57 protein-coding genes and 1 pseudogene (2 of these 58 cut by a window edge) are annotated in these 55,648 nt (G+C 72.7%); 23 read left to right on the forward strand and 35 right to left on the reverse strand.

Annotated features, from left to right (window positions below; all coding sequences use genetic code 11):
* From ACWD6N_RS07865 to ACWD6N_RS07895, 7 genes are all read right to left on the reverse strand, one after another.
* Positions 1-65: the 5' end (the start) of an MBL fold metallo-hydrolase gene (locus ACWD6N_RS07865; RefSeq protein WP_450004570.1), read on the reverse strand. The gene continues 679 nt to the left of window position 1, outside the view; only the first 65 of its 744 coding nucleotides appear in the window; it begins with the start codon at positions 63-65; the stop codon falls past the left edge of the window.
* 224 nt (positions 66-289) lie between these two features.
* A complete protein-coding gene (locus tag ACWD6N_RS07870; RefSeq protein WP_089017454.1) occupies positions 290-1,255 on the reverse strand; it encodes a PLP-dependent cysteine synthase family protein in 966 nt (321 codons plus the stop codon).
* Positions 1,256-1,266: 11 nt separating this feature from the next.
* Positions 1,267-1,656, reverse strand: coding sequence for a MoaD/ThiS family protein (locus ACWD6N_RS07875; protein ID WP_354967955.1), 390 nt, complete (start codon positions 1,654-1,656; stop codon positions 1,267-1,269).
* Positions 1,657-1,722: 66 nt separating this feature from the next.
* On the reverse strand, positions 1,723-2,211 hold the full coding sequence (locus tag ACWD6N_RS07880; RefSeq protein ID WP_354967954.1) for a M67 family metallopeptidase: 489 nt from the start codon (positions 2,209-2,211) through the stop codon (positions 1,723-1,725).
* Positions 2,212-2,264: 53 nt separating this feature from the next.
* Complete coding sequence (locus tag ACWD6N_RS07885) at positions 2,265-2,759, reverse strand: DUF2017 domain-containing protein (RefSeq protein WP_354967993.1); 495 nt, start codon at positions 2,757-2,759, stop codon at positions 2,265-2,267.
* A gap of 61 nt (positions 2,760-2,820) precedes the next feature.
* The gene (gene clpS / locus ACWD6N_RS07890) at positions 2,821-3,111 is read right to left on the reverse strand and encodes an ATP-dependent Clp protease adapter ClpS (RefSeq protein ID WP_354967953.1); all 291 of its coding nucleotides are present in this window, start codon (positions 3,109-3,111) and stop codon (positions 2,821-2,823) included.
* A gap of 148 nt (positions 3,112-3,259) precedes the next feature.
* Positions 3,260-4,810 (reverse strand): hypothetical protein, encoded by a 1,551-nt coding sequence (locus tag ACWD6N_RS07895; protein WP_450004571.1) that lies wholly within the window; start codon positions 4,808-4,810, stop codon positions 3,260-3,262.
* A 197-nt stretch (positions 4,811-5,007) separates the two neighbouring features.
* On the opposite strand from ACWD6N_RS07895, the gene ACWD6N_RS07900 reads away from it, so the two are divergent.
* The 4 genes from ACWD6N_RS07900 to ACWD6N_RS07915 are packed head-to-tail and all read left to right on the forward strand — an operon-like array spanning position 5,008 to position 10,916.
* The gene (locus tag ACWD6N_RS07900) at positions 5,008-7,686 is read left to right on the forward strand and encodes a LuxR C-terminal-related transcriptional regulator (protein ID WP_450004572.1); all 2,679 of its coding nucleotides are present in this window, start codon (positions 5,008-5,010) and stop codon (positions 7,684-7,686) included.
* 16 nt (positions 7,687-7,702) lie between these two features.
* Entirely contained in the window at positions 7,703-8,989 is a 1,287-nt protein-coding gene (locus ACWD6N_RS07905; RefSeq protein ID WP_450004573.1) for a nicotinate phosphoribosyltransferase, read from the forward strand.
* Positions 8,990-9,040: 51 nt separating this feature from the next.
* Positions 9,041-9,622 (forward strand): isochorismatase family protein, encoded by a 582-nt coding sequence (locus ACWD6N_RS07910; RefSeq protein ID WP_354967949.1) that lies wholly within the window; start codon positions 9,041-9,043, stop codon positions 9,620-9,622.
* A gap of 40 nt (positions 9,623-9,662) precedes the next feature.
* Positions 9,663-10,916 (forward strand): MFS transporter, encoded by a 1,254-nt coding sequence (locus tag ACWD6N_RS07915; RefSeq protein ID WP_450004574.1) that lies wholly within the window; start codon positions 9,663-9,665, stop codon positions 10,914-10,916.
* A gap of 386 nt (positions 10,917-11,302) precedes the next feature.
* Here the strand turns inward: ACWD6N_RS07915 and ctaD are convergent, their stop codons facing one another.
* Both ctaD and ACWD6N_RS07925 read right to left on the reverse strand, forming a co-directional pair.
* Positions 11,303-13,063, reverse strand: a complete 1,761-nt coding sequence (ctaD, locus tag ACWD6N_RS07920) for an aa3-type cytochrome oxidase subunit I (protein ID WP_450004575.1) — start codon at positions 13,061-13,063, stop codon at positions 11,303-11,305.
* Positions 13,064-13,182: 119 nt separating this feature from the next.
* The gene (locus ACWD6N_RS07925; protein ID WP_450004576.1) at positions 13,183-14,289 is read right to left on the reverse strand and encodes an FAD-dependent monooxygenase; all 1,107 of its coding nucleotides are present in this window, start codon (positions 14,287-14,289) and stop codon (positions 13,183-13,185) included.
* 304 nt (positions 14,290-14,593) lie between these two features.
* On the opposite strand from ACWD6N_RS07925, the pseudogene ACWD6N_RS07930 reads away from it, so the two are divergent.
* A pseudogene (locus ACWD6N_RS07930) lies at positions 14,594-15,747 on the forward strand (GH12 family glycosyl hydrolase domain-containing protein).
* Between the two features lie 133 nt (positions 15,748-15,880).
* Here the strand turns inward: ACWD6N_RS07930 and ACWD6N_RS07935 are convergent.
* From ACWD6N_RS07935 to ACWD6N_RS07945, 3 genes are all read right to left on the reverse strand, one after another.
* The gene (locus ACWD6N_RS07935; protein WP_450004577.1) at positions 15,881-16,846 is read right to left on the reverse strand and encodes a golvesin C-terminal-like domain-containing protein; all 966 of its coding nucleotides are present in this window, start codon (positions 16,844-16,846) and stop codon (positions 15,881-15,883) included.
* Positions 16,846-16,998 carry a hypothetical protein gene (locus ACWD6N_RS07940; protein WP_449936506.1) on the reverse strand — a complete coding sequence of 51 codons (153 nt, stop codon included), beginning with the start codon at positions 16,996-16,998 and terminating at the stop codon, positions 16,846-16,848. The genes ACWD6N_RS07935 and ACWD6N_RS07940 overlap by 1 nt, the downstream gene beginning before the upstream one ends.
* 137 nt (positions 16,999-17,135) lie before the next feature.
* Complete coding sequence (locus ACWD6N_RS07945; RefSeq protein ID WP_387326790.1) at positions 17,136-17,921, reverse strand: aldo/keto reductase; 786 nt, start codon at positions 17,919-17,921, stop codon at positions 17,136-17,138.
* Between the two features lie 93 nt (positions 17,922-18,014).
* On the opposite strand from ACWD6N_RS07945, the gene ACWD6N_RS07950 reads away from it, so the two are divergent.
* Positions 18,015-19,064: a DNA polymerase ligase N-terminal domain-containing protein gene (locus ACWD6N_RS07950; protein WP_450004578.1), complete on the forward strand. Its 1,050-nt coding sequence runs from the start codon at positions 18,015-18,017 to the stop codon at positions 19,062-19,064.
* 14 nt (positions 19,065-19,078) lie between these two features.
* Positions 19,079-20,269: a threonine synthase gene (locus tag ACWD6N_RS07955; protein ID WP_450004579.1), complete on the forward strand. Its 1,191-nt coding sequence runs from the start codon at positions 19,079-19,081 to the stop codon at positions 20,267-20,269.
* A gap of 52 nt (positions 20,270-20,321) precedes the next feature.
* Here ACWD6N_RS07955 and ACWD6N_RS07960 read toward each other — a convergent pair whose 3' ends face one another.
* The 4 genes from ACWD6N_RS07960 to ACWD6N_RS07975 all read right to left on the reverse strand — a co-directional run bounded on the left by ACWD6N_RS07960 (position 20,322) and on the right by ACWD6N_RS07975 (position 25,331).
* Positions 20,322-21,674: a pectate lyase gene (locus tag ACWD6N_RS07960; RefSeq protein WP_354967939.1), complete on the reverse strand. Its 1,353-nt coding sequence runs from the start codon at positions 21,672-21,674 to the stop codon at positions 20,322-20,324.
* Between the two features lie 257 nt (positions 21,675-21,931).
* A complete protein-coding gene (locus ACWD6N_RS07965; protein WP_450004580.1) occupies positions 21,932-23,731 on the reverse strand; it encodes a glycoside hydrolase family 15 protein in 1,800 nt (599 codons plus the stop codon).
* 48 nt (positions 23,732-23,779) lie between these two features.
* Complete coding sequence (locus ACWD6N_RS07970) at positions 23,780-24,172, reverse strand: cupin domain-containing protein (protein ID WP_387326778.1); 393 nt, start codon at positions 24,170-24,172, stop codon at positions 23,780-23,782.
* 265 nt (positions 24,173-24,437) lie between these two features.
* On the reverse strand, positions 24,438-25,331 hold the full coding sequence (locus ACWD6N_RS07975) for a sulfotransferase domain-containing protein (protein ID WP_450004581.1): 894 nt from the start codon (positions 25,329-25,331) through the stop codon (positions 24,438-24,440).
* A gap of 91 nt (positions 25,332-25,422) precedes the next feature.
* On the opposite strand from ACWD6N_RS07975, the gene ACWD6N_RS07980 reads away from it, so the two are divergent.
* Positions 25,423-26,523, forward strand: coding sequence for a beta family protein (locus ACWD6N_RS07980; RefSeq protein ID WP_450004582.1), 1,101 nt, complete (start codon positions 25,423-25,425; stop codon positions 26,521-26,523).
* 6 nt (positions 26,524-26,529) lie between these two features.
* On the opposite strand, the gene ACWD6N_RS07985 is transcribed toward ACWD6N_RS07980, so the two are convergent.
* Complete coding sequence (locus ACWD6N_RS07985) at positions 26,530-26,811, reverse strand: adhesin (RefSeq protein WP_450004583.1); 282 nt, start codon at positions 26,809-26,811, stop codon at positions 26,530-26,532.
* 193 nt (positions 26,812-27,004) lie between these two features.
* The gene (locus ACWD6N_RS07990; protein ID WP_450004584.1) at positions 27,005-28,078 is read right to left on the reverse strand and encodes an NAD(P)-binding domain-containing protein; all 1,074 of its coding nucleotides are present in this window, start codon (positions 28,076-28,078) and stop codon (positions 27,005-27,007) included.
* Between the two features lie 109 nt (positions 28,079-28,187).
* Here ACWD6N_RS07990 and ACWD6N_RS07995 point away from each other — a divergent pair, with 109 nt between their 5' ends.
* Positions 28,188-28,904 (forward strand): MIP/aquaporin family protein, encoded by a 717-nt coding sequence (locus ACWD6N_RS07995; RefSeq protein ID WP_354967932.1) that lies wholly within the window; start codon positions 28,188-28,190, stop codon positions 28,902-28,904.
* A 67-nt stretch (positions 28,905-28,971) separates the two neighbouring features.
* Positions 28,972-30,555 (forward strand): D-alanyl-D-alanine carboxypeptidase/D-alanyl-D-alanine endopeptidase, encoded by a 1,584-nt coding sequence (gene dacB, locus ACWD6N_RS08000; protein ID WP_450004585.1) that lies wholly within the window; start codon positions 28,972-28,974, stop codon positions 30,553-30,555.
* 35 nt (positions 30,556-30,590) lie between these two features.
* On the opposite strand, the gene ACWD6N_RS08005 is transcribed toward dacB, so the two are convergent.
* From ACWD6N_RS08005 to ACWD6N_RS08020, 4 genes are all read right to left on the reverse strand, one after another.
* Entirely contained in the window at positions 30,591-30,920 is a 330-nt protein-coding gene (locus ACWD6N_RS08005; protein WP_354967930.1) for a hypothetical protein, read from the reverse strand.
* A gap of 115 nt (positions 30,921-31,035) precedes the next feature.
* Positions 31,036-31,473, reverse strand: coding sequence for a nitroreductase family deazaflavin-dependent oxidoreductase (locus tag ACWD6N_RS08010; RefSeq protein WP_450004586.1), 438 nt, complete (start codon positions 31,471-31,473; stop codon positions 31,036-31,038).
* Positions 31,474-31,563: 90 nt separating this feature from the next.
* A complete protein-coding gene (locus ACWD6N_RS08015) occupies positions 31,564-32,580 on the reverse strand; it encodes a hypothetical protein (protein ID WP_450004587.1) in 1,017 nt (338 codons plus the stop codon).
* A 137-nt stretch (positions 32,581-32,717) separates the two neighbouring features.
* A complete protein-coding gene (locus ACWD6N_RS08020) occupies positions 32,718-33,311 on the reverse strand; it encodes a pentapeptide repeat-containing protein (protein ID WP_450004588.1) in 594 nt (197 codons plus the stop codon).
* Between the two features lie 96 nt (positions 33,312-33,407).
* Between ACWD6N_RS08020 and ACWD6N_RS08025 the strand changes: the two genes are divergently transcribed.
* Positions 33,408-34,640 (forward strand): serine hydrolase domain-containing protein, encoded by a 1,233-nt coding sequence (locus tag ACWD6N_RS08025; protein ID WP_354967926.1) that lies wholly within the window; start codon positions 33,408-33,410, stop codon positions 34,638-34,640.
* A gap of 47 nt (positions 34,641-34,687) precedes the next feature.
* On the opposite strand, the gene ACWD6N_RS08030 is transcribed toward ACWD6N_RS08025, so the two are convergent.
* A complete protein-coding gene (locus tag ACWD6N_RS08030; RefSeq protein WP_450004589.1) occupies positions 34,688-35,746 on the reverse strand; it encodes a hypothetical protein in 1,059 nt (352 codons plus the stop codon).
* 161 nt (positions 35,747-35,907) lie between these two features.
* On the opposite strand from ACWD6N_RS08030, the gene ACWD6N_RS08035 reads away from it, so the two are divergent.
* Positions 35,908-36,549, forward strand: a complete 642-nt coding sequence (locus ACWD6N_RS08035; protein ID WP_387326751.1) for an NAD(P)-dependent oxidoreductase — start codon at positions 35,908-35,910, stop codon at positions 36,547-36,549.
* Between the two features lie 17 nt (positions 36,550-36,566).
* On the opposite strand, the gene ACWD6N_RS08040 is transcribed toward ACWD6N_RS08035, so the two are convergent.
* Positions 36,567-37,031, reverse strand: a complete 465-nt coding sequence (locus tag ACWD6N_RS08040) for a PPOX class F420-dependent oxidoreductase (RefSeq protein ID WP_354967923.1) — start codon at positions 37,029-37,031, stop codon at positions 36,567-36,569.
* Between the two features lie 42 nt (positions 37,032-37,073).
* Complete coding sequence (locus ACWD6N_RS08045; protein WP_354967922.1) at positions 37,074-37,709, reverse strand: DUF6642 family protein; 636 nt, start codon at positions 37,707-37,709, stop codon at positions 37,074-37,076.
* A 304-nt stretch (positions 37,710-38,013) separates the two neighbouring features.
* Between ACWD6N_RS08045 and ACWD6N_RS08050 the strand changes: the two genes are divergently transcribed.
* Positions 38,014-38,802, forward strand: a complete 789-nt coding sequence (locus ACWD6N_RS08050; protein ID WP_450004590.1) for a D-Ala-D-Ala carboxypeptidase family metallohydrolase — start codon at positions 38,014-38,016, stop codon at positions 38,800-38,802.
* A 100-nt stretch (positions 38,803-38,902) separates the two neighbouring features.
* Here the strand turns inward: ACWD6N_RS08050 and ACWD6N_RS08055 are convergent, their stop codons facing one another.
* Complete coding sequence (locus ACWD6N_RS08055; protein WP_354967920.1) at positions 38,903-39,370, reverse strand: hypothetical protein; 468 nt, start codon at positions 39,368-39,370, stop codon at positions 38,903-38,905.
* A 139-nt stretch (positions 39,371-39,509) separates the two neighbouring features.
* Positions 39,510-39,872, reverse strand: coding sequence for an IS200/IS605 family transposase (tnpA, locus tag ACWD6N_RS08060; protein ID WP_450004591.1), 363 nt, complete (start codon positions 39,870-39,872; stop codon positions 39,510-39,512).
* Between the two features lie 47 nt (positions 39,873-39,919).
* On the opposite strand from tnpA, the gene ACWD6N_RS08065 reads away from it, so the two are divergent.
* The gene (locus tag ACWD6N_RS08065) at positions 39,920-40,309 is read left to right on the forward strand and encodes a hypothetical protein (protein WP_450004592.1); all 390 of its coding nucleotides are present in this window, start codon (positions 39,920-39,922) and stop codon (positions 40,307-40,309) included.
* Positions 40,306-41,454 carry an RNA-guided endonuclease InsQ/TnpB family protein gene (locus ACWD6N_RS08070; protein WP_450004593.1) on the forward strand — a complete coding sequence of 383 codons (1,149 nt, stop codon included), beginning with the start codon at positions 40,306-40,308 and terminating at the stop codon, positions 41,452-41,454. The genes ACWD6N_RS08065 and ACWD6N_RS08070 overlap by 4 nt, the downstream gene beginning before the upstream one ends.
* An 80-nt stretch (positions 41,455-41,534) precedes the next feature.
* Here ACWD6N_RS08070 and ACWD6N_RS08075 read toward each other — a convergent pair whose 3' ends face one another.
* Both ACWD6N_RS08075 and ACWD6N_RS08080 read right to left on the reverse strand, forming a co-directional pair.
* Positions 41,535-42,263: a response regulator gene (locus ACWD6N_RS08075; protein WP_387329759.1), complete on the reverse strand. Its 729-nt coding sequence runs from the start codon at positions 42,261-42,263 to the stop codon at positions 41,535-41,537.
* Positions 42,242-43,495, reverse strand: a complete 1,254-nt coding sequence (locus ACWD6N_RS08080; RefSeq protein ID WP_387329574.1) for a sensor histidine kinase — start codon at positions 43,493-43,495, stop codon at positions 42,242-42,244. Before ACWD6N_RS08080 ends, ACWD6N_RS08075 begins: the two co-directional genes overlap by 22 nt.
* 132 nt (positions 43,496-43,627) lie before the next feature.
* Here ACWD6N_RS08080 and ACWD6N_RS08085 point away from each other — a divergent pair, with 132 nt between their 5' ends.
* The 4 genes from ACWD6N_RS08085 to ACWD6N_RS08100 are packed head-to-tail and all read left to right on the forward strand — an operon-like array spanning position 43,628 to position 46,665.
* Positions 43,628-44,524, forward strand: a complete 897-nt coding sequence (locus ACWD6N_RS08085; RefSeq protein WP_450004594.1) for an ABC transporter ATP-binding protein — start codon at positions 43,628-43,630, stop codon at positions 44,522-44,524.
* Positions 44,521-45,318, forward strand: a complete 798-nt coding sequence (locus tag ACWD6N_RS08090; RefSeq protein ID WP_354962927.1) for an ABC transporter permease — start codon at positions 44,521-44,523, stop codon at positions 45,316-45,318. Before ACWD6N_RS08085 ends, ACWD6N_RS08090 begins: the two co-directional genes overlap by 4 nt.
* Before the next feature lie 2 nt (positions 45,319-45,320).
* Positions 45,321-46,070 carry a YqeB family protein gene (locus ACWD6N_RS08095; RefSeq protein ID WP_450004595.1) on the forward strand — a complete coding sequence of 250 codons (750 nt, stop codon included), beginning with the start codon at positions 45,321-45,323 and terminating at the stop codon, positions 46,068-46,070.
* Positions 46,071-46,101: 31 nt separating this feature from the next.
* On the forward strand, positions 46,102-46,665 hold the full coding sequence (locus ACWD6N_RS08100; RefSeq protein WP_450004596.1) for an SOUL family heme-binding protein: 564 nt from the start codon (positions 46,102-46,104) through the stop codon (positions 46,663-46,665).
* Between the two features lie 2 nt (positions 46,666-46,667).
* On the opposite strand, the gene ACWD6N_RS08105 is transcribed toward ACWD6N_RS08100, so the two are convergent.
* Genes ACWD6N_RS08105 through ACWD6N_RS08120 form a run of 4 tightly spaced genes read right to left on the reverse strand, consistent with a single transcriptional unit; the run spans position 46,668 to position 50,880 of the window.
* Entirely contained in the window at positions 46,668-47,651 is a 984-nt protein-coding gene (locus tag ACWD6N_RS08105; RefSeq protein ID WP_450004597.1) for a hypothetical protein, read from the reverse strand.
* A gap of 54 nt (positions 47,652-47,705) precedes the next feature.
* On the reverse strand, positions 47,706-48,248 hold the full coding sequence (locus tag ACWD6N_RS08110; RefSeq protein WP_450004598.1) for an FtsX-like permease family protein: 543 nt from the start codon (positions 48,246-48,248) through the stop codon (positions 47,706-47,708).
* Positions 48,221-50,101: an ABC transporter permease gene (locus ACWD6N_RS08115; protein ID WP_450004599.1), complete on the reverse strand. Its 1,881-nt coding sequence runs from the start codon at positions 50,099-50,101 to the stop codon at positions 48,221-48,223. Before ACWD6N_RS08115 ends, ACWD6N_RS08110 begins: the two co-directional genes overlap by 28 nt.
* On the reverse strand, positions 50,095-50,880 hold the full coding sequence (locus ACWD6N_RS08120) for an ABC transporter ATP-binding protein (protein WP_450004600.1): 786 nt from the start codon (positions 50,878-50,880) through the stop codon (positions 50,095-50,097). The genes ACWD6N_RS08115 and ACWD6N_RS08120 overlap by 7 nt, the downstream gene beginning before the upstream one ends.
* Before the next feature lie 169 nt (positions 50,881-51,049).
* On the opposite strand from ACWD6N_RS08120, the gene ACWD6N_RS08125 reads away from it, so the two are divergent.
* From ACWD6N_RS08125 to ACWD6N_RS08135, 3 genes are read left to right on the forward strand one after another with little or no spacing between them, the layout of a single operon-like run.
* On the forward strand, positions 51,050-52,207 hold the full coding sequence (locus ACWD6N_RS08125) for a sensor histidine kinase (protein ID WP_450004601.1): 1,158 nt from the start codon (positions 51,050-51,052) through the stop codon (positions 52,205-52,207).
* Positions 52,204-52,887: a response regulator gene (locus ACWD6N_RS08130; RefSeq protein ID WP_450004602.1), complete on the forward strand. Its 684-nt coding sequence runs from the start codon at positions 52,204-52,206 to the stop codon at positions 52,885-52,887. Before ACWD6N_RS08125 ends, ACWD6N_RS08130 begins: the two co-directional genes overlap by 4 nt.
* Positions 52,888-52,917: 30 nt before the next feature.
* Positions 52,918-53,457 (forward strand): DUF1697 domain-containing protein, encoded by a 540-nt coding sequence (locus ACWD6N_RS08135; protein ID WP_450004603.1) that lies wholly within the window; start codon positions 52,918-52,920, stop codon positions 53,455-53,457.
* A 43-nt stretch (positions 53,458-53,500) separates the two neighbouring features.
* Here ACWD6N_RS08135 and ACWD6N_RS08140 read toward each other — a convergent pair whose 3' ends face one another.
* Entirely contained in the window at positions 53,501-54,478 is a 978-nt protein-coding gene (locus ACWD6N_RS08140; protein WP_387329605.1) for an MBL fold metallo-hydrolase, read from the reverse strand.
* 154 nt (positions 54,479-54,632) lie between these two features.
* Positions 54,633-55,556 carry a serine hydrolase gene (locus ACWD6N_RS08145; RefSeq protein WP_387329608.1) on the reverse strand — a complete coding sequence of 308 codons (924 nt, stop codon included), beginning with the start codon at positions 55,554-55,556 and terminating at the stop codon, positions 54,633-54,635.
* A 52-nt stretch (positions 55,557-55,608) separates the two neighbouring features.
* Here ACWD6N_RS08145 and ACWD6N_RS08150 point away from each other — a divergent pair, with 52 nt between their 5' ends.
* On the forward strand, positions 55,609-55,648 hold the start of the coding sequence (locus ACWD6N_RS08150; protein WP_387329610.1) for a LysR family transcriptional regulator. 929 nt of this gene lie beyond the right edge of the window; only the first 40 of its 969 coding nucleotides appear in the window; its start codon is at positions 55,609-55,611; its stop codon lies beyond the right edge, outside the window.

Here is a 55,648-nt window from a genome sequence, read left to right on the forward strand (position 1 = left end):
TAGGCCGAACACGGCGACTCGGGGCCGGGGAAGCTACCGGCGCAACCCAGGACGGTCAGTCGCATCAAGTTTTCTCGCTGTCACTGTCAGTAGCACCTGAGCCGGCCGTCGTCCCGGCCATGATCTCTACCGACGCGTACGCCACGCTGCGCAGCCTACGCTGGGGTACGCGGGGGCAAGAATCATCCAATGGAACTTGTCACGAACGTGACACCTGCTCACGGCGCGGCGGGCAGCGTACGGGCCGTCGACGTGCGCATCGACGGCCCGTACGCGGAGACCAGATCGGTCACGCCCAGAGCTGCCCCTCCAGGGCGTCCTCGGCGTCGGCCAGCGTGCCGCCGTACGCTCCGGTCGACAGGTACTTCCAGCCGCCGTCGCAGACCACGAAGGCCACGTCGGCGCGGCGGCCGTCGCGGACCGCCTCATGCGCCACCGCGAGGGCGGCGTGCAGGATCGCGCCGGTGGAGAAGCCGGCGAAGATGCCCTCCACGTCGACGAGCTGCCGGGTACGCAGCACCGCGTCCCGCGTGCCGACCGAGAAGCGCCGGGAGAGCACCGAGGCGTCGTACAGCTCCGGCACGTACCCCTCGTCGATGTTGCGCAGGCCGTAGACCACCTCGCCGTAGCGCGGCTCGGCGGCCACGACCTGGATGCCGTCGACCTTCTCCCGCAGGTAGCGCCCGGTGCCCATCAGCGTGCCGGTGGTGCCCAGGCCGGCCACGAAGTGCGTGATGGTGGGCAGGTCGTGCAGCAGCTCCGGGCCGGTCGTCTCGTAGTGCGCCCGGGCGTTGGCCTCATTGCCGTACTGGTAGAGCATCACCCAGTCGGGATGCTCGGCGGCGATCTGCTTGGCGGTGGCGACGGCCTGATTGGAGCCACCCGCCGCCGGCGAGAAGATGATCTCAGCGCCGTACATCCGGAGCAGTTGGACCCGCTCGGTGGAGACGTTCTCGGGCATCACGCAGACCAGCCGGTAGCCGCGCAGCTTGGCCACCATGGCCAGCGAGATGCCGGTGTTGCCGCTAGTCGGTTCCAGGATGGTGTCACCCGTCCGGAGCCGGCCGGCCTCCTCCGCGGCGCGGACCATGAACAGCGCCGCCCGGTCCTTGATGCTGCCGGTCGGGTTCCGGTCCTCCAGCTTGGCCCAGAGCCGCACCGGCGGGGCGCCCTCGGGCACCGTCGGGGAGAGCCGGGGCAGGCCGACCAGCGGCGTGCCCCCGCAGGCGTCGAGCAGGCTGTCGTACCGCGCCATGGCAGCCGCCCTCAGCGGGCGGCGACGGCACCGCGACGGCTGTCGCGGGCTGCCGCCGTCGCGCTCTGCTGGCTGGCCACGGCGGCACTGTGCTGGCTGATCGCCGCTGCCGCCGCGAAGCCGAACGCGCCGCCGGCCACGGCCGGCAGGATGGTGATGCTGTCGCCGTCGGAGAGCTTGGCGTCCAGCGCGCCGAGGAAACGGACGTCCTCGTCGTTGACGTAGACGTTGACGAAACGGTGCAGCGTGCCAGCCTCGGTGACCAGCCGGCCCCGCAGCCCGGCGTGCCGGGAATCCAGGTCGGCGAGCAGGTCGCTCAGGGTGTCGCCGGAACCTTCGACGACCTTGGCGCCGCCGGTGTAGCTGCGCAGGATGGTGGGGATGCGAACCTCGATGGCCATGATGTCGTGCTCCTCATTCGGGTGTGCCAGGGGTGACGGGACGGAACGGGTGCGGACGCTGACGGGTCAGCGGCCGGAACACTCGTAGTCGACCGTCGCCGGGCTCTGCCCGAACATGTAGGACTGGACGGCGTGCGGGTCGACCCCAGCCGCCACGATCCGAACCGGCTCCTCGGTCACCACGCCGTCGACGATCCGGAACGACCGGATCTCCTCGGAGTCGGGCTCGCGAGTCGAGACGAGCAGGTAGTGCGCGCCCGGCTCGCCCGCGAAGGAGACGTCGGTGCGCGAGGGGTACGCCTCGGTGGCGGTGTGCGAGTGGTAGATGACAACGGGCTCCTCGTCCCGGTCGTCCATCTCCCGCCACACCCGCAGCTGCTCCATCGAGTCGAACTCGTAGAACGTCATCGACCGCGCGGCGTTGTCCATCGGGATGTGCCGGGTCGGTGTGTCGCTGCCGAGGGGACCGGCGACCACGCCGCACGCCTCGTCTGGGTGGTCCCGGCGCGCGTGGGCGACGATCGCGTCGATGATCGACCGGTCGATGCTCAGCACGTGCACCAGCCTAACGCCTGCCGGGTACCGGCCTGAAGTGGTGCCGGTCACGCCTAATCGATCAAGGCGTTGAGCAGCGACTCCTGTAGATATCCGAGGTACGCGTAGACCGACAGCTGGAACACCCGGCTGGAGGCCGGGTCCTCGGCGACCGCGTCGTCCAGCTCCTCACCCAGGTCCGTCCCGTCCTTGATCTCCAGCCGGACGCCCATCGCCAGCCGGGCGTCGTTCAACGCGCGCAGCCACGCCTCGGCCGCCTCGGCGTCCAGCCGCACCTCACCGCCCGCCTCATCCGGCAGCGCGGCCAGGATGGCCCCCGCCTGATCGATCTTCGCGGTCTTCAGGTCGCCCTCGGTGTAGCGGCGGAACTCGGCGGAGCCGGCCGCGTCCTCGGGGTAGGCCGCCGGGAAGAGCCGGCCGACGACCGGGTCAGTGTGGTCGAAGCCGTCGGTGAGCAGACCGACCACCTCGGAGGCGACCTTGCGCAGCACCCGCACCTCGTCGACGGCGAAGGTGGCGACGTAACGGCCGGCCTGGCGGCGGAACATGCTCACGATGCCCCCCCTGTTCGCGACTGCGGGGCTCGCAGAACCGGCTCACTCCTCGCGCTCACGAGCGGTCCACCGTCGCCCACAACCCGTACGCGTGCAACTGCGACGCGTCGTGCTCCATCCGCTCCCGGGCGCCGGTGGAGACCACGGCGCGGCCCTTGTGGTGCACGTCCAGCATCAGCTGCTCGGCCCTCTCCCGGCTGTAGCCGAAAAGCTTCTGGAAGACCCAGGTCACGTACGTCATCAGGTTGACCGGGTCGTCCCACACGATCGTCACCCACTGCCGCTCGGACGCCGGCACCTCGTGAGTGGCCGGCGTCTCGACCGGTGCAACCTGCGGAGCCGCCATGCCCCCCATCGTGCCACCGGTTTCCCGGAACCGAGGAACCGGAACGCCGGCCCGGCGAGGATCACCCAACCCGGCGTCCCCGGCCTCGCCCTGAACGCTGTTGGACGCGAGGTCTCGCACGAGGCCGGAGCAGGGCACAGGCACGCCGTCAGGCGAGCAGGATGCCGTGATCGACTGCATCGGAGAGAACCGCGCCCAGCGAGAGGCGGATCACCTCGAACCGTCGGGAGATCTCCCGGGACAGCCCCAGCTCGACCTCCCGCAACGCCCGCTGGGACCACGCCCGTGCGGCGTTGTGGTCGTCATTGCCGGGCGTACGCCACTGCTGCCAGCATCCACCGGACAGCGCCACCGCGACCGGCGGGAGCACCTCGTCGCGGGACGCCCGCGGATAGCCGTCGAGCGCGTCGATCGCCTCCGGACCGGTCAGCGAGGCCACGCCGGCCGTGCTGGTGATCAGCAGCACCTTGTCCAGGTCGCGGCCGGGCCGGTGATCGGTCAGGCCGTACTGCACGGCGGTGGCGATCCGGCGGCGCACACCCCCGGCCGGTGGCGCGCCGAGCACCCGGGCCGCGGCGTCCGCCACGATGCCCCGCACCGCGTGGTCGCACTGCGCGGTGGCCAACAGCGACAACGCCGCCATCTCCCGGTCCAGCAACTCCGGCAGGCCGACGCAGCCGACCCCGAAGACGATCTCCTGAACCACCCGCAGGCGGGCGTTCGCCAACTCCAGCGCGAGGTGCTGGCGGATCCGCTGTGCGCAGGAGCGGGTCTGCCGGTCGAGCTGCTCGGACCAGTCCCCCGGGTCGGACACCACCGACACCCGGTCGTGCTGGCCGGGCAGCACCGGCGGATCCGCACTGGCCCGCCGCAGACCCTCGTGCGCCGCCCAACCCACCAGCGCCCGGCGTAGGTCGGCGGCGGACTCGGCGTCGTCGACCGGGAACCACCGCGCGCTGGCCAGCGAGGGCACCGCGGCCAGCAGCGCCGCGCGGTGCGCCGCCACGGTCACCGCGACCGGGTCCACCTTCCCCGGCCCGCCGTGTGCCGGCGGGACGGACGCCCCCGCGTCCTCCGTCGTCGCCGCGCCGTCGGGCAGCGGGGCCCAGCCCGCCGCGCCGGGGGTGACCGCGAAGACGACCTTCACCGCGGCCGGGGCCACCTCGGCGAGCAGGTTCAGCTCCGCGGCGGTGAACGCCTGATCGGCCGCAATCACGAAGAGCAGCGCGCCGGCCCGGCCGACCGCGTCGAGCAGCACCCGGCCGCCGGCGACGCCGAGCGTGCCGGTGTCCGGCGTGTCGACCAGGGTGAAGTGCCGCAGCAGCGGCTCGGGCACGCTCAGCTCGACCCGCCGGGGCGGGCGGGCCAGCGCCGGGCCGGCGGCGTCCCGGTCCGCGCCGTAGGAGTGCGGTTGGCGGTAGCCCGGCACGTACGCCGCCCGGGTGGGCGCCTTGGCGTGTCGCACCACCAGCCAACTGCCCGCCGGCACGGTGAGCATGACCGGGTCGAGCCCGAGCAGGGTGGCGAACACGCCGCGACGCTCGGCGCCGGCGGGGCCGACGGCGACCACGCCGAGCGGCTCGTCCGGAGCGGGGCCGGTCACCCCGATCCGGGTGGGTAGCGGGCCGCAGCGCGGCAGGTCAGCTGGGCCGGCCATGTCGCCCGGCGAGTCGACCGAGGGGAGAGGGCCCTGCTTCATCGGGTGGCCTCCCATTGCAGGCGACCGGGCGTCCGGTCGCGTGGAAATACCGGTAACGGTACCCGGATGCCGGAAGACTACGGGCGGCCCGATGACCGGGCGGAACACTTCGAATACTCACCGGTAATCGCGAGATTACTCAACTTCGGTGCGTGACGGTGCCGGCGCAGACAGGTCTCGATGGATATGCTGCCGGGATGAGTCGATGGCAGTTCGTCGGCCGAACCGCCGAGCTCAACCGCCTACTGGCGACAGTGACCGGGCAGGCCGGCCGAGGGCTCTTCTTCAGCGGCAGCGCGGGCATCGGCAAGAGCCGGCTGCTGCGCGAGGGCGTGAGAACGCTGCCCACCGACCGGTACGCGATCTGGTCCATCGCGGCCAGCGCCACCACCGCCGCGCTGCCGTTCGGCGGGCTGGTGCAGGTCCTCCCCGCCGAGCAGCCCCAGGGCCTCTCGCCCGCCGGCATCCTGCGCTGGGCGCTGAGCGTGCTGCAACAGCAGGCCGCCGGCCGGCGGATCGTGCTCGCCATCGACGACGCGCACCTGCTCGACCCGCCCTCCGCGGCGCTGGTGCACCTCGTCGCGCGCGCGGAGAACGCCACCGTGGTCGGCACCCTGCGCGACGGCGAGCAGATCCCGCTGCCGATCCGCGCACTCTGGACCGACGACCTGGTCGAGCACGTCGAGCTGACCCCGATGCCACCGGCGGAGACCGCCGGGCTGCTGGCGGCGATCCTGGACGGCCCGGTCGACGCCGGCTCCGCCGACCGGCTCGGCCGGCTGTCGGCCGGCAACCCGCTACTGCTGCGCGAGCTGGTGCACGCCGCCAACGGCAGCGCGGAGCTCAAGCGCACCTACGGCATCTGGAAGTGGACCGGGCGGCTGGAGCTGGCGCCCAATCTGACCGACCTGATCGACACCCGGGTCGGGCAGCTCACCGATGGCGTGCGCGCGGTCGTCGAGCTGGTCGCCTTCGGCGAACCGCTGGGCCTGCACCTGCTCAACCAGGCCGCCAACCCGGCCGACGTGGAGACCGCCGAGGAACGTGGGCTGATCAGCGTGGTGCAGCACGACCGGCGGACCAACGTCCGGCTGGCCCACCCGCTCTACGGCGAGGTCATGCGCCGCCGCTGCCCGGTCAGTCGCACCCGACGGCTCCAGGCGAGCCTCGCCGAGCTGCTCGAGCGAGTCGGCAAGCGCCGCCGCGACGACCTGTTGCGGGTGGCGGTGTGGCGGCTCGACTCGGGCACCGCGCAGGACCCGGCCCTGCTGGTGGACGCCGCGGTGCAGGCATTCACCCGCTACGACGTGCCGCTGGCGACCCGGCTGGCCCGCGCCGCGCTGAACGCCGACGGCGGGTCGGACGCGGCGGAGCTGCTGGCCACCATCCTGATGTTCGCCGACCGGCCGGAGGAGGCCATCGAGGTCCTGGACGCGGTGAGCCCCGACCCCAGCGACGAGCGGCGACTCTGCCGATGGCTGACCGTGCGGGGAATGGTCAGCTACTGGGGGCTGAGCCGGGAGTCCACGGTGGAGGAGCTCGCGTCCCGTGTCGAGCAGCTCAGCGACTCCGCCGACCGGGCCCGGGTGCACGCCTTCGAGGCGATCATGCGACTGCACCGGCTGGACACGACCACCGCCGTACGGCTCAGCCAGCGGGTGCTGGACCGGCCGGCGGCCAGCGTCGCCGCCCGCGAGCTGGCCCGCAGCACCATCGCATACGTCCAGGCCGCGCAGGGCCAGCTGAGCAGCAGCGGTACGGCGATCGCCCAGGTGCACTCCGCCGCGGCCAGCTGGCGTACCGACATGCCGTACCTGCAACTGGCCCTGGAGTTGGCCCGCGGCACCCGGCTCATGCTCACCGGTGACCTGGTCGGCATCGACGCGATCGTCGCCGACGAGTTCGCCGACCTCGCGGGTGCGGGGGACTTCCGGCTCGGCACCGGATACCTGGCCATCCTCCAGGCGTACGCCGCCCGCATGCGCGGGCAGAGCGACGGGGCGATGCGGACGTCACTGGGCGCCTGCGCGGTGCTGGCCACCAGTCGGGTCTACGCCGGTCTGGCCCAGGCCGAACGGGCGCAGGCGGCGGCGCTGCGCGGCGACGCGGCGCAGGCCACCGAGGCGATGGCCGAGGCGGACCGCACCCAGGCACCGGGCATGGCGGTGCTCTACCCGTGGCTGGAGCAGGCCCGCGGCGCGGTGCTCGCCGCGTCGGGCGATCTGCCCGGCGCGATCAAACAGCTCAACGACCTGGTGGACCGGCTGCGCTCGGACGGCTTCGCCGGGCACGAGGTGCACGTCCTGCACGACCTGGTCCGGCTGGATCAGGCCGGCGCGCCGGTCGGGCCGACCTGCTCCGACGGCGGCCGGCGCACCGTCGCGCAGCGCCTCGCCGAGCTCTCTGAGCAGGTCGACGGCGTGCTCCCGCCGCTGCTGGCCCGGCACGCCCGGGCCGCGGTGACCGACGCCGCCACGGATCTGCTCGCGGTCGCCGACGACTACGTCGCGCTGGAGCTGCACGTGTACGCCGCCGAGGCCACCGCCCAGGCCCTGCACCGGCTGCGTCGGCAGCACTCGGCGGCGCCCGGCGACGCCCGGGAGCGCCTCGCCGGGTTGCTCAGCCGCTGCGACCTGATCCGTACGCCGGCGCTGCACGCCGGGGCGCCGGTGCTGACCGAGCGGGAGTGGCAGGTGGCCCGGCTCGCCGCGCACGGCGCGACCAGCCGAGCCATCGCCGAGCGGCTCTACCTCTCGGCACGAACGGTGGAGAACCATCTCCAGCGGATCTACACCAAGCTCGGTATGACCGGCAGGGCCGAGCTGTGGGCGGCCCTCCGGTCGATCCCGGGCCACGAGGGCGGCGACGCGAGCTGAACCTTAGGCTGGGGCGGTGAGCACCCTCCGCCCCTCGCTGCTGACCGACCACTACGAGCTGACCATGGTCAGCGCAGCCCTCAAGGACGGCACCGCCGACCGCCGCTGCGTCTTCGAGGTGTTCAGCCGCCGGCTACCGACCGGGCGCCGGTACGGCGTGGTCGCCGGCACGGCCCGGCTGATCGAGCTGATCCGCGACTTCCGGTTCGACCCGGCGGAGATCGACTTCCTGCGTCGGACCGGGGTGGTCGACGACGCGGCGGCGGCCTGGCTCGCCGACTACCGCTTCACTGGCGACGTCGACGGGTACGCCGAGGGTGAGCTCTTCTTCCCCGGTTCGCCGATCCTCACCGTCTCCGGCGGCTTCGCCGAGTGCGTGGTGCTGGAGACGCTGGCGCTCTCGGTGCTCAACCACGACAGCGCGGTGGCGGCGGCGGCGGCCCGGATGGTGACCGCGGCACGCGGCCGGACGCTGATCGAGATGGGAGCGCGCCGGGCGCACGAGGGGGCCGCGGTGGCCGCGGCGCGGGCCGCGTACCTGGCCGGTTTCCGGTTCACCTCCAACCTCGCCGCCGGTGCGCACTACGGCATCCCCACGGCGGGCACTGCGGCACACGCGTTCACGCTGCTGCACGACGACGAACGGGCCGCGTTCGCCTCGCAGGTGGCCACGCTGGGCAACAACACGACGCTGCTCGTCGACACGTACGACATCAGCCAGGGCATCCGCAACGCGATAGCGGTGGCCGGGCCGGCACTGCGGGCGGTGCGAATCGACTCGGGTGACCTGGCGGTGATCGCCCAGCAGTCCCGGGAACTGCTGGACTCGCTGGGCGCCACCGAGACCAAAATCATCGTTTCCGGTGACCTGGACGAGTACGCGATCGCGTCGCTGGCCGCCGGGCCGGTGGACATGTACGGCGCTGGCACGGCCGTGGTCACCGGCTCCGGGGCTCCCACCGCCGGGCTGGTCTACAAGCTCGTCGAGGTCGATGGGCGGCCGGTGGTGAAGCGCTCCGAGCACAAGGCGACCATCGGCGGCCGGAAGGTCGCGGTCCGCCGGCACAAGCCGACCGGCACCGCCACCGAGGAGGTCATCTGCCCGCAGGGCGTGCCGGACCGACAGCCCAACGACCGGATGCTCCAGCGCTCGTATGTGGTCGACGGCGAACCGGTGGAGTTGCCCACCCTCGACGAGTCGCGGGAACACCTGCGGGAGTGCCTGATCTCCATCCCGTGGGAGGGGCTGAAGCTCTCCGCCGGCGACCCGGCCGTGCCGGTCACCGTCGTACCCGCCGACTGAGATCACCCGGGGCCCGCCACACGGGCGCGGCCGTGACGAGAGGAGCGCCCGGTGCGCAATGCGCTGATCATCGTGGACGTGCAGAACGACTTCTGCGAGGGCGGCTCGCTGGCCGTCGCTGGCGGCGCGGGGGTGGCCGCCGGCATCTCCCGGCTGATCGCCACCGAGCCGGACCGGTGGGCGCACGTGGTCGCCACCAAGGACTACCACATCGACCCGGGTGCGCACTTCGGCGATCCGCCGGATTTCGTGGAGTCCTGGCCCCGGCACTGCGTGGTCGGCACCAGCGGCTCGGAGTTCCACCCCGACCTGGACACCGAGCGGGTCGAGGCGATCTTCCACAAGGGTGAGCACGCGGCGGCGTACTCCGGGTTCGATGGGCACGCCGACGACGGCGAGTGCCTGGCCGACTGGCTGCGCCGGCACGACGTGGACCGGGTCGACCTGGTCGGCATCGCCACCGACCACTGCGTCCGGGCGACCGCGCTGGACGCCGCCCGGGAGGGCTTCGCCACCACCGTGCTGCTGGAGCTGACGGCGGCGGTCGCTCCGGACACCACCGACGTGGCGCTGCGGGCGATGGACGGCGCCGGGGTGACCCTGCACGGTCAGCCTGTGATCAGGGCCGCATGAGGCGGTAATTGGTTGGTCATCGGCCCGCCGCCGGTCGAGGATGTCGCCGGAGGTACGGACCCACGTGAACATGAAGCCTTACCGGGAAGCGCTCGCTCTGCCCGGCCTGCGGTCGCTGCTGCTGGTAGCCGTCCTCGCCCGGATCCCGCTCACCGCGACCGGGGTGACGTTGACCTTCCACGTGGTGCTCGACCTCGATCGGGGCTACGGGGCGGCCGGCCTGGTCGGCGCGGCCATCACGGTGGGCGCGGCGATCGGCGGCCCGTTGCTCGGTCGGCTGGTGGACCGGCGTGGCCTGCGCCCGGTCCTGGTGCTCACCGGCATCGCCGAGGCGGTGTTCTGGGCCACCGCGCCGTCGCTGCCGTACCCGCTGCTGCTGCCTGCCGCCTTCGTCGCCGGCTCGCTCGCCCTGCCGATCTTCTCGGTGGTCCGGCAGTCCATCGCCGCGCTGGTTCCGGAGGACCAGCGCCGCCCGGCGTACGCGCTGGACTCGATGTCGGTGGAGCTGTCCTTCATGATCGGCCCGGCGCTGGCGGTGGCCCTGGTCACCGCGATCTCCGCACGGACCACCCTCTACCTGGTCGGCGCCGGCATCGTTGCCGCCGGGATCGCCCTGTGGCTGCTCAATCCACCGATCCGCGGCGTCGCCGAGCCCACCGGCCCGCGGCGCAGGGTGCCCCGCCGGGAGTGGCTGACCCCCCGGCTGCTCGCCGTCCTGACGGTCAGCGCCGCCGCGACCCTCGTGCTCGGCGGGACCGACGTGGCGGTGGTCGCCGTGCTGCGGGAGAGCGGTGAGGCCGGCTGGACCGGCGCGGTGCTGGCCGGCTGGGCGGTCGCCTCGTTGTTCGGTGGCTTCGCCTACGGTGCCGTGCACCGCTCACTCTCCCCGCTGGCGCTGACCGCGGCGCTCGGCCTCTGCACCATCCCGGTCGGGCTGGGCGGCGCGCACTGGTGGCTACTCTGCCTGGCGCTGATCCCGGCCGGGGCACTCTGCGCGCCGACCATCGCGGCCTCCTCCGACGCGGTCAGCCGGCTGGCACCGGCAGAGGTGCGCGGTGAGGCGATGGGCCTGCACGGATCCGCGGTCACCGTGGGCATCGCCGTCGGCGCGCCGCTCGCCGGTGCGGTGATCGACGCCAGCGCCCCGCTCTGGGGTTTCGTGGTGACCGGCGCGCTGGGTGCGCTGGTGACCCTGGTGGTGCTCCCGATCGAGCTGCGTCGCCGCCGCAACGCGGACGCGGCCACCCCGCCCCCGCCCGTCGAGACCGACCTCACCCCCGCCGCGGCCCGCTGAAGCCGGCACGTCGCGGCCTTGCCACGAACGAACCTCCCCTGCCTGGCTGGCCAACGAACCTCACCGGCTCGCGTGGGAAGTCCCCCGGGCTCGGGCGGGAACCGGTTTGCCGTGCCGCCCGTGCCGCTGCCCGGCGGGCCTGTGCCGGAGAAGGGTTATACCTGTAAGTCATAGATATACCTCAGAGGTATAAGGCTCAACAGGTACAGGTGGCCCGGGGAACCCGTCAGGCGGCGGGCCGACGCGGGCGGTGACGAGCCGGCCCCAGCCGTGACGGGCCGAGCCGAGAAGCGCCGGGCCGAGCCGAGGCGAGGCGGGAATGGCGACGGGCGCCGCTTCCGGTGGTCCCGGTGGCGGCGCCCGTCGTACAGCTACGGAGCTGAGTGTCAGTTCCGGTCGATGTCGCTGGCGGTGTCCTCGCGGTAGCTGGCACCGCCGTCCGACTCGCTGGTGAGCGGCTTAGAGCCACCCTCCGGCGGACCGGCCAGGCTCTGGCCGCCGGCTGCCAGCTCCGGGAACTTCGCGTCGAACGCCGGCCGCTCGGAGCGGATCCGGGGCATCCGGTCGAAGTTACGCAGCGGCGGCGGGCTGCTCGTCGCCCACTCCAGCGAGTTGCCATAACCCCAGGGGTCGTTCACCTCGACCACCGGGCCGGTCTTGTACGACTTCCAGCAGTTGTAGATGAACGGCAGCGTGGAGATACCGGTGATGAACGCGCCGATGGTGGAGATCACGTTCAGCGTGGTGAAACCATCGCCGGGCAGGTAGTCGGCGTACCGGCGGGGCATGCCCTCGTTGCCCAGCCAGTGCTGCACCAGGAACGTGGTGTGGAAGCCGATCATGGTGAGCCAGAAGTGCACCTTGCCCAGGCGCTCGTCGAGCATCCGGCCGAACATCTTCGGGAACCAGAAGTAGATGCCACCGAAGACGGCGAACACGATGGTGCCGAAGAGCACGTAGTGGAAGTGCGCCACCACGAAGTACGAGTCCGACACGTGGAAGTCGACCGGCGGGCTGGCCAGCAGCACGCCGGTGAGACCGCCGAAGAGGAAGGTCACCAGGAAGCCCACCGCCCAGAGCATGGGCGTCTCGAAGCTGATCTGGCCTCGCCACATGGTGCCGATCCAGTTGAAGAACTTCATACCGGTGGGCACGGCGATCAGGTAGCTCAGGAAGCTGAAGAACGGCAGCAGCACCTGACCCGTGGCGAACATGTGGTGCGCCCAGACGCTCATGGAGAGCGCGGCGATCGAGATGGTCGCGGCCACCAGACCCTTGTAGCCGAAGATCGGCTTGCGGGAGAAGACCGGAATGATCTCCGAGATGATGCCGAAGAACGGCAACGCGATGATGTACACCTCGGGGTGCCCGAAGAACCAGAACAGGTGCTGCCAGAGCATCGGCCCACCGGTCGCCGGGTCGTACACGTGGGCCCCGATGATTCGGTCGGCGGCGAGCGCGAAGAGCGCGGCGGCCAGCAGCGGGAAGACCAGGATCACCAGCAGGCTGGTGACCAGGATGTTCCACGTGAAGATCGGCATCCGGAACATGGTCATGCCCGGCGCGCGGAGAGTCAGGATCGTGGTGATCATGTTCACCGCGCCGAGGATGGTGCCCAGGCCGGAGACGGCCAGGCCCACCACCCACATGTTCCCGCCGACGCCCGGCGAGTGCTCCGCGGTGCTCAACGGGGTGTAGGCGGTCCAGCCGAAGTCGGCGGCGCCGCCGGGGGTCATGAAGCCGGCGATCGCGATCGACCCGCCGAAGAGGAACAGCCAGAAGGCGAAACTGTTCAGCCGCGGGAAGGAGACGTCGGGTGCGCCGATCTGGATCGGCACGATGTAGTTCGCGAAGGCGAACACGATCGGCGTCGCGAAGAACAGCAGCATGATCGTGCCGTGCATCGTGAAGAGCTGGTTGTACTGCTCGGGCGACAGGAACTGCAGCCCGGGTTGGGCCAGCTCAGCCCGCATGATCAGGGCCATCAGGCCGCCGATCATGAAGAACGCGAACGCGGTGACCATGTACATGATCCCGATCTGCTTCGCGTCCGTGGTACGCAGCAGCCGCGCGATGGCCGACCCCTTGACCGGCTCCCGGACCGGCCAGGGCCGGGTCACGACCGGCTTGGGTGCGACGGTGGTCACGAGTGGCCTCCGGTTCTCGTTTGTCCCGCTCGGCACACGCTGGTTATCTGCGGGCCGTCATCCGCAAGGAGGATAGTCCCCGGCAGGTCGCAGCGCCGCGTGGGGTGGCGGGACACGATCTACAGCGGGCCGACCAGCAGCCGGTAGTGCTCACCGAAGATCCGGTCGCCGCGTCCACGCAGCAGCGGGTCGCGCAGCGCCGGCGGCACGTCCCGGGTCCGGTTGCGGTCCCGGGTCCGGTCCCGCACCCATCGGGTACGCGGGCGGCGGCGGCTCTCGTACGCCACCAGCGCCGCCTCCACGCTGCCGGCGGCGCGCAGCGACTCGGCCAGCACCACGGCGTCCTCCAGCGCCATCGCCGCGCCCTGGGACAGGGTCGGCGCGGTGGCGTGCGCGGCGTCGCCGACCAGCAGCACCCGCCCCCGGTGCCAGCGGCCCAGCTCAACCTCGTCGGTGATCGCGACGTGCACCCGGTCGAGCGCCGCCAGCACCTCGGGCACCGGGCCGCGGTAGTCGGCGAAGAGTTCGCGCAGCCGGGCCAGCGGGTCGGTGGGCGGCTCGGTGCCCGCCTCGTCGGCGTAGCAGTGCAGCCGACCGGCACCGATCGGCACCATCAGCAACCCGCAGCGCTGACCGAGCAGGGCGGTCCACTCGGTGACCGGAGGGCCATCGCGGAGCACGGCCCGGTAGACCACCTGCCCGACCGGGCGGGGCGGCCCGCCGAGGGAGGCCAGGGTGCGGACCGAGGATCGCGGCCCGTCGGCACCGATGACCAGGTCGTACTCGGTGCTGGTGCCGTCGGTGAAGGAGACCCCGACCCCGCCCGGGAGCAGATCCAGGGTGCGGACCTCGGCGCCGTGGCGGACCGCGCCGCCGGCTCCGCTGAGCAGCACCCGGTGCAGATCCGCCCGGGGCAGCGCCCGGCACTCGCCGACGCCGGCCCAGAGAGTGTCGAGGTCGACCTCGCAGAGCGGCACGCCGGCGGCGTCGAAGAAGCGCTGGCGGTGGATCACCTGCCCGAGCGGGCGGACCGGGTCGTGCAGGCCCAGCCGGTGCAGCGCGCGGGCGGCGTTGCCCGGCAGGTAGAGGCCCGTGTCGGTGGACTCCCCCGGTGGCAGCTTGTCCGTGACGTCCGGCCGGAAGCCCACCAGGCGCAGCGCCCGGGCCACGGCCAGGCCGGCAATGCCCGCGCCGACGACGAGGATGCGCAGGGGGGAGCCACCCATGGTGGTGTACGCCTCCGGAGGGGATACGGCACGCGTTGGAGGCAACACGCTACTCGGCGCTATCGACGCACACCAGGGCCCGATCGGCCCGCCCGAAGCCGATCGTTGGGCGGCCCGCACCGGTTAGCTGGATGTCCGCCGACGGCCGTGCGGCGCGGGCGTGGCAATCCTCACATTTCACCAGTTTGACGCGTACGGTTGCGCCAGAGTTTCAGGCATGTAAATGTGTCATTGAGCGTGGGAGCGCTCCCGTCTTCGCCCCGACCCGTCCGGCGCCCGGCACGCGCCGCAGTCAAGGAGCGTCATGAAACGTCCACTTCGGGCCCTGGTCGCCGCCGGCCTGCTGCTCGGCGGCTCGATCGTCGCCGTGGCACTCGGCGGCAACGCCTCCGCCGACACACAGATCTGCGAGCAGTACGGCTCCACCGTGATCCAGAGCCGGTACGTGGTGCAGAACAACCGCTGGGGCACCACCGCCCAGCAGTGCATCAATGTCACCAGCACCGGCTTCGAAATCACCACCCTCAACGGCAGCAGCCCCACCAACGGCGCCCCGACGGCGTACCCCTCGGTGTTCTTCGGTTGCCACTACACCAACTGCTCCCCCGGCACGAACCTGCCGATCCAGGTGAGCCAGATCAGCAGCGCCACCAGCAGCATCAACTACCGGTACGTCAGTGGCGCCACCTACAACGCCTCGTACGACATCTGGCTGGACCCGACGCCCAGGCGGGACGGGGTGAACCAGATGGAGATCATGATCTGGCTCAACCGGCAGGGCTCGATCCAGCCCATCGGCTCACCGGTCGGCACGGCCACCCTGGCCGGCCGGACCTGGGAGGTCTGGCGGGGCAGCAACGGTTCCAACAACGTCATCTCGTACGTCGCGCCGTCGGCGATCTCCAGCCTGAACTTCAGCGTGCTGGACTTCATCAACGACGTCCGCAACCGGGGTGCGATCACCAACAGCTGGTACCTGACCAGCATCCAGGCCGGCTTCGAGCCCTGGCAGGGCGGCGTCGGCCTCGCGGTGACCTCGTTCTCGGCCGCCGTCAACGGTGGCGGCACGCCGCCCACCACCCCACCGCCCACCACGCCACCGCCCACCACACCGCCCCGACCACGCCGCCGCCGGGTGGCGCGGGTTGCGCGGTGAAGTACACGCCGAACTCGTGGAACAACGGCTTCACCGCCGACGTGCAGATCACCAACACCGGGTCCAGCGCGCTGAACGGCTGGACGCTGACCTACAACCTGCCCAGCGGGCAACAGGTCACCAACGCCTGGAACGCCACGGTGAGCCAGAGCGGGTCCGCGGTGACCGCCCGGAACGTCGGCCACAACGGTTCCGTTCCACCCGGGGGTACCGCGAGCTTCGGGTACCAGGGGACCCTGAGCGGGGCGTACTCGTCACCGACGAGCTTCTCGCTCAACGGGGCGACCTGCGCCCGCACCTGACCGGCCAACGGTGGGGCGTGGCCATCCGGTCACGCCCCACCGGTGATGTCCACTCGGGTTCCTTGAAGTCGGGGCGTCCTCACACCTGGGATACCCCGACTTCTTGGAAATCGAGTCGATCTGGCAGTGCGGGTCAGACCCGGGTAAGGCGGACGGCGTCGGCGATGACCAGGCCGGTGCCGTTGCTCCACCGGCTCACGCCCACCCGGTTGGCGTCACCGGCCGGCAGGGTGAACGTGCCGAGGACACGCCACTGCCCGCCGGTGATCCGCTGGTCGACGCGGACCGTCTGGTTGCCGGTGGTGGTGGCGACGATGTACGGCGCGGCGCTATTGTAGCCGGCGTTCGCGGGCCACCAGGCCTCGACGCGGTAACTGGCGGTGGCCGGGACGGCGAACCGGTACCACGCGACGTCGCTGGCCGCGACCGGATCCGCGTACCGGTAGTCGGCGCCGTACCGCTGGCCGGAGTACGAGGACACACCCCAGTTGGCGCTGGCGGTGAAGCGGCCGGCGGTGGTGTTGTCCACGGTGGAGGACCACGCGGTGCCGCCGCCGGCCATCCTGGCGGCCACGTCGGACCGCATCACGTTCAGGTCGATGAAGGACGGGTCGATCTTGCCGCTGGTGCTGGTCTCCCGGTGCCCTCGGGCGTAGCTGCTGTCCCTGCCCAGCCGGGTGAGCACAGCGGCGGTGGCGGCGATCGACGCGTTGTACTGCGCGGCGGTCATCTCCTGGTTGACGCCGTTGTAGTCGATCTCCCACCCGATCATGAGCGTGTTGCCGTCTCCCGACGGGATCGGTCCGCTGCCACCGCTGACCCCGGCGTGGTTGCACCGGCCGGCCGAGATGACGTGGAACACCCCGTTGTAGTCGACCAGCGCCTGGCAGAGCGGGCCGGCCAGGTCCGGTCGGCCGTTGATGCAGATGCCGAGCGCCGGGTGCGGGTTGCTTGCGCTGGAGGTCGAGGCCGTGTGGTGCCAGAGCACCCCGATCGGGTCGAAGGAGCCGGGCCGCATCCGGTTGAGCCAGTCCCCCTCGACGACGACCTGGACCCCGGCGGCGCGCAGCACGTCGACCAGCCAGGGAATGGTGGCCATCAGGAGCCCCCGAGCAGGTCGGCCAGGCACTCGGCCTTCGGCGCGGCGCTCGCCGGGGCGGGCCGGACGACGGTGGTCAGCGCGGCGGCCACCAGGGCGGGGATGGCGAGCATCCCTCGGCGGCGCAGACGGATGGATGGTGACCGGGCCATGGCGATCCTCCAGCGACGGCGGGTTCGAACGCATCGACGAACGTGATGACGGGCACGCTATACCGTCATGAGCGTCGATGTCGATACCCTTCATGCGCGAGCCGCTCACTGAAGGAATTTGGCAGAACCGGGTCTCGTCAGGCGTTGCCGAGCGCGTCGATCTCGCGCATCTCCTCCGCCGTCAACGAGAAGTGGAAGACGTCGAAGTTGGCGCTGATCCGCTCCGGGGTCACCGACTTCGGGATCACCACGATCTCGTGGTCGATGTGCCAGCGGAGCACCACCTGCGCCGGCGAGACGCCGTGCGCGCCGGCGATCCCGGTGAGTACCGGATTGCTCAGGTCGGTCGTCTTGAACGCGCTGTACCCCTCCAGCACCACTCCCCGGTCCCGGTGCTCGGCGTGCCGCTGCCGGTCGTACAGCATCGGGCCCCACCGAATCTGGTTGACCGCCGGATTCTCCTCGGTCGACTGGATCAGCTCGTCCATCTCCGCCGTGCTGTAGTTGCTGACCCCCACCGCCCGGGCCAGGTTCTCGTCCCGGGCGGCCAGCAACTCCCGCCACATCGGGATGCTGTCGGTGGCGGACGGCGGCCAGTGGATCAACCAGAGATCCACCTGGTCGACGCCGAGCGCCTCCAGACTGGCCTCCAGCGTCTCCCGCTCCCGGCCCACCCGGTCCGGCGGGACCTTGGTGGTGATGAAGATGTCCTCGCGGCGCATCCCGCTCTCCTGGACCGCCCGGCCGACCTCCCGCTCGTTGCCGTACAGGGTGGCGGTGTCGATGTGCCGGTAGCCGGTGTCGAGCGCGGCCAGCACCGCGTCGTAACCGGCCTGGCCGGTGGCCTTCCAGGTGCCGAACCCGAGCAGGGGCATCCGCACGTCACCGGGGAGCAGGACGGTGGGCTGGTCCGTGTTGTCCATATGGACCGTTCTACCCGCCCGACGCCCGGCCGGCGAGCGAACCGGACACTCAGGTGTCCAGCGGGACGGTCCGGTTTGCCGGAGAATGCGGGTGTGACGGACCGGCTGGAGGAGTACCGGCGCCGGCGGGACGCGGCCCGCACACCCGAGCCGGTGCCGGCGCGGAGCCCGACGGCGGCCGGCCCCGGCGACGGCGCCGCCCGCTTCGTCATCCAGCAGCACCACGCCCGCAGCCTGCACTGGGACCTGCGCCTGGAGCACGAGGGGGTGCTGGCGTCCTGGGCGGTGCCGCGCGGCCTGCCCCGCGACCCCGGCCACAACCACCTCGCCGTGCACACCGAGGACCACCCGATGGAGTACCTCGACTTCCACGGCGAGATCCCCGCCGGCGAGTACGGCGGCGGCCGGATGGTCATCCACGACCGCGGCACCTACCGCTCGGAGAAGTGGCGCGACGACGAGGTGATCGTGACCCTCGCCGGGGAGCGGACCGCCGGGCGGTACGTGCTCTTCGCCACCGGCGGCCGGGACTGGATGGTCCGGCGTACCGACCCGGCCCCGCCCGGCTGGACGCCGATGCCCGAGCTGGTCCGCCCGATGCACGCCACGCCCGCCGCCGGGCTCCCCCGGGACGTCGCCGGGTGGGGCTACGAGCTGCGCTGGGACGGGGTTCGGGCGATGGCGTACGTCTCCGGTGGGCGGCTGCGCCTGCTCTCGGAGACCGACGAGGAGATCACCGGCGGATACCCGTGGCTGCGCGCGCTGGCCGAGGCGCTGGCCCCGACCGAGGCGGTGCTGGACGGTGTGCTGGTGCGCATCGACGGCGCCGGCCGGGTGCGCCCGGCAGGCGCGTCCAGCGGCGGCCGGGTCCCGGCGGGCGCCCAGTACCTCCTGGTCGACCTGCTCTGGCTGGAGGGCGTGAGCAGCGTGGACCTGCCGTACGCGCAACGCCGGGAACTGCTCGACGGGCTGGCGCTGACCGGTACGCACTGGCAGACTCCGCCGTGGTTCCCCGGCGCCGGCGACGAGGCCCTGCGCACCGGGCGTGAGCAGGGCCTGCCCGGCGTGGTCGCCAAGCGGCTGGACTCGGTCTACGAGCCGGGGAAGCGCAGCGGGCGCTGGCTCAGCATCGACGCGGTCTGACGGCGAGGAGCGACGTGTACCTGACCCACCTGGACTGCCCACGCTGCGGCCGGGAGTACGCCGCCGACCGGTTGCAGAACCTGTGCGAGTGCGGCTCCCCGCTGCTGGCCCGCTACGACCTCGCGGCGGTGGCGAAGGCGGTCACCCCGGAGCGCTTCCCGCTGCGCCCGGCCGACCTGTGGCGCTACCGGGAGCTGCTGCCGGTCGCCGACCCTCGACACGTCACCACGCTCGGCGAGGGTTGGACGCCACTGCTGCGCGCTCCGGCGTACGGAGCCGAGATCGGCATCGAGGACCTGATGGTCAAGGACGAGGGGCTGATGCCGACCGGCTCGTTCAAGGCGCGCGGCGCCGCGGTCGGCGTGAGCCGGGCCCGCGAGCTGGGCGTCGAGCGGATCGCCATGCCCACCAACGGCAACGCCGGCTCGGCCTGGGCGACGTACGCGGCGCGGGCCGGGATGGGAGCCACCATCGTCATGCCGTTGGCGGCGCCGAGCATCTGCCGGCGTGAGTGCGTGGCGGCCGGCGCCGACCTGCGCCTGATCGACGGGCTGATCAGCGACGCGAGCCGGCGGGTGGCCGAGTTGGTCGCGGAGTCCGCCGGGGCGATCTTCGACGCCGGCACGCTGCGCGAGCCCTACCGGCTGGAGGGCAAGAAGACGATGGGGTACGAGATCGTCGAGCAGCTCGGCTGGCAGACGCCCGACGTGATCATCTACCCGACGGGCGGCGGTGTCGGGCTGATCGGCATCCACAAGGCGTTGCACGAGCTGCGCGAGCTGGGCTGGATCGGCGACAAGCTGCCCCGGCTGGTGGCGGTGCAGTCGACCGGCTGCGCGCCGATCGTGCGGGCCTTCGCCGCCGGCGAGGATCGGGCCCGGCCGTGGGCCGGCGCCCACACCGTCGCGTTCGGCATCACCGTGCCGGCGCCGCTCGGCGACGAGCTGATCCTGGCGGCGCTGCGGGACTCCGCCGGCACGGCCGTGGCCGTCGACGACGCGGACATCCTGGCCGACCTGCGGGCCTTCGCCACCCGGGAGGGGCTGCTGCTCTGCCCGGAGGGGGCCGCCTGCCTGACCGCGGCACGACAGTTGCGCGCGGGCGGTTGGATCCGGGCCGGTGAGCGGGTGGTGGTGCTCAACACCGGCGCCGGGCTGAAGTATCCGGAGACCGTCGACGTCTCCGGCGTACCCGTGCTGGCCTGAGCCGGCGGGCGCCCCGCGGACCGTGCGGTCCGCGGGGTGCCGCGGTGCCGGCCTACTGGTAGGTGATGTCGGACGGTGCGTAGAGGCAGTTGACGCCGTCGGCGCCCTCCCCGATCTGGACGGGCTCGCTGCCCTTCGGCACGCCCCGGTACTTGACGCAGATCGAGGTGTCCCGGTCCGGGTCGCCGACGATGGTGATCCGGCTGAACCGGGCGGTGTCGCCCCAGTTGGTGTTGATGCCGGCGATCGCGTCGGTGTCGCGGACGATCACGTTGTCGATCACCACGTGCCGCTGGTACGAGGTGGAGCAGTTGCCGCAGGCCCGGTAGAGCTTGCCGGCGTTCTCCACCCGGAAGTTCCTGATGGTGACGGTGCCGGAGCCGTTGTGCTGGAAGACCTTGTCGCTGGCCGAGCGGGCGCCGCCGCCGTCGACCGTGTACGTGGTGCCACCGCGGAAGGTGGCCGCGTCCTCGCCCACGTCCTCCCACCAGACGTTGATCAGGGTGCAGTTGCCCTCGCAGTGCACGCCGTCACCGGCGGGCGCGCCGATGATGACGTTGCGCAGGGTGGCACCGGCGGCCAGCTCGAACATCGGGTCCTGGCTCTCGCTCTGGCCGCCGTCGCCGATGCCGTAGTAGCGCCTGAGCCCGCCGTCGAAGGTGCCCGAGACCGGGATCGTCGCGTCCACCTTCTGGTTCCCGGTGGGCGTCGGCCAGCCCGCGGGCGGCGGGTTGGTCGGGCCCGGCGTGGTGGGCGGCGGGGTCGTCGGGGGCGGGGTGCCACCGCCGGACGCGTCCACGATGACGTCGTCGAAGCCGCCGCTGGCGTACGCGGTGACCAGGCCGATCCGGCCGGCGCCGACCAGGCTGTTGCTGCCGGCGGCGATCTGGGTGCCGTTGACGAAGCCGCGGATGGTGCTGCCGCTGGCCTCGATGCGCAGGGTGTACCAGTTGCCGGTGCCGATGCCCAGCGACGCGGAGCCGATCGAGGTGATGGCGCTGCCGTTGACGGCCTGGAGTTCGGCCCGTCCGGAGCCGAGCAGGGCCAGCCGGTACATCTTGGTGCTGCTGCTGGACCGGGCCGCGAGCCCGACCAGGGCGCTGGACGAGCCGAAGCTGGCCGGCCGGACCCGGGCCTGCACCGAGTAGTCGGTCCAGCTGGTCTGGCCGGCGAACTGCCGGGCCAGCGAGCTGCCGGCGTTGGACTGGTTGAGCACGCCCGAGCCGTCGACGGTCCAGGTGCCGCCGGACTTGGACCACCCGGTGGTGTTGCCGTCGTTGAAGTCGTCGGTGAAGACGGTGGCCGCGAAGGCCGAGGTCATGCCGGCCGCGAGGGCGGCCACGGTCGCGCCGGCGCCCACCGCGAGCAGCAGTGGTCGTCGGCCGGGGAGTCGTCTCTTCTGCACAGCTGTCCTCCTTGACGCGTGTGGTGGCGATCCCGCGGCCGTCCGTACGGGGACGTGCCGGCACGGCGTGACGCCATGGCCTGGGATCGGTGCGCCCCGTCGGATGCCCGGTGTCCGGAGCGGGGTGAAGCGGGATCAAAGCCGTGGGAAAGGGCTTTCCCGCATCTTCGAGGCTAGGACCGCGTACGCATCAACGTCAATGCCTTGCGCTTGCAGGTCTGTTGCAGGATTCACCGGAAGGCGGGGCGGTCGACCGGTCAGAAGCTGTACGGATCGGTCAGCCGCCAGGCCGCGTTGATCAGGCCGATGTGCGACAGCGCCTGCGGGGTGTTGCCGAGCTGCGCACCGGTGACCAGGTCGATCTGCTCGCTGAACAGGCCCACGTCGTTGGCTCGCCCGACCACCCGCTCGAACAGCTCCTCGGCCCGGCGCCGCTCGCCCGCCAGCATCAGGCACTCCACCAGCCAGAACGAGCAGAGCACGAAGCCGGCCGGGTCGGTCGACCAGCGGCGTACCAAACCGTCGTCGGTGCCCAGCTCCCGCTCCACCACCTCGATGGTGGAGCGCATCCGCCGATCAGTGGCCGGCAGGAAGTGCACCACCGGCAGGAAGAGCGCCGATGCGTCCAGCTCGGCCGAGCCGAACGCGCCGGTGAACGCGCCGATCCGCTCGTTCCAGCCCCGCCGGAGCACCTCGTCGCGGATCTCGTCGCGGATCCTGGCCCAGCGGTCCGGGGCGGCCCGCTCGCCCAGCCGGTCGGCGAGCCGCACCGCCCGGTCCATGGTCATCCAGCAGAGCACCTTCGAGGAGAGGTAGTGCTGGTCCCCGTCGCGGGCCTCCCACATGCCCCGGTCCGGCAGATGCCAGGTGCTCGCCACCTGCTCGGTCAGCCCGAGCACCATCTCCCGCAGCTCCCCGTCGAACGTCCCGCCCAGGTAGTCGCGCAGCCGCCAGACCGCCGACATCACCTCCCCCGGCACGTCCAGCTGTCGCTGCCGCCAGGCGTCGTTGCCGATCCGGACCGGCCGGCTGCCGGCGTAGCCGGCCAGCTGCGGGCAGTCGTGCTCGGTGAGGTCACGCTCCCCCTCCAGCCCGAACAGCACCGGCACCGGCTCGTCGCCGATCCGGCCGATCGAGCGGGACACCCAGGCGAACAGCTGGGACGCCTCGTGGGGGCAGGCCGCCACCCAGAGCGCCCGCATGGTCATCGAGAAGTCGCGCAGCCAGGCGAAGCGGTAGTCGTAGTTGCGGTCACCGCCGATCTGCTCCGGCAGGGACGTGGTCAGCGCGGCGGTGATCGCGCCACTGCGGGAGTACGTGAGACCGGTCAGCACGGTCGCGCTGGGCCGGACCAGCTCGGGGTACCGGCCCGGATACTGGTGCGGCTCCCGGTACGCCTCCCACGCCCGTACCGTGTCGGCGAGCGCGGCCACCGGGTCCAGCCGGACCGGCGGGTCGCCGTACGTGGCGCCGTACGCCACGTCCACCCCGATCACCTGGCCGGCGGAGACCTCGAACTCGTGGGTCACCCGGTCCCGGCCGGCCCGTAGCGGCAGCTCCGCGGAGCGCAGCAACAGTGTCACCGGGCCCGCCCCGGCCACGACCGTGCCGTCCGGCTGCTCGTGCAGGTACGGGGTGAGCAGGCCGTACTCCGGACGGGGTGCGAAGTCCAACGCCATCCGGACGCGCCCCGACAGCCCCTCGACCACCCGGATCAGCACGGCGGGTGAGTTCTGGCCGAGTTCGTGCGCACGGGCGCCGAACTCGGCGGCGAGCGCGTCGGTGACCGCCACGCTGCCGTTAGGGGTGTGGTGCACCGTGCGCAACACCAGCGTGTCCGGCCGGTACGAGCGCTCCACCCGGTATCCCTGCCCGCCCACGCCCACCGGCGCCAACCGGAAGTGCCCGGCGCGCGGGTCGAGCAACCGCCCGAACACGGAGGCGCCGTCGAACCGGGGCGGACACCACCAGTCGATCGACCCGTGCTTGCTCACCAGCGCGCCGGAGCGGGAGTCGGACAGGAATCCGTAGTCGGAGATCGCCGGCTGCTGCTCCACCCGTCGCGGGTACCCCGATCGGCCCGGATCAGACCGCCGTCGGCCGCGTCACGCGGTGGGTGGCTCGTCCTCGCCGGCCTCCTCGGCCGCGTCCGCCTCCTCCTTGGTCCGGTGCACGGCCTGGTCGGCGTGCTCCGGCGGGCCGTAGACGGTGTAGAGCACCAACGGGTTGGGCCCGGTGTTGACGAAGTTGTGCCTGGTGCCGGCCGGCACCACGACCAGGTCGCCGGAGACGACCTCCCGCTTCTCGCCGGCGACCCGCGCCTCGCCGGTGCCGCTGACGAAGGTCAGGATCTGGTCGATCTCCTCGTGCACCTCCTCGCCGATCTCCCCGCCCGGCGGGATGGTCATGATGACCAACTGCGTGTGCTGCCCGGTCCACAGCACCCGTCGGAAGTCCGGGCTCTTCTCGGCGACGGTCGCGATCGTGAAATGCTCCATGTCGGGCTCATACCCCGTTCGGCGCCGAGCCACGCCGGGACTCGCAGATGGTGGAATTCCCCACGGTTGGCAGGTTTGGATCCACGCCGGCCGGGGATCGACATGTCTGACCGGCGCGGGCGGCCGGTCGAGCCAGGTCCCTGCCGGCGTACCGCCGAACGGCTGCGGTGGTGGGAGACGGCCAGAGCGCGGCGACGTTCCGACCACGGTCGAAGCGGCGCCGTGCGCTCGTCTGCGCACCCCTGCGTCGTGCCACGCCGGCCGGTCAGCCGTCGTGGTGCAGCCAGGTGAGCAGGTCAGGTGGCGCGAGCGCCGCCGTTCGCGCCCGGTAGCGGGCCAGCGCGGGCGCGTCCAACAGGTCCCGCCCCTGTCCCGACCCGCCATGACGGAAGAAGGCCCGGCGGTCGCGCAGCACACCGAGCGTGTCCGGTGCGAGCCGGTCGGCGCGCTCCCGCATCCGGCCGAAGGTCGCCGCCTCGACCAGGTCGGGCCAGCGCTCGGGTGACACCGCGAGACCCCACCGGTCGGCGAGCCGGCGCATCTGGCCGCCCAGGTCGGCCCGCAGGTCGTCGTAAAGCACCAGCGCGACGTTCGGCTCGTGCCGGCGCGCCCAGGCGTCGCTCAGGTGCAGGAGCACCCCGGGCAGCGAATCCAGCTCGGCGCGCGGGTCCGCCCCCCGGTCGACCCAGCTCGACAGCCACTGCCCCACCGGCATCCGTGCTCGCGGCGGCCCCGCCGGGACGGTCTGGCCGGTCAGCTGGCTGAGCCGCACCCGGTCCAGATTGCCGGCCTGGTGGTACAGGGAGACCGCCATGTCCAGCGGGTGCCGGGCCACCACCACGTAGTGCACCCGGGGGTCGAGCGGCAGACCGTCCAGCGGCGTGTGCGTCTTGATGAACCGCCGATGCGGCTGGGCGGCCAACCGGCGGTACACCGCGTCCTGCGGCTCGACCAGCCAGTCCAGCCACGGTGACAGCTCGGTCAGCGGCGCCGGCAGCTCCGGGGTGCCCCGCACCAGCAGCGCGCAGATCATCTGCATCCAGGTGGTGCCACTCTTGGATCGGGTGCTGATCACGATGTCGCCGTCCCGGAACGGGAAGCCGGCCCAGCGGGCGCTGTCCTCGTCGTCGGACCGGTAGCGGTGAGCTGGCGCGAGCATCGGGCGAGCGTAGTCGCCGAGCCGACAGCCGGACAGCCGAATTCCGGCTCGACGAGCTGGGACATATGCCTATACCTGGCTAGATTGAAGTATGGTGCCCGCCCACGGGGGCCGGGCGGCGGAACCGGTCTACCGCCCCATCCTCGCCAGCCGTCGCGGCGAGCTGGACGCCTTGAGTCACCTCGACCCGGCCGCCGCCCCGATGCTCGCCCCGATCCTGGAGGTCGGCGCGGTCGACCGCACCACGATGGACGTACTGCGCCGGCTGCCGGTCGGGCTGCTGCCAGCCGTCGACGTCACCACCCTGCCCGACGCGCCGGACGCGGAGCTGGCCCGTTGGGGCGTACCGCTGGTGCCCGTGATCGGGCTCGCGGAGAGCGACCGGCGCCTGGTCGCGCACGGCACGGCGGCCCGGGCGTACGCCCGGCGGGCGCTGGTCCGGCTGCGGGCCGGTCAGGACCGGGCCGGGCCGGACGAGGACACCGCCGCCGTCGAACGGATCTGGCGGTTCACCGGCCTGGCGCCGGAGGAGTGCGACCTGCTGGTGGACGCGGGCGACGTGTGCTGCCCGGCGGACGTGCGGCTGGCCGAGCCCCGGGTACGCCGGCTGCTGGACTGGGCCCGTCGGCACGCCTGGCGGTCGGTGACGGTGGCGGCCGGCGGGATGCCGCCGACGCTGTCCCGGCTGCCCACCGACGAGCCGGTCCGGCTGGACCGCTGGGATTGGCTGCTCTGGCAGCGGCTGGCCGACGCCGGGGTCGACTACGGCGACTACGGCGTCGGCCCGGCCGTACCCGGCACCGGTGAACCGGGTGACCGGTTGCCCACCGTGCGATACACGGCCGACGGCGGTTGGTGGGTCTACCGCTGGTCCCGGCGGGGCGGGCGGGGCGACGACCGGTTCGCTGACCTGTGCCGCACGTTGGTCTCGGCGCCGCACTGGCCGCGCACCGGCGCGGCCTTCTCCTGGGGTGACCATGAACTGCTGCGCCGGGCCCGCAGGGGCGCCGGCGCCGGCTCGGCCGCCAACTGGGCGGCCTGGAGCACGTCGCACCACCTGGCGCACGTGCTGACGGCGCTGCTGCACCCACGCGCCGACGCCGACCCGGGGTGGCATCCCGGGCCGGAACCGCCGCAGCGGGGGCGGTCGCCGCGGCAGTCGCGCGGCGGTGAGACCCGCCGTGCCGGCTGAGCCCTGCTACGCCTTCTCGGTGAACCCGAACTGGATGATGCCCTCGCCGTCGACGGTGGCGTCCACCGAGGCGTCGCCGAGCAGTTCGACGGCGTCCTCGTCGAGGAAGATCCGGGCGCCCTGGTTGTCGACCACGTGGTCGCCCTGCACCGGCTCGGGCACCAGTTCCACGGTGAGCGATCCGGCGTCGGCGTCGGCGGCGATACGCACCCCACCGTCCTCGCCGACGTCCTGTTGGTTGGCGAGGTCACGGATGACGAGCACGGCATTGTCGGTCATGGTGAGCATTGGCGGAACTCCTCGTGGATTCTCGGCTCGCGGTCGGTTACCGCACAGACCGGACAATCGGTCCGCGTACGAGCACACGTCGGAGGCGACAGGAGGGGCGAACGGTCGTCGCCGTCGCATCGTCGGGGCAGCTGACGGGCCCCGTCACCGCCTACGTTGCCCGCTGCCGGGCGATCCGTCAAATAGAGGCGGATCAGTCGAGAGCGTGGGCCGGGGCGAGCAACGCACGGATCTCGTTGACCGCCGCGCGGCCGGCCCGGTTCGCTCCGATCGTGCTCGCCGACGGGCCGTACCCGATCAGGTGGATCCGCTCGTCGGCGACCACGCGGGTGCCGTCCATCGTGATACCGCCGCCCGGCCCGCGCAGCCCCAGCGGGGCCAGGTGGTCGAGCGCGGCGCGAAAGCCGGTGCACCAGAGAATCATGTCCGCCGGCACGAACCGTCCGTCCGCCCAGGCCACCCCGTCGGGCGTGATCCGGTCGAAGACGGGTAGCCGGTCGAGGACGCCTCGCTCGCGCAGCCGTCGTATCTCCGGGGTGACCGGCAGCCCGGTCACGCCCACCACGCTGCCCGGTGGGCGCCCGGCCCGTACCGCCGCGTCCACCCGGGCCACCGCGGCCCGGCCCAGCTCGGTGTCGAACTCCTCGTCGCGGAACAGGGGTGGCCGGCGGGTCACCCAGGTGGTGGCGGCCGCGACGGTGGAGACCTCGGCGAGCAGCTGCACCGCGGAGGTGCCGCCGCCGACCACCACCACCCGGCGGCCGGTGAACTCGTCCGGGCCCCGGTAGTCGGCGGTGTGCAGTTGCCGGCCGCGGAAGGAGGACCGACCCGGGTAGTACGGCCAGAACGGCCGGGTCCAGGTGCCGGTCGCGTTGATCAGGGCGCGGGTGGTCCACCGGTCGCCGTCGGTTTGTACGTCCAGCCGGCCGTCCGGACGGGAGTGCACCGCGCGGACCCGCACCGGCCGCCGGACCGGCAGTTCGAAGGCTCGCTCGTACCCCGCGAAGTAGGCGCTGACCTGCTCGGCCGCCGGTCGCTGCGGGTCGCCGGGCGGGAAGGACCGCCCGGGCAGGTCGTGAATGCCGTGCACCCGGTCCAGCAGCAGGGTCGGCCAGCGGTGCTGCCAGGCTCCGCCGGGGCCGTCGTCACCGTCGAGGATGACGAAGCCGCTGCCCGGGGCGAAGCCGGTGCGGCGCAGGTGGTAGCCGGCGCTCAGGCCGGCCTGGCCGGCCCCGATCACCACGACGTCGACGGAATGGGTGTCCACCCGAGGTACAACGCCGAACGCGGCGCGGCTCTGCCCGCCCTGGCCGTCGCACCGATCACAGACCATGATTCGAGCACCGGGTCGCCCGAATTGTCCTTACGCTGACGAAATGGAAGATGCCCGTCGTGCGGCCGCCGAATTCCTCGGCACGTTTCTGCTGGTCTTCTTCGGGGTGGGCAGCGCCGTCGCGGCGCGCGTCCAGGGCGGGGTGGTGGTCGTCGCCCTGGCCTTCGGGTTCGTCATGCTGGCTCTGGTCTACACGATCGGCCCGCTCTCCGGCAGCCACGTCAACCCGGCGGTGACGCTCGGTGTGCTGCTCTCCGGGAAGATCTCGGTGATCGGTGCCGTGGCCTACTGGATCGCGCAGTTCGCCGGCGCGACCGTGGCCGGCTTCCTGCTCTGGGCGCTGACCCGCTGGGGCGACGTGGTGGACCAGACCGGGGCGCTGGGCTCGAACGGGTACGGCGCGAACATCAACCGGGGCGGCGCGGCCGTGCTGGAGATCGTGCTGACCTTCCTCTTCGTGCTGGTCGTCCTGGTGGTCACCAGTCGCAGCGAGAATCCGGGCACCGCCGGCGTGGCGATCGGGCTGGCCCTGGCCGTGACCCAGCTGGTCGGCGTGACGCTGGACGGCGCCGCCGTCAACCCGGCCCGCGCCTTCGGCCCGGCCGTCTTCGAGGGCGGAGTGGCACTGCGGCAGCTCTGGCTGTTCATCGTCTTCCCGCTGCTCGGCGGGGCCCTCGCCGCGCTGGTGGCACCGCTGGTCATGGGGGCGCAACGACACTACTGGGGCGGGCACGACAGGTCGGTCGGCCGACCGACGTAACGGGGTTTGGCAATATCCTTCGCCCGAGACCCTTCTCCGGCGAATACCTTCGTGGCAGCATCAGCGCATGCATCGCCGTCTCTTTCCCCGGCTCCTCGCGCTGGTCGCGCTGGTCGCCACCGCGGCCACCGCCGGCGCGCCCGTCGCCACCGCCGAGTCGCCCACCCCCGCGACGACCCGCCTGCGCGCGGCCATCGACACGATCCTCGCCGACCAGCGGCTGACCGGCGCGCAGGCGTCGGTGGTCGTGGTCGACACCGGCACGGGGCAGACCCTCTACGACCGCAACGGGGACCGGCGGCTGATCCCGGCCTCCAACACCAAGCTGCTGACCTCCACGGCCGCCCTGGAACTGCTCGGCCCGGGTCACCGCTTCGGCACCGACGTACGCACCACCGGCAAGCGCCGAGGCGGGCTGCTCTCGGGCAACCTCTACCTGCGGGGCGGCGGCGACCCGACCATGCTCGCGGCCGACTACGACGCGCTCGCCGCACAGGTCGCGGCCGACGGTGTCCGGGTGGTGACCGGCAACCTGATCGCCGACGACACCCGGTACGACCGCACCCGGCTCGGCCCCGACTGGACCTGGGACGACGAGCCCTACTACTACGCCGCCCAGGTCTCCGCGCTGACCGTCGCGCCGGACACCGACTACGACGCGGGCACCGTGATCGTGCACGCCGCCCCGGCTGACCGGGCCGGCGCCCCGCCGGTCGTCAACACCACCCCACCCACCGGGTACGTCCGGATCGACAACCGCGCCGAGACGGTCGCCGGTGGTGAGACCTCGATCTCGATCGAACGCGAGCACGGCGGCAACACCATCGTGGTGAGCGGGCAGATCGCGGTCGGCGACGAGCCGGCCAGCGACTGGGTGACGGTCTGGGAGCCCACCGGCTACGCGGCCGACGTGTTCCGGGCGGCACTGCACCGGCACGGCGTCCGGGTGCTCGGTCGAACCGTGCTCGGTCAGCCCACCCCGGAGGCCGCGCATCCGGTGGCCCGGCACGACTCGATGAGTCTGGGTGAGCTGATGACGCCGTTCCTCAAGCTCTCCAACAACGGGCACGCCGAGGTGTTGACCAAGGAGATCGGCCGGGTGCTCTCCGGCTCCGGCACCTGGTCGGCCGGGCTGACCGCGATCAGCGAGTACGTCGCCGACACCGGGATGGACACCGGCACGCTGCGCCAGCGCGACGGCTCCGGGCTGTCCCGGCGCAACCTCGTTCCGGCCACGGAGTTCGTCGACCTGCTGGCCGCCGTCCGGGCCGAACCCTGGTTCGCCACCTGGTACGCGGCCCTGCCGATCGCCGGGCAACCCGACCGGTTCGTCGGCGGCACGCTGCGCAGCCGGATGGCCGGAACCCCGGCGGCGGGCAACGTGCACGCCAAGACCGGCAGCCTGACCGGGGTCTCCGGGTTGTCCGGCTATGTCACCAGCGCCGACGGCCGGCTGCTGGCGTTCTCCATCCTGCTGAACAACTACCTCACCGCGTCCGTGAAGCCGTTGGAGGACCAGATCGCCGTGGCGTTGGCCGGTTACCGCGAGGACGGCGCGGCCACGGCACGGATTGCACCGCCGGCGGTGCCGGAGACGCCACGGACCCCGGAGGGCGTGGAATGCTCCTGGGTCAAGCCGATCACCTGCTGACCGACGGCCGGGGGCGCCCCGCGCCCCCGGCCGGATCAGGCCGGGCGGTCCGGTGGGGGAACCACCGCGGTCGGGTCACCCCGCTCGATGAGCGCGGCGATCTCGGCGGCCCGCAGCCCGCGCAGCGCCAGCACCCGGGTGCCCCAGCGGTGCAGCCGGCGTGGGTGCGGGCTGGCGTCGTTACGGCAGACCATGCCGCCGGACCACCGGCGGGGCGCGTGCACCACCACCGCCCGCACCGCGAACTGGGTGTCCTCCCCCGTCACGTACGGCGGCAGGGGGATGTCGCGGAGCACCTCCCCCGGGGCTTCACCGGCACCGGACGAAACGGCCGGACGGACACGGTGGGCGGTACTGCTGCTCATCTGCGGTGCCTCCACACTGGACGGTGGGACGGAGACAGCAGAAAGTTACGTCGCCATCAACCGAGTGCGACGGACAACCTGTCCCGCCGTCCGGCGCGGCATGACGGACGCCAGGTCAGAACCGTTCCAGCACCACCACCGGGATCTCCCGGTCGGTCCGGGCCTGGTAGTCGTCGTACGCCGGCCAGATGGCGGTCATCGTGGCCCACATCCGCGGCTTCTCCTCGGGCGTCGCGATGCGCGCCCGCGCGGTGAACGTCTCCGGGCCGACCTGCACCTCGACCTGCGGCTCGGCCAGCAGGTTGAGGACCCAGGCCGGGTGCTTCGGGGCGCCGCCCTGCGAGCCGACCACCAGGTGGTCGTCGCCGTCCCGCCCGTAGATCAGGGCGGTGCGGCGCCGCTTGCCGCTGTGCCGGCCCCGGGTGGTCAGCAGGAGCGTGTAGACCCCGGGCCGCCACTCGTGCCCCTCGGCGCCGCCGGTCTCGACGTACCGCTGGATGTGCTCGGCGACCCAGCCACTGGGGCTGTCCACCACCTGCTCGCTGGACGTCATCGGCACTCCTCACGGATCGGTGGCCCTCGCGCCCAGGCTACTGCCGCCATCCGTGGCGGGCAGCCCGAACACCGTGGCGACAGCCGCCGGTCAGCGCACCGCCACGGCCTGGAGGCCGACGTTGCCGCAGTGCTCGGTGAAGGCCTTCTCGACGGTCCAGGTCAGCAGCAGCCGGGCGCCCTTCGGCAGCTTGAACCGGATGGTGAACTGGGCGCTCTGGCTGGTGTACGGGTCCTCCAGCCGCGCGGTGCTGACCGGGCCGCCGGTGGACAGCCGGGCCTCCAGCCGGCCCCGGGCCATCCAGGTCCCGGCGTAGAGCTGGACGACACGCGGCTCGCCGCTGCCGGCGACGGCGAGGCTGAACCCGTTGCCGGCGCCGCAGGTGTAGACGCCGTTCGGGCTGCCGCTCACCGAACGCTCCGACGTGCCGTCCCGCCAGCTGACAACCTCCTGGTTGCCGTCCCAGCCGACCCGGGTGCCGGCGCCACCCCCGTCGATGATCTCTCCGGAGCCGGCGCGCTTACGGACCGTCGACTTGCCGCCGTGCAGGCCCCAGTGCATCCAGTCCCGGGTGCCCACGGCGGTGAGGTCGACCTCGGCGGGCACCTCCGCCCGGCTCACCGACAGCACCGGCGCTGACGGGGACGGCGGCGGCGGGGCCGGCGCGCTGACCGACGGCGTCGGGTCGGGCGAGGGCGGACGCTGCCGAGGACGCAGATTGGGCGTCGCCGGCCCGGCCTCGAGGGTGCGACCCTCCGCGCCCGGGAAGCCGGTGGGGCGGGTGGCCCCGGCGGGCACGCCGCCCGGGCGGCCCGCCTGATCGTCGCCGGACTCCGGGCCGGACCGGGTGCCGAGGTACGAGACGAGCCCCACCAGGCAGACGAGCACGGCGAGCCCCTGCACCGCCCAGCGCCGCCGCTTCCGGTCGCTGGTGAGTCGGCGCAGTGTGCTGCGGGCATGCCCGGTGATGCCGGCGCGCGGCCGGTGCCTCGCTGGTCGGTCGGACGGCTCGTCCCCGGCCCCCGAATCCGCCCGCGTGCGGTCTTCGTCCGCCACCGACCCCTCCACCTCCACCGCCCGGCCGCCATCCAGCGTCGCGGATCGCACCGTCCACTGTGGGCCGTTTTGCGCTCGCATCCGGCGTGGACGACACGCTAGATCCGGACGGGCGGGCGTGTCCAGTCCGGAACCGGACGGTATCGGGCAGCCGGCCGGGACTCCGGTCGATCCTGACCGCCCTCGCGTCAGCCGATCCGGAAGCCGAGCGCCTGCGCGATGACCACGGCCTGCTCGGCGTCGACGATGGCACCGGCCCGCTCGACGACCGTCGGGTCCAGCGCGGTCAGGTCGCTGCCGCGCAGGTCGGCGTCGCCGAGCCGGGAGCTGTGCAGCTGCGCGCCGGAGAGGTCGACGCCGGTCACGGTGGCGCCGGTGAGGTTGGCGCCGGTCAGGTCGACCTCGCGCATCCGCACGTCGGTCAGACGGACGCCGCGCAGGTCCGCGCCGGGCAGCGCGACGAACGACCAGTCGCCGCCGGCCACCGTCAACGGGCGCAGGTCGCACTGGGCGAAGGTGCTGCCGACCAGCTTGCAGCCGGTGAACTCGACCTCGAAGAAGTTGCACCGCTTGAAGACGCAGCGGGTGAAGGCGGAGTCGACGTGCCGGGAGGCGTTGAACAGCACGTTGCCGAACGTGCAGCCGGTGAACACGGAGCCGCGACTCACCGCCTCGGTCAGGTCCACGTGGAAGAACTCGCAGCCCACGAAGTGCCGGTCGGTCAGCTCCTCGCCGTACCAGTCCTCGTGGCGGAAGGTCACGTCCTCGGTCAGCTCCGGCATTCGGCCAGGCTAGTGCCGGCCGCCGACAGCCGGCCGGCCGGTCGGTCGGTGGCAGCCCCTTCCGGTACCGGCGTACCGGCTAGTAGGTTCGGCGGCGTGAGTGTGGCGCGGAGCAAGGACCCGGATCAGATCGGCTTCGACCCGGCGCGGCTGGCCCGGATCGACGAGCACTTCGGCCGGTACGTCGACGACGGCCGGCTGGCCGGCTGGCAGGTGGTGGTCACCCGCCGCGGCGAGGTGGCGCACTCCTCGACGTACGGGCTGCGGGACCGGGAGTCGGGCGCTCCGGTCGAGGCCGACACGCTCTGGCGGATCTACTCGATGACCAAGCCGGTCACCTCGGTCGCGGCGATGATGCTGTGGGAGGAGGGCCGCTTCGAGCTGACCGACGAGATCAGCCGCTGGCTGCCGGAGTTCGCCGACCTGCGGGTCTACTCGAAGGGGTCGACGCTCAAGCCGTACACCGTGCCGGCGATCGAGCCGATCCGGGTCTGGCACCTGCTCACCCACACCGCCGGTCTGACGTACGGCTTCATGCAGACCTCCGTGGTCGACGGGCTCTACCGGGCGGCCGGCTACGACCTGTACCCGCCGGCGGACGTCGACCTGGCCGGCGCCTGCGCGGCCTTCGGCGAGCTGCCGCTGCTGTTCCAGCCGGGCACCGCCTGGGGCTACTCGGTCGCCACCGACGTGCTCGGCCGACTGGTCGAGGTGGTGTCCGGGCAGAGCCTCGACGCGTTCTTCGCCGACCGGATCTTCGGCCCGCTGGGCATGACCGACAGCCGATGGTGGGTCGAGGGCGACGAGGCCGAGCGCCTGGCCGCGCTCTACGTCCCCGAGCCGCGCAGCGGGCGGGCGGTCCGCTACGACAGCCTCGGCTCGCTGGCCTACCGCAAGCCCGCCCTGTTCTCCGGCGGCGGCGGCCTGATCTCCAGCGCCGCCGACTACCACCGCTTCACGCAGCTGCTGCTGCGCGGCGGCGAGCTGGACGGGGTACGCCTGCTCGGGCCGCGCACGGTGCGCTTCATGACCCGCAACCATCTGCCGGAGGGTCAGGACCTGGGCACCCTGTCCACCGGCGGCTTCGCCGAGACCACCCTGGACGGGATCGGCTTCGGCCTCGGCTTCGCGGTGGTCGACGACCCGATTCCCAGCCGGGTGCCGAGCAGCGTCGGCGAGTACTACTGGGGTGGGGTGGCCAGCACCGCGTTCTGGGTGGACCCGGCCGAGGAGATCACCGCGCTTCTCTTCACCCAGTTGATGCCGTCGAGCACGTACCCGCTGCGCTCCCAGCTGCGCCAGCTCGTCTACGCCGCCCTGGTCGACTGACCGGTACCGGGGGCCCGTCTGCCACGACGGGCCCCCGGTGCCGTGGCTCAGCCGAGCTGCTGCGCCTGGATCGCGCGCACCTTCGCCGTACCGGTCGCGGACAGCTTCAAGATCAGGTACGTGCGCACGGTCCCGTCCGGGAACACGGCCCACAGGTCGGCCACGCCGTCGGCGTTCAAGTCGGCGGCGGTGAGGCCGCTGATCGCGACGCCGGTGTTCCAGCCGGAGGCGAGCTGGTACTGGGTGTAGGCGAGCGTGCCGGTCCCGTCGCCGTTGTCGGTCATCGTGACGCCCTGCCAGAGGTAGAGGTCACCGCTGGTGGCGTTACGCAACACCAGCGCCGCCCCCGACGCCAGCTCGGTGCTGGCCAGGGTCCAGTTCTGCCAGTCGCTGCCGCCGGTCGGGGTGGCGTTGTTGAGCGGCAGACGGGGGAAGTAGAGGCCGGGTGCCCCGATGTTCGGGTAGTAGTTGACGCGGTATCCGTTGGTCGCGTCGCCCACGATGCCGATCAGGTCCGGGATGGCGGTGTCCACGTCGTCTGCCGTGTACCCGTTGACGAGCTGGATCGGGAAGTTACCGTACTCGTCGGCAAGGAATTCGGACATGAGGCTCACCTGGCCGCCGCCACCATAGGGATTGACCATCGTGCCGTCGCCGACGCCCGCGATGAAGCTGCCGCCCCCGGTGTTGATGCCACTCGGGTAGTAGGCGAGGAAGTCCTGGTTCGCAGTGCCGAAAAAGCGGCCGGTGATCACCTGGGCGCCGTCGAACTCCGACGGCGGGTTGTCTGTGCCGTAAACCCCGTTGCCGTACACCCCGATGTTCACGGCCGGGACCTTCACGCGGCCGGTGCCCGCGCCGGTGGTCGCGTTGACCCGGCCCCGCGCCGTCCAGACACCGGAGCCAAGGCCGGCGGTGCCGCCGACGGTCACCAGGTCGGGTACGCCGTCGCCGTTGAGGTCCTTGTCGACCGGGCCGACGACGGCCGGAGTCGGGGTGCCGGCTGCGGCGGCGTGCGCCGGGAACGCGGGTCCGAGAGCGGTGAGCGCGAGCGTGACCGGCGCCGCCCAGGAGAGCAGCCGACGTCGGGCAGAGAGATGCTTCATGACTCCCCCGTTGGGTTCAATGGATCTTGCGCGACTCACCGTATTCGATCTATGCGAGCCTTCGAGTCACCCGAACGTACGGCCGGGTTCGTCGTTACGGCACCTCCCGGGCGGCCGCTCCCTAGCCTGAAGACGGGTCCAGGTTCGGGTGGGAGGCGATCGTGAGCACCATCGTCGTGTTTGGCGCGGGCGGCACCGCCGGGTCGCGGATCACCGCCGAGGCGGTCGACCGGGGGCACCGGGTGATCGCCGCCGTCCGCCGCCCGGAGGCCACCTCGTACCTGCCGGCGGGGGTACGGACGGTCACCGGCGACGCGACCAGCGAGCGGAGTGTGCGGGAGCTGGCACCGGACGTGGACGCGCTGGTCGTGGCCATCGGCGGCGGCGAACGCGAGCTGTGGCGGAACGCGGCGGAGAACCTGGTGACCACGCTGCGCGGGATGCCGGCTGCGCCGCGGATCATCCACCTGGGCGGCGGGTCGACCCTGCTCACCCCACGTGGCACCCGCATCGTGGACGAGCCGGACTTCCCGGCGCAGTATCGGGACTCGGCGCTGGGCCAGGCCGACGCCCTCGACTACTACCGCACCGCCGCCGATGGGGTGAGCTGGACGTACGTCTCGCCGCCCCCGCTGGAGTTCCACCCCGGCGAGCGCACCGGGCACTACCGCACCGGCACCGACCAGCCGGTCACCGACGACCAGGGCCGTTCGGTGCTGACGTACGAGGACCTGGCGGTGGCGATCGTCGACGAGATCGAGCAGCCGCGGCACCAGAACGCCCGCTTCACCGCCGCGTACTGAACACCACCCGCCAACCGTCAGTCGGCGAGCCGGGCGGGGAAGCCGCCGGTGGCGATCGGGCCCCAGGAGTCGATGGTGACCCGGATCAGCGACTTGCCCTGGCGCACCATCGCCGCCCGGTAGTCGTTCCAGTCCGGGTGCTCGCCGGAGATGCTGCGGAAGTACTCGACCAGCGGCTCCAGCGCCTCGGGCAGGTCCAGCACCTCGGCGGTGCCGTCGAGCTGCACCCAGGGCCCGTTCCAGTCGTCGGACAGCACGCAGGCCGAGACCCGTGGGTCGCGGCGGATGTTGGTGACCTTGGCTCGCTCCGGGTAGGTGGAGACGACCAGCCGGCCCTGGCCGTCCACGCCCGCGGAGACCGGGGAGGACTGGGGGCGGCCGTCCGCCCGGGTGGTCATCAGCACGACGCGGTGTCGCGGCCGGAGGAAGTCGAGCAGGGTGTCCCGGTCGACCCGGGTGTTCTTCGCGATGCTGGGCGCCATCATCCGTTCCTACCAGGGCGATCGCGACGCGGCGACGGCGGGTCAGCTGGGCCGGGCCGCGCGGTGCGCCGCCTGGGCCGGCACCCGGGGGCGACCGGCCGGGCGCCAGGCCCGGCCGTTTGCGTAGATCACCCGGAAACCGAGGTACGAGGCGAGCGGCGCCCAGTGCGCCGAGCCCATCCGCAGTTCGGCGGCATTGTGCCGCTGACCGTTGGCCAGCACGTCGAGCAGCACGGTTTCGAAAGCGGCCGATTCGACCCAGTCGACTTCCCGGGTGAAACCGCAGATCAGAGCGGCTCCGGTGACTTCGAGGAACTCGCGCAGCACCGCGTCCGAGGCGCGCAGCACCGAGCAACTGCCGAAATAGAGCCGGCGCCCCTCGCAGCGGCCGGCCATCAACTCGGCCACCTCGTTCAACTCCACGGACTGCCAGTCGGTGAGGCAGAGTCGGCTCGGCTCACCGTGCATGGCGAAGAAGGCGACCCGGTGGTCGGCGTACTGCTTGAGCAGCCAGCGGTCCAGGAAGTAGAAGAGCTCGTCGCGGGTGGCCGCGTCCTTGTGGATGAACCGGATCTTGCCGAGCCGTTCCAGCAACTCGAGGGTGGGCAGCACGGAACCCCGCTCGTTGAGGTCTCGGTGCCACTGGCCCTCGACACAGAAGACGCCACCGCGTGCCACGTGCACCTCCGCCAGTCCGCCGCCCGAGGCTGACGTTACCGGCCGCCAATGGCCGAGGAACATCACCCTCGGTGCGATTGATTGCGACGTTCGGTGTGGTTGCCCTTTGGCGGGGTGATCGGGAGTGAATGGCTGTTTCGCAAATCAGTCGAATTCCCAGGCGATACCCAGGCAAGGCCAATCGTGAGGACAATTCTCGTTAATTGCCGCCAACCGCACTGATCAGTGCGAGGGTGGAAATCACGGGATGTCTCGGTCGATGTCCTGAAACCACCCCATTCGGTCTCCTATCGGGAGGACTTCTGTGCGCGTAAACACCTTGAAGCGAGCTGCCGTCGCATTCGCCCTGGCGCTGCCCGGGGCCGCGATCGCCTCGGTGGTCGCCGCGCCCGCGGCCCACGCGGACGGCTGCTACACCTGGGACCGCACGCTGTCCCAGGGCCGCTCGGGCAGCGACGTCCGCCAGTTGCAGATCCGGGTGGCCGGTTGGGCCGGGTCCCGGGACATCGTCGAGAACGACGGCATCTACGGACCGAAGACCGCCGCGGCCGTCAAGCGGTTCCAACAGGCGTACGGGCTGCGCGCCGACGGGATCGCCGGGCCGCAGACCTACGCCAAGCTGTACCAGCTCCAGGACAACGACTGCACGCCCGCGCACTTCAGCTACAACGAACTGGACAACGGGTGCGGCGGGAGCGGGTGGAGCGGCGGTCCGCTGTCGGCGAGCCAGACCAAGCAGAACGCGCTGCGCACCATGTGGAAGCTGGAGGCGCTGCGCAAGGGCCTGGGCGACAAGCCGCTCTACGTCTCGGGCGGCTTCCGCAGCCGGAGCTGCAACAACCAGGTCGGCGGCGCATCGGACAGCCAGCACCTGTACGGCAACGCGGCCGACGTCACCTCGCGGACGTCGTCGCTGTGCCAGGTCGCCCGCGGCGCGCGCAACAACGGCTTCAGCGGTCTCTACGGGCCGGGCTACCCCGACCACGACGACCACGTGCACGTCGACTCGCGGCGGGAGAACAACAGCGACAACAGCTCGAACACGACGAGCTGGTCCGCGCCGGACTGCGGGATCGGGGCCGGCAACGACTGAGGCTCGGACAGCACGACGCCGGCCCGGCGCGGGTGGGGAACATCTCCGTCGGGCCGGCATCGTGTCGCCCCGGGTCGGGCGGGCGAGGGATAGCGCCGCTTCAGCTCGCCCGGGGCCAGCGCGGCGCGGTGACGGGGGGAGTCACCGGCCGGCCGGGAGCGGTGGGTCGTACCCCGGGTGGGACGACCCGCGCGGCCGGGTGTCGCGCCGTCAGCCCGTTGGTACGCGCGGCCTGGGCCGAGTAGCCGGCGGGACGGGCGGAGGACGGCCCGGTCGCGGTGAACGGGAAGGGCACGTGCACGAAGGGGTTGCCGTGCCGGATCAACGCCTCGATCTGTCGCTCGTTGAGCCCGTGTGTCTCGAGCACCCGCCGCCCCCAGCGGTGCAACCGGCAGGGGTAGGAGGCGCCGTCGTTACGGCACAGTGGCCCGGTGGGCCACTCCTCGGCGGTGTGCACCACCACCGCCCGGACCGCGAGCCGGACATCCTCGGGGGTCAGCGGTGCCGGCAGCGGCACCTCCCCCAGTACCTGATCGATGGGATCCGTCGACTGCTCACCAACTCGCACGGCAGGCCTCCCGCAGTTCGGCAGCGATACGGCGGACCAGCCGCATCGACATCCTCGGGCAGTGGTACGGCCCACACCGGACGAAAGTTCAACTGGACTAGCGAGGAATCCCGGCCCTTCAGGGCCGGGAGGAATCGCGTCACGGACCGGGACGTTTCTGCCCCTTGATGTAGTCCTTGATCACTTCCAGTGGGGCGCCGCCGCAGGACGCGGCGAAGTACGAAGGGGACCACAGGTGCCCATGCATGATGTGCCGGTTGATCCGGCCGGTGAACTCCTTGCGCAGGTAGTGCGCCGAGACGCCCTTGAGTCGGTTGACCAGCGTGGAGATCGGCAGCTTGGGCGGGTAGGGCACGAGCAGGTGGACGTGGTCGTCGGTGAGCATCGCGTCGTTGAGGACGTCCCGCCGATACGTGGTGACAAAGACAAGATGAACCTGCAGGTTGTGGACAACGCTTCTACCTCGGCGAACATCCGGGTCTGGCGTCCATCGTGGTGACATGGACAAGACGCTACGGTGTGGTCACGCCTGGGAAACTGGACAAGGTCGTGAAGCCGAGATGGGCGGCCAAGGTCCTCGGCATCGACTACGCGGACCTGCCGAAACTCGACCGCCCCTGGACCCAACGGGACGTGCGGTCGCTGCGTGACAGCAGGCCCGGTTGGCTGACCGAAGCGCGACGCCGCCACGCGGCCAGCGTGCAGCAGGCCAGCGAGGCGCGGGCAGCGGAGCTGGACGTCGCACTGGCGCGTCTCGGCTACGACGCCCCGGACCTCGGCACGGCCGACCAGGCGGTGCTGTACATCGACGGCGCCCTGACCCACCTGATGATCGAGACACGCTGCTCCGAAGACGAATCGGACCGGGCCGCGTGGTGCCGCTGGCCGAAGTCGATGGCAGCCGAAGAGGACTACGCGGACGACGAAGACGCCCGGTGAAGATTGTCGTGCAGGTCCGGCTGTTCCCGGACGCCGCTCAGCAGGCGGCGCTGCGGGCAACCCTGGACCGGTGCAACGACGCCGCGAACGTCGCCTCCGGGCTGGCGTACCAGCGGCGGGTGTTCGCCAAGCAGTCGTTGCAGCGGCTCACCTACGGCCAGTTGAAGGACATGGGCCTGTCGGCCCAGCCCGCGATTCACGTCGCCCGGAAGGTGTCCGGCGCGTACGCCACCCTGACGGCCAACATCCAGGCCGGCAACCTCGGCAAGCCAGCCTCGAAGAGGCGCCAGGCCGCCGAGGGTAAACCGATCCGGTTCCGTCGCGACGCGGCGCAGCCGTTCGACGACCGTTGCCTGTCCTGGCAACTGGCTGCCCGCACCGTGTCGATCTGGACGGTCGCTGGCCGATCCGGGCCGATCCGGTTCGGCTGCTCCAACCAGCAGCAGGCCCTCCTGGTCGCGCACCGCCGCGGCGAGTCGGACCTGGTCTGCCGGGACGGCAAGTGGTTCCTGTACGCCACCTGCGACATCCCCGACGCACCCACCAAGGAACCGGACGGGTTCCTCGGCGTCGACCTCGGCATCGCCAACCTCGCCACCGACTCCGACGGCCGCCACCACAGCGGCAAAGCCACAAACCGGGTCCGGCACCGCAACCAGCGCCTGCGCGCGAAACTCCAGGCCATCGGCACCAAGTCCGCCAAGCGGCTGCTGAAGAAACGCCGCCGCAAGGAATCCCGGTTCGCCGCCGACACCAACCACCGCATCGCCAAGAGCATCGTGACCGAGGCCGAACGCACCGGCCGCGGAATCGCCCTGGAAGACCTGGGCGGCATCCGCGACCGGGTACGGCTCAGACGGCCCCAGCGGGTCACGCTGCACTCGTGGGCGTTCCACCAACTCGGCCAGTACATCGCCTACAAGGCGAAGCGGTCCGCAGTGGCGGTCGTGCACGTCGACCCGGCATACACCTCGCAGGGATGCTCCGCCTGCGGACACGTCGCCAAGGCCAACCGGCCCAACCAATCCACCTTCCACTGCCGGTCGTGCGGCTTCGCTGAGCACGCCGACCGCAACGCAGCCCGCAACATCGCCGCACGCGGCGTGACGGGCTGGGCAGCCGTCAGCCTGCCGAACGCGGCGTGACCTCGTGCTCATCACCACGAGCCGTCACGATCCGCAAGCTCGGCCCTTCAAGGTCGAGAAGCTGACCAATGAGTGCAACGTCAGACCAGGCCGGCGTCGTGCACCAGCAGGGCCACCTGGACCCGGTTGTTGAGGTCGAGCCGGGTCAGCAGCCGGGAGACGTACGCCTTCACCGTCGCCACGCTCATGAACAACTCCCCCGCGATCTCCGCGTTGGTGCAGCCCCGGCCCAGCGCGACCGCCACCTGTCGCTCCCGCTCGCTGAGCCCGGTGAGCAGCCGCAGCGCCCGCTCCCGGCGCGGGTCGGGGCCGGCCAGGCCCGGGGCGGCGGCGGTCACGTGGGCGATCAACGTCCGGGTCACCGTCGGGGAGAGCGTCGCCTCGCCGGCCGCCACGCGGCGCACCGCGTGCACGATGTCCGCCGGCGGGGTGTCCTTGAGCAGGAAACCGGCCGCCCCGGCGCGCAGCGCCCGCAGCACCTGCTCGTCGGCGTCGAAGGTGGTCAGCACCAGCACCTCCGGCGGGTGCGGCTGGGCGCGCAGCGCCTCGGTGGCGGTGAGCCCGTCCACCCGTGGCATCCGGATGTCCATCAGCACCACGTCCGGGGCGTACGCGGCGACCGCGGCCGGCACCTCGCCGCCGTCGGCCGCCTCGCCGACCACGGTCAGGTCCGGCAGGCCGCCGAGGATCATCGAGAGCCCGGCCCGGACCAGGGCGTCGTCGTCCACGATCAGCACCCGCACCGGGGTGACACCCGCACCGGCCCCGGTCTCGCCGGGCAACCCGGTCACGCCGGCCACGGCAGCCAGGCGGCCAACCGGAAGTCGCCCGCGTCGTCCCGGCCGTACGCCAACCGGCCGCCGGCCAGGGTGACCCGCTCGGTGATGCCGACCAGGCCGGTGCCGGCGCCCGGTAGCTGCGCCCCGGTCGGGGTGCCCACCGGCCACCGGTTGCTGATCGCCACGGTCAGCCCAGGGCCCGGCCCGCCGGCAAGATCCACGCTGACGGCCGCGCCGGCCGCGTGCTTGCGGGCGTTGGTCAGACCCTCCTGCGCGATCCGGTACGCGGCCCGCCCCAGCGCCACCGGCACGTCCTTTGCCGCGCCGACGCTGTCGGTGACGTTCACCCGCACCCCGGCCGCCCGCGACTCGGCGATCAGGGCGGGCAGGTCGGCGAGGGTGGGCTGCGGGGGCTCCGGGGAATCGCCGTCGCCCTCGGCCCGGAGCACTCCGATCACCTCGCGCAGGTCCTGTAGAGCGGCATGTGCGCTGCCCCGGATCACCCCGGCCGCCCGGGCCACCTCGTCCGGGGGCGCGTCCGGGCGGAACTCCAGCGCGCCGGCGTGCAGGCTGAGCAGCGAGATCCGGTGGGCCAGCACGTCGTGCATCTCCCGGGCGATCCGGGTGCGCTCGAGGTGGCGGGCCTGGGCGACCCGCAGCTGCTGCTCCGCCTCGGCCCGCTCGGCCCGATCCCGCAGGGACACGATCAACTGCCGCCGGGCCCGTACGAACATCCCCCAGGCCAGCACGGCGAAACTGATCACCACGCCCCACGTCGCGGTGGCCCAGTACGGCATGTCCGGGTCCGGGCGCAGCCAGCTGAAGACCATGTTGGTGACCAGACCCACGCCGGTCATCGCCACCGCGACGGCGGTGCGCCGGTGCACCACCACGGTGAAGTAGAGAATCACCAGCGGGATGGCCGCGGCCATCGAGAACAGCGTCAGCGGTGTCGTGGCCACCAGCAGCCCGAGCGGCCACCGCCGGCGCAGCCAGAGCAGCCCGCAGCAGGCCAGCCCGAGCAGCGCGTCCGCGCCGATCATCCAGTCGTGCGGCAGCGGGGTCGTGACGGCCGGGTCGGGCGACAGGGCGTCCGCGGTGGCGAACAGCACCCAGAGCAGGGAGACCAGGAAGGCCAGGGTGTCGACCGCCCAGTCCCGGGTGGTGCGGCGCGGCCGGCGGGTCGCCGCGTCCGGGTTGGCCGCGTCGGCCAGCGCCCCGGGCAGCAGCCAGGGGTGTTCCGGCACGGCGAGGCTGGTCACGAGGCAATGCTAGGCAGCCGACCGGCACCGCGACCAGCTACCAAAGTCGAGACCCTCGAGTCGACCAAGGTCGGTGCGGCGCCGACCGGTGGCCGCAGCGGATGGCCGGGCGGCGCGGGCAGTCTCGACGACATGATCACCGTGGAGAACCTCACCAAGCGATACGGGCCGCACCCGGCGGTGGACGACGTGTCGTTCCAGTGCGAGCCGGGCACGGTCACCGGCTTCCTCGGCCCGAACGGCGCCGGCAAGTCCACCACCATGCGAATGATCTGCGGGCTGACCGCACCGACCGCCGGCCACGCCACCGTCTCCGGGCGCCCCTACCGGGAGCTGCCCAACCCGGGGCGGGAGGTCGGGGTGCTGCTGGACGCCTCCGCCCAGCACGCCGGGCGGACCGGCCGCGAGGCGCTGACGCTGTCCGCGTACACCATGGGGTTGGACCGGCGGGAGGTCGCCGCGAAGCTCGACCTGGTCGGGTTGAACGCGGTGGCCGCCAAGCGTCGGGTACGGGCGTACTCGTTGGGCATGCGCCAGCGGCTCGGCCTGGCACAGGCGCTGCTCGGTGACCCTCGGGTGTTGATCCTCGACGAGCCGGCGAACGGCCTGGACCCGGAGGGGATCTTCTGGATGCGCGGCCTGCTGCGCGACTTCGCCGACCGGGGCGGCACCGTGCTGCTCTCCTCCCACCTGCTGCGCGAGGTGGAGGCGGTCGCGGACCGGCTGGTGGTGATCGGGGGCGGCCGGATCGTGGCCCAGGGCAACAAGGACGAGCTGCTCGCCGGCGGCGGCACGCTGGTCCGGGCCCGCGACGGCGCGGCGCTGCGCCGGGCGCTGGACGCGGCCGGCCTGACCGCCGCCGACGGCGCCGACGGGCTGCTGGTGCAGGCCGACGCCGAGGCGGTCGGCCAGGCCGCCGCAAACGCGGGCGTCGCGCTGGCCGAGCTGCGCCCCGCCGGCGGCGGTGGCCTGGAACAGCTCTTCCTCACCCTGACCGCCGGCGAATCCACCAAGGAGGCCGTCCGATGAGCACCACCACCGCGCCCGCCGCCAACGCCGTCACGCCCCGGCAGCACGCTCCGGCGCACCGCCCGTCGATGCTCCGGCTCACCGCCGTGGAGCTGCGCAAGCTCGTCGACACCCGGGCCGGCCGCTGGCTGCTGATCACCATCGGCCTGGTCGCCGCCGCGATCGTCACCCTCCAGCTGATCTACGCCAAGGACGCCGAGCAGACCTTCGTCAACTTCTTCACGCCCTCGCTGCTGCCGATCGGGGTGCTCCTGCCGGTGCTCGGCATCCTGTCGATCACCAGCGAGTGGTCCCAGCGCACGGCACTCACCACGTACGCCCTGGTGCCCCGCCGGGAGCGGGTCGTGGCCGCGAAGCTGATCGCGGTGGCGCTGGCCGCGCTCGCCTCGGTGCTGGCCAGCCTGGCCGTCGCCGCCGCCGGAACGCTGGTGGCGTCCGCCACCGGCGGCGCGGGCACCTGGCAGATCGACGCGTCGCTGCTCCTGAACGCGGCGATCTTCCAGGTCACCGGCGTGCTGATGGGTGCCGCCTTCGGTCTGCTGCTGCTCAACCCGCCGCTGGCCATCGTCGGTTACCTGCTGCTGCCCACCCTCTGGGGTGTGCTCGGCGAGCTGGTGCGACCCCTGCGCGGCCCGGCCGGCTGGCTGGACACCAGCCGGACCATGGAACCGCTGTTCAGCAGCGACGCCATCACCGGCGAACAGTGGGGCCGGATAGCGGTGTCCCTGCTGGTCTGGATGGTCGTCCCGCTGGCCGCCGGCCTGTTCCGGACGCTGCGCCGCGAGGTGTCCTGAGCATGGCCGGCGAGGATTACGGCCCGCGCACCGTCGTCACCGGCGGGCCGGTCGAGCTGGTCGTGCTGTGGGGCGGCTTCCCGCTGCTCGGCGCGGGCGCCGGCGCCCTGCTCGCGCTGGCGGCGGGCTGGGTCGCCGGGCTGCCCTGGGCACCCGTGCAGTGGCTGTTCAACCTGCTGGACCGGCTGCCCGAGCAGCAGGCGATCGCCGGCACCGCAGCGGTGGGCGCGCTGGCCGGTCTGGTCATCGCCGGGGTGGGCACCGCCGAACGGCTGGTCGTCACCGTCGACGCGGCGCGGGTCCGGCTGCGCCGCGCCGGCGAGGACCGGCACGTCACGCGGGCCGAGACCCGGGTGGTCTTCGTCGACAGCGGAGATCTGGTGCTGCTCGACGCGGACCGCGCGGAGCTGGTCCGGGAGCCGACCGACCTGCCGGGCCCCCGCCTGGCCGCGGCGTTCCGCACGCACGGCTGGGGGTGGGCGGACGGCGATCCGCAGCGGTCGGCGTACCGGCTCTGGGTGCCCGACCTGCCCGGGCTGCCCGCCGGCGCGGACGCCCTGCTGCGGGCCCGCGATCGGGCGATCCAGCGGGATCGGCGCGACGACGCCCGGGAGCTGCGCCGGGAACTGGGCCGGATCGGAGTGGTGCTGCGCGACGAGCGCAAGCGGCAGTACTGGCGGCTGACCGGGCGGGCGGTCACCCCCGGGGCGGAGGAGCCGACTTCGGCCGAGCAGGGGTCGGACGGGCGGTAGCGTCTGTCCCAGGAGATCCTGGGAGCGCGCGATGACCGAGCAGCAGCCGTACCGGGTGGTGTCCCGACACCCCGGCTTCGAGCTGCGCCGGTACCCGGCCCACCTGGTGGCCGAGATGCAGATCCAGGCGTCGTTCACCCGAGCCCCGATGGAGGCGTTCCGGCCGCTGGCCGCCTACATCGGGGGTGCCAATCGGGCCCGGCGCCCGATCGGGATGACCACGCCGGTCATGCAGGAGGCCACCGGCACGGAGAAGATCGCGATGACCACGCCGGTGGTCCAGGAGGAGGGCGAGCAGCCGGACACGTATCTGGTCCAGTTCGTCATGCCGGCCGGCTTCACCGCCGCCACCCTGCCCGAGCCGGTGGACCCCCGGGTGCGGATCCGGGAGGTCCCGGCGCAGCTCGCGGCGGCGATGCGCTTCTCCGGGCGGTGGACGGAGAAGGCGTTCGGCCAGCGGGCCACCATGCTCGGCCGGTCGGTCACCGCGGCCGGGCTGCAACCGACCGGCGCCATCCGGTACGCCCGGTTCGACCCGCCGTGGAAGCCCTGGTTCCTGCGCCGCAACGAGGTCGTGCTGCCGGTCGTGGAGTGAGTTCAGCGGCGGTAGCCGAGCGCGGGCGGCCAGGCCAGCAGCAGCCCCATCCCGAGCCCGGCGAGCAACCCGATCAGCGAGTACAGCACGTCGGAGTCGGCCGCGTTGATCGGGCTGTTGCCGGCCAGCGCCGTGAACATCGCGCCGATCGGCAGCAGCACGATCATGACGATGGCCACGACCAGCAGCAACACCGTCGGGCCCACGAGCGCGGCGAGGGCGGCCACCGCGTGGTGCCACCAGACCGGCCGGCCGCCCGGCCAGTCCCACGCCAGCAGGGTGACCCCGGTGAGCAGCACCGCCCCGAGGGCCAGCTCCGGCAGGGCCCGCGGGCCGGGCGGGATCGTCCGGATCAGTCCGACGCCGGACACGGCCGCCACGCCGAGCCCGGCCGCCAGCACGCAACGGGCCCGGGTCCGGGCCGGAGCCGCCGCCAGGGCGGCGCCGATGGTCAGGGCGACCAGCAGCACGCCGGTGGCGAAGGCCGCCGGGTTCAGCTCGGGCTCCCGGTCGGTCGGTGACTCGATGCCGGTGGTCACCATCGTCAGCACCCCGGCCACGCAGGCCGCGCCGGTCAGCGCCCACCGGTCCGTACCCGCGCCGGGTGCGCTGCGCTCCCGCCACCACAGGACCGCCGCCGCCGCGCCGAGCACCGCGCAGCCGCCGGCGGCGAGCAGCACCGTCGGCCCCGTACCGGTCGGGTCGGCCCGGTCGATCGTCACGTCGGCGGCGACCCAGAGGCCACCGAGCAGCACCGCAGGCCCGGCCCACCGCAGGCGCCCGCGGCCGGCCAGCACCAGCCCGAGGACGACCGCGACGATCGCCGTGAACCGCACGTCCCGCGCCCAGTAGGCGTTGTTGCCCGGCAGCCGCTCCGACCAGGGGCCGATCGGCTCGGTGAGCGGTTGCAGCACCGTCATGCCGATCGCCCAGAGCAGCACCGCGGCGGCGGACAGGAGCAGCCCGACCGGGCGCGCAGATCGCATCGGTGAACGGTAGCGGCCCGGCGCCCACCGCGGCGGCCCTCGGGACGGGACGGGTCATCCGGCGAAGGTGCCCACCGGCGACCGGGCGGGACGGTGGCGCAGCAGCCGCCACGTCGGCAACACACTCGCCACCACCGCGAGCAGCAGGCAGAGGCCCACGACGCCGCCGACCACCGACCACGGCACGACGAGGTCCACCGGCGCGCCGACCTGCTCGGCGAGGCCGGCGCGGATGCTCAGCAGACCGGCGAACGCCACGCTCCCGCCGAGCGCCGCGCCGATCAGCACCACCAGGGCGGACTCGGCCGTGACCAACCAGAGCACCTGCCGCCGGGTCGCCCCGGCCAACCGGATCAGCCGCAGGTCCGCAGCCCGGCCGGCGGCGGCCAGCAGCAGCGTGTTTGCCACCGCGATGGCCCCGTAGCCGGCGGACACCCCGATCAGCAGCAGCGTGAACAGCCAGACGAGGCGGTCCTCGGCGGCGTCTGCCTCGGCCGCCCAGGTGGCGACGTCGACGACCCGAGCGCCGGCGGGAGGATCTATCCGGTCCCGGACGTACACCGTGGAGGTCAGCGCCGACGGGTCGTGGGCTCGCACCACGGCCCGGGGCACAAGCAGGTCGCCGGGGAGTGAGTCGTCGCTGACCACGGCGACGATGCGCAGCGACACCAACGCCCCGTCGGCGAAGACCAGGGCGTACGGCTCGGACAGCAGCAGATTCGCCGAGGCGGTGACCACCACCGTGTCGTCACCGCGCCGGCCGCGGCGGCGAAGCCCACCGGGTCCACGCCGAGCGCGGTCAGTGGCCGGTTCTCCGGCGATGTTCCGGGGTCGGTGCGGAAGACGGTGGTCGGCAGGAGGGCGGTGCCGCCGGTCGCGGCGACGGCCCGGTCCGACAGCCCGGGAGCCCGGTCGGGCACGACGACCCAGCCGGCGTTCACGTTGTCCGTCCGACCTGCCGCATACGCGGCGGTGGTGGTCCGCACCATCCCGGACACCAGCACCGCGAACGCGACCGTGAGCAGCACTGGCGCGGCTGTGGACGCGGTCCGCCGGGTCGCGGTCAACGCGCCGCCCCGGACCAGCATCCCGATCGCGCCGCCCGGCCGTCGCACCGGAGACCGCAGCAGCCGCACCACCGGCCCGACCACCGCCGGGGCGAGCACGGTGGCACCGGCCACCAGGGCCATCACCGCGTAGAGGGCGAACGTCGCCGCGTCCCGGGCTTCGTCGGCGGTCGCCGTCCCGAGGCTGAGCGCGGCGCCCGCCGCGACCAGCAGCGCGCCGGTGGCGGTGCGCAGCCGCCCGATCGGCCGCTGTTCCACCGCCGCCTCGCGCAACGCCTCCAAGGGGCGCACCCTCGCCGCTCGGCGCGACGCCGACCAGACGGCCAGCAGCGCGATCACCGGCCCAGCGGCGAGCGAGACCGCGACCGGCCAGTGTTCGTAGCGGACCTGGAAGGTCGCCGGCTCGAAGCCGACGTCGACCAGCAGTCCACCCAACGCCGGAGCGAGCGCTGCGCCGACCAGGAGGCCGACGAGCCCGGCGCCGGCGCCGACGGCGAGCGCCTCGGCGTACACCATGCGGCGGACCTGGCGTGGGGTGGCGCCGACGGCGCGCAGCAGGCCCAGCTCGCGGCGGCGCTGCGCGATGGTGAACGCGAAGGTCGAGGCGACCACGAACACTGTGACGAAGCCGGCGAGGGCTGCCGTGGCGGTGAGCACCTGCATACCGATCCAGCGGGTACGGGCGTCACCGCGAGGCTCCAGCGCGCCACGCGCGTCGCCGGTCAGCACCCGTCCGTCGCCGCCGACGACACCGCGAGCCGCCACGGCGACCCGCTCCGGGTCGGCGCCCGGCGCGAGCACCAGCCCGATGGCCCGGACGCCGGGCGCGAGCGCGGCGGCGACCTCGTCCGCGACGTAGACGCCGGGCGCGTCGACCAGACCACTGACGGTGTACGGCTCCGGGCCCGCCGCCGTGACAAGGGTGACCGGCGCGCCGGTACGCAGCCCGAGCGCACGGTCGACGACCACCTCGCCGGGCTTCCGGGGCGGCTCACCGGCCGTGCGGCGCAGTCCGCCCAGCCGGGCGCTGGACCAGCCGTGCCCCTGGTGGGCGTCCTCCCGCTGGGCATCGGTGGTCGCGGAGCGGCCGTTGACGAGCGGCTGGGCGTAGAAGGTCCGGTCCGGCACCGCCGCCGCGACGCCCGGCAGACCGGCCAGCCCGCTGGTGAGTTCCGCCGCCACGCTGGCCGACCAGGGCCGGCTCGGCACGAACGAGTCAGCCGGCGCACCCGCCTCAGGGCTCTGCACCACCACCGCCGCCTGCGTCAGCCGGTCCGGCACCTGCGGGCGCCCGGAGGCGAGCAGCAGGGTGGCCGCCGCGACCAGCGCGACCCCGATCGCGACGGCCACGAACGCGCTGGCCGACCGCCGGATGTTCAGCATGACGGCTCCGCGACCGTCTCCATCGCGTGCCGGGAGGGACCGACCGGATCTGTCTCCCGCTCGGCGATTCGCGCGGCGACGGCAGCGGCGGTGATCTCACCGGTCAGCTCGTCGACGACGCGGCCGTCGGCGAGCAGAAGAACCCGATCGGCGTACGCGGCGGCGGCGGGATCGTGGGTCACCATCACGACGGTCTGCCCGTGGTCGTCAACGAGCGCGCGCAGCAGCTGGAGCACCTGCCGGGACGCCGCGCTGTCCAGGGCCCCGGTCGGTTCGTCGGCGAAGACCACCGCCGGTCGGGTGATCAACGCGCGGGCCACGGCGACGCGCTGCTGCTCACCGCCGGACAGCTCACTCGGCCGGTGCCCGGCCCGGTCGGCCAGTCCCACGGCGTCGAGCGCGGCGGCGATGTCCCGGGCCGGTGGACGGCGGCCGGCCAGGCGCAACGGCAGCTCGACGTTCTGCGCGGCGGTCAGCGTGCACACCAGGTTGAACGCCTGGAACACGAAACCGATCCGGTCGCGCCGCAGCCGGGTCAGCGCGTCCTCGCCGAGGTCGTTCAGGGGCGTGCCGTCGATCGTGACGAGCCCCTCGGTCGGGCGGTCCAGCCCCGCCGCGCAGTGCAGCAGGGTGGACTTTCCTGAGCCTGAGGGGCCCATCACCGCCGTGAACGTGCCGCTCGCGAAGCTGGTGGTCACGCCGTCGAGCGCCGTCACCCGCCGGGTCCCGGTGCCGTACACTGCGCGCAGCCCCGTCAGGGTCACCGTGTGTGTGGTCATGACCGCCACGGTGCCCGCTGCGGCAGGTGCCGCGCGTCGTACCAGCGCGGACACTTTCCGGCCCTCCCCCGGGTGGACCCACGGCTCGGTGGACGACCCGACGTCGTTCCCGAGGATGACGGCCCGCAGGTGGACGCGGTCGCCGTGGCGGGCCGATACCGTCTACCGGGTGACCGCTCTCCTGCTGTCCCGGCGGCTGCGGCCGGTTGATCTGTACACCGTGGATGCCCTGTTGGCCGTGGCGGTCGGCGGGCTGCTCTGCCCGTACGCGGCGCTGGAGTCGCCGCTGCACGGTGGCGTACGCGAGCCGCTCTGGGTATCCGTGCTCGTCGGGATGGCTCTCGGGCTGCCGTTGGCCGTCCGGCGACGGTGGCCGATCACAGTCGCCGTCGTGATCAGCGGCAGCACCACCGTGGCCCTGATCACCGGGGTGATCCCCAACTTCGCCGCGGCCGCACCGGCGTTCGCCATCGGCCTGTCGTTCTACACGGTGGCCATGTCGACGGCCACGCGCCGGTCGATCCTCTGCGCCGCCGGTTGTCTCGCTCTGGTGAGCGTCGCCCTGGTGCTGACCGCAGGTGACCTCTGGTCGCGGACCGGTGCGGTCGTCTACGCCGCCGTCATGATCGCGCCAGCCTGGCTGATCGGCTGGCTGATCCGGGAGCGCCGCGCCCTGGCCGCCCGCCAGGGCGAGCACCTGATCCGCCAGGCCGCCACCGAGGAGCGGCTGCGGGTGGCCCGGGAGCTGCACGACGTGGTGGCGCACACGTTGAGTCTCATCGTGGTGAAGGCGGCCGTCGCCAACCACGTCGCCGAGGCGGACCCGCGTGAGGCCGGGGCCGCGCTGCGGGTGATCGAGGAGACCGGCCGGAACGCGCTCACCGACGTCCGCCGGGTGCTCGGCGTGCTGCGCGAGGGCACCCCGTACGCCCCGACGCCCGGGGTGGACGAGTTGCCCGTCCTCGCCCGGCAGGCGGCGATCGGCGGCGTCGACGTTCAGCTCGACGTACGGCGGGAGGAACCGGAAGGCGTGGTGCCCGAGTCGGTGGGCCTCGCGGTGTATCGCATCGTGCAGGAGGCGGTGACCAACGTGGTGAAGCACGCGGCGCCGGCCACCTGCCGGGCAACAGTGACCGTCACGCCCAGAGAGGTGCGGGTGGAGGTGACCGACGACGGCCGGCGCCCCGTGTCGAACGCCGGGGAGGGGCACGGGCTGATCGGCATGCAGGAACGGGTGGCGTTGCACGGTGGGGAGTTCCACGCCGGACCACGCTCCGACGGCGGCTTCGCGGTGACGGCCAACCTGCCCTACCGGACGGCCGCGTGATCCGGGTGCTGATCGCCGACGACCAGGCGCTGCTGCGCGGCAGCTTCCGGCTGCTGGTCGATCTGACTCCGGACTTCACCACTGTCGGCGAGGCGGGCACCGGCGTGGAGGCCGTCGCGTTGACCGCACAACACCGGCCGGATGTGGTGCTGATGGACGTACGGATGCCGGAAATGGACGGCATCGAGGCGACCCGGCGAATCTGCGTCGACCCGGCGACAGCCGGCACCCGGGTCATCATCCTGACGACGTTCGACCTGGACGAGTACGTCTACGGGGCGCTGCGCGCCGGAGCCAGCGGGTTCCTGCTCAAGGACACCCCACCAGCGGACCTGCTGGCCGGGATCCGGGTGGTCGCCGCCGGCGAGGGGCTGCTCGCGCCGACGGTGACCCGCCGGCTGATCGACGAGTTCGCCCGCCGGCCAGAGCCGGCCCGTCCGCTGCCCCGACACCTTGACGGGGTGACCGATCGGGAACGGGAAGTGCTCACGCTGATCGCCCGCGGTCTGTCCAACGCGGAGTTGGCCGCGCACCTCAGTCTCAGCCCGGCAACGGTCAAGACGCACGTCGGGCGGTTGCTGACGAAGCTGGCGGCGCGCGACCGGGCGCAACTGGTCATCGTCGCCTACGAAACGGGCCTGGTAGGTCCCGGCGGGTCGAGGCCGACCGACCTACGCTGAGCGGGTCGACCGCGCACCCGAGGAGAAGCCATGACCCGGTACGTCGCCCTGCTGCGCGGGGTCAACGTCGGCTCCACCCGGCTCACGATGGCCGACCTGCGCCGGCTCGTCACCGACCTCGGGCACGACGACGCCAGGACGTACCTGCAGAGCGGCAACGTGGTGTTCGGCAGCACCGTACGCGACGCCGAGAAGCTGGCCGGCGGCATCGAGCGAGCGCTCGCCGACGAGCTGGGTCTGAGCGTGCCGGTGCTGGTACGCAGCGCCCGGGAGCTGGCGGCGGTGGCCGGTGGCAACCCGTACGCCGAGCGGGAGGACGACCCGACGAGGCTGCTGGTGGCCTTCCTCGCCACCGCCCCGAAACGGTCCACGGTGGACGCGCTGACCGTGCCCGGCAGCGAGAACGTGGCGTTCACGGTGACCGGCCGGGAGGTCTACCTGCACTTCCCCGACGGTGGCTACGGGCGGTCGAAGTTCACCAACGCGTACCTGGAGAAGAAGCTGGGCATGGTGGCCACCACCCGGAACTGGAAGTCGGTGCGCGCCCTCGCCGAGCTGGCGGCCGGCTGACCCGGCGGGGGTCACGCAAGACCGCGACCCCCGCCCGGGCCGGTCAGAAGTGGTACGCGGTCTCGTACTCGGGCACCAGCACCCGGCTGCGCGGCGAGATCCGGCGCACCGCCGCGATCATGTCGTCCAGCCGGAGGCGGTCGGCGGGTGCGACGACCGGCGGGTTCTGCAGCTCGGTCTCGAAGTTGTCCCAGTGCACCGGCACCACGACCTTCGGGTAGTCGAGCCCGGCCAGCAGCCGGGGCAGGTAGTCGCCGGTGGTGGTGGCGCTCTGCATGGCCACCATGGCCACGTCCGGCGCCAGGCCGGTGAGGTTGCGCTCGGCGACGTCGCTGGCCCCGGTGAAGTAGACCGACGGGCCGCCGTCGACCCGCAGCAGGTAGCCCAGGGTGTCCCCCTCCGGCAGGTCGGCGATGGTCGCGGGCTGCGCCGGCTGACTCACCCGCACCCCGGGAAAGGCCACCGAGTACGTCGCGTTGCGGCTGTGCAGGGAGCCGACCACCTCGACGCTGTGGTCGCCGAAGTCCAGCACCTCGCCGCCCTTCACCACGCTGAGCTGCGTCGACGGCAGGCCGTAGGCCAAGCCCAGGTGGTACGCGGTCACCGTGCCGAACACCCGCGCGCCGGTGCGCTTGGCGATGTACGGCACGTCCATGCAGTGGTCCCAGTGGGTGTGCGTGACCAGCACCGTCATGGCCCGGTCGACACGCGGGTCGATCACGTCGGTGCGCACGGTCAACGCCTTGGCCGGGTTGAACGGCCCGGTGAACAGCCCGGTGTCGATCCGGCTGAGGAACGGGTCGACCAGCACGGTCCGGTCGCCGATGTCGATGCGCCAGCCGGCCGTACCCCACCAGCGGAAGCTGACCGCGCCGCGGCGGCGGCTGGTCGGCGCGGGGGCGGCGGTCGGCGGCGCGGCCTGGGCCGGGGCGGAGGAGGTGGCGGCGAGGCCGCCGGCGGAGACCAGGGCGGTGGTGGCGGCGGCGTCGCGGAGGAAGCGGCGGCGGTCGAGACTGGGCATGACGGATCTACTCCCCGTGGTCGGGCGATTGGTTCGACAGGAGCCAATCAGCGCCACCGCGCCCAGGTCCAAGATCGAAGGCCGCCAGCTCCGATACGCCGCCGCATATCGGGCCTGCTCAGCGACGATGCGCCGATGCTCGGACGGCTGAAAATCAGTCGCCGCGCAGCGCCTCGACGGCCGTGCGGGCCGCATGCCCCATCGCCAGGTCCACGTCGATCCGGCGCGGGGTCAGCCGGTCGGCACGGGCGAAGACGGCAATGGCGTACCGGCCGCCGTCGGGGTACTCGGCGACCCCGGCCTCCAGGTGCAGGCCGGGCAGGGTGCCGGTCTTGCCGGACACCCGGACGCCGGGCGGGAAAGCGGCGGCCAGCCGGGTCCAGAAGATCTGCCGGGCCATCCAGGTGCGGACCATCGCGCAGGCCTCCGGCGGCCCGCCCTCGTCCCGCCAGATCAGCGTGAGCAGTCGAGTGATCTCCCGGGCCGTGCTGGAGGTGGTGCGCGTCGGGTCGAAGACCCGCATGGCCCAGACCCGGTCCGCCGGCAGGGTGGGAAAGATCCGGGCGAACTCCGTTTCGTTCCGCGCGCCCACGTCGGCGAGCATCCCCTCGACCAGGTCGCGCGGGCCGCCGAGCACGCGGGTACGGGTCAACCCCAGCTCGGCGGCGAGCATCGGCAGCAGGTCCGGGCCGACCCGGCGCAGCAGCAGGTCGGCAGCGGTGTTGTCGCTGACCGACATGGCGAAGTACGCGAGGTCGCGCAGCGACACCTCGGCGTCGTCGGTGCAGCCGGCCAGCCCCCACCCGCCGAGCCGGTCGGCGGCGGTGACCAGGACCCGCTCGGTCGGGTCCAGCTGACCGGCGACTACCTGCCGGGCGAACTCCAACACCAGCAGGATCTTGAAGATCGAGGCGATCACCACCTGCTCGTCGGCCCGTACCCCGACCTCCCGACCACCGCCGGCCGGACCGCCGTGGTGCTCGACGGTCAGGTCGACGGCGTCCAGGTCGACGGCGTGCAGGCTGGCCGTCACCCCGACCTCGGCGAAGATGGCCTCGATGTGCTCCCCCACGTCCACCCCGGCACGGTATCCAGCGGCAGCGGGCCGGCGCTGGCGTAGGGTCCGGGCGGTGGATCTGCTCCGGCACCTGCGGCACTTCGTGGTGGTCG

This window comes from Micromonospora sp. NPDC005163 (assembly GCF_053599835.1).

Excerpts from the sequence above, each read along its gene's own strand:
- ACWD6N_RS07870 (WP_089017454.1), bottom strand. The coding sequence starts at position 1,255 with ATGGCGCGGTACGACAGCCTGCTCGACGCCTGCGGGGGCACGCCGCTG.
- ACWD6N_RS07875 (WP_354967955.1), bottom strand. The coding sequence starts at position 1,656 with ATGGCCATCGAGGTTCGCATCCCCACCATCCTGCGCAGCTACACCGGC.
- ACWD6N_RS07885 (WP_354967993.1), bottom strand. The coding sequence starts at position 2,759 with ATGTTCCGCCGCCAGGCCGGCCGTTACGTCGCCACCTTCGCCGTCGAC.
- clpS (WP_354967953.1), bottom strand. The coding sequence starts at position 3,111 with ATGGCGGCTCCGCAGGTTGCACCGGTCGAGACGCCGGCCACTCACGAG.
- ACWD6N_RS07895 (WP_450004571.1), bottom strand. The coding sequence starts at position 4,810 with ATGAAGCAGGGCCCTCTCCCCTCGGTCGACTCGCCGGGCGACATGGCC.
- ACWD6N_RS07900 (WP_450004572.1), top strand. The coding sequence starts at position 5,008 with ATGAGTCGATGGCAGTTCGTCGGCCGAACCGCCGAGCTCAACCGCCTA.
- ACWD6N_RS07915 (WP_450004574.1), top strand. The coding sequence starts at position 9,663 with ATGTCGCCGGAGGTACGGACCCACGTGAACATGAAGCCTTACCGGGAA.
- ACWD6N_RS07925 (WP_450004576.1), bottom strand. The coding sequence starts at position 14,289 with ATGGGTGGCTCCCCCCTGCGCATCCTCGTCGTCGGCGCGGGCATTGCC.
- ACWD6N_RS07935 (WP_450004577.1), bottom strand. The coding sequence starts at position 16,846 with ATGGCCACCATTCCCTGGCTGGTCGACGTGCTGCGCGCCGCCGGGGTC.
- ACWD6N_RS07940 (WP_449936506.1), bottom strand. The coding sequence starts at position 16,998 with ATGGCCCGGTCACCATCCATCCGTCTGCGCCGCCGAGGGATGCTCGCC.
- ACWD6N_RS07945 (WP_387326790.1), bottom strand. The coding sequence starts at position 17,921 with ATGGACAACACGGACCAGCCCACCGTCCTGCTCCCCGGTGACGTGCGG.
- ACWD6N_RS07970 (WP_387326778.1), bottom strand. The coding sequence starts at position 24,172 with ATGGAGCATTTCACGATCGCGACCGTCGCCGAGAAGAGCCCGGACTTC.
- ACWD6N_RS07975 (WP_450004581.1), bottom strand. The coding sequence starts at position 25,331 with ATGCTCGCGCCAGCTCACCGCTACCGGTCCGACGACGAGGACAGCGCC.
- ACWD6N_RS07980 (WP_450004582.1), top strand. The coding sequence starts at position 25,423 with ATGGTGCCCGCCCACGGGGGCCGGGCGGCGGAACCGGTCTACCGCCCC.
- ACWD6N_RS07985 (WP_450004583.1), bottom strand. The coding sequence starts at position 26,811 with ATGCTCACCATGACCGACAATGCCGTGCTCGTCATCCGTGACCTCGCC.
- ACWD6N_RS07995 (WP_354967932.1), top strand. The coding sequence starts at position 28,188 with ATGGAAGATGCCCGTCGTGCGGCCGCCGAATTCCTCGGCACGTTTCTG.
- dacB (WP_450004585.1), top strand. The coding sequence starts at position 28,972 with ATGCATCGCCGTCTCTTTCCCCGGCTCCTCGCGCTGGTCGCGCTGGTC.
- ACWD6N_RS08005 (WP_354967930.1), bottom strand. The coding sequence starts at position 30,920 with ATGAGCAGCAGTACCGCCCACCGTGTCCGTCCGGCCGTTTCGTCCGGT.
- ACWD6N_RS08010 (WP_450004586.1), bottom strand. The coding sequence starts at position 31,473 with ATGACGTCCAGCGAGCAGGTGGTGGACAGCCCCAGTGGCTGGGTCGCC.
- ACWD6N_RS08020 (WP_450004588.1), bottom strand. The coding sequence starts at position 33,311 with ATGCCGGAGCTGACCGAGGACGTGACCTTCCGCCACGAGGACTGGTAC.
- ACWD6N_RS08030 (WP_450004589.1), bottom strand. The coding sequence starts at position 35,746 with ATGAAGCATCTCTCTGCCCGACGTCGGCTGCTCTCCTGGGCGGCGCCG.
- ACWD6N_RS08040 (WP_354967923.1), bottom strand. The coding sequence starts at position 37,031 with ATGGCGCCCAGCATCGCGAAGAACACCCGGGTCGACCGGGACACCCTG.
- tnpA (WP_450004591.1), bottom strand. The coding sequence starts at position 39,872 with ATGTCACCACGATGGACGCCAGACCCGGATGTTCGCCGAGGTAGAAGC.
- ACWD6N_RS08085 (WP_450004594.1), top strand. The coding sequence starts at position 43,628 with ATGATCACCGTGGAGAACCTCACCAAGCGATACGGGCCGCACCCGGCG.
- ACWD6N_RS08090 (WP_354962927.1), top strand. The coding sequence starts at position 44,521 with ATGAGCACCACCACCGCGCCCGCCGCCAACGCCGTCACGCCCCGGCAG.
- ACWD6N_RS08095 (WP_450004595.1), top strand. The coding sequence starts at position 45,321 with ATGGCCGGCGAGGATTACGGCCCGCGCACCGTCGTCACCGGCGGGCCG.
- ACWD6N_RS08100 (WP_450004596.1), top strand. The coding sequence starts at position 46,102 with ATGACCGAGCAGCAGCCGTACCGGGTGGTGTCCCGACACCCCGGCTTC.
- ACWD6N_RS08105 (WP_450004597.1), bottom strand. The coding sequence starts at position 47,651 with ATGCGATCTGCGCGCCCGGTCGGGCTGCTCCTGTCCGCCGCCGCGGTG.
- ACWD6N_RS08115 (WP_450004599.1), bottom strand. The coding sequence starts at position 50,101 with ATGCTGAACATCCGGCGGTCGGCCAGCGCGTTCGTGGCCGTCGCGATC.
- ACWD6N_RS08120 (WP_450004600.1), bottom strand. The coding sequence starts at position 50,880 with ATGACCACACACACGGTGACCCTGACGGGGCTGCGCGCAGTGTACGGC.
- ACWD6N_RS08135 (WP_450004603.1), top strand. The coding sequence starts at position 52,918 with ATGACCCGGTACGTCGCCCTGCTGCGCGGGGTCAACGTCGGCTCCACC.
- ACWD6N_RS08140 (WP_387329605.1), bottom strand. The coding sequence starts at position 54,478 with ATGCCCAGTCTCGACCGCCGCCGCTTCCTCCGCGACGCCGCCGCCACC.